The following is a 57,319-nucleotide window of genomic DNA, read 5'->3' as shown; positions in this document are numbered from 1 at the left end:
AAATCCATTACCGATAGCTGACGCTTGTAGTCGATGCGGCTCTTCATTGTCGTCACACTGATCTTCTCGTTCGAGAACAGTGAGGTGATGTCTTTCAACAAGCCATTACGTTCTAGCGCTTCAACACGCAGCGTTAGGATGTATGAGCCGACAAAGCCATTACCCCAAACGGTATCAATGATACGTTCTGGCGCATGCACGCTTAGCTCGCCTAGCTGTTCACAGTCAGCGCGGTGCACTGAGATACCACGACCTTGAGTGATGTAACCTTTAATCACATCACCTGGGATTGGCTGACAGCAACGCGCTAGGTGCGTCATTAGGTTATCAACGCCCTCAACCACTACCGCATCTTTCTTCGGACGACTCTGTTGTGCCGGCTTGTTTTCCGACTCAAGCAGTTTCTCTAGCGCTTTCTTGTCTTCTTCTTCCGCCGTTGGCTTATTCACTAGCGCATTGATGTGATTAACCACTTGGTTAATACGCAAGTCGCCACTACCAATACCTGCATAGAGTTCGTCTGGCGTATTCACGTTAAAGCGTTTTAGTGCGTATTGATCAGCATCTTTTAGGGTTGCGCCTACTTTCGCTAGCTCAACTTCCAGGATATCACGACCCGCTTCTAGGTTTTTCTCACGGCTTTGTGCGCGGAACCAAGCGTTGATTTTCGCTCGAGCTCGACCAGAATGAACAAAACCTGTGGTTGGATTTAACCAGTCACGAGATGGGTTCGGCTCTTTCTGCGTGATGATCTCAACTTGATCGCCCATCGATAGTTTATGAGTGAACGGTACGATACGCCCCGCTACTTTGGCACCGATACAGCGGTGTCCGACCATCGAGTGGATGTGGTAGGCGAAATCCAACGGGGTTGCGCCCATTGGTAAGTCGACCACGTCACCACGTGGAGTAAATGCGTATACACGGTCATCGAAGACTTGGCTACGTACCTCATCCAGCATCTCGCCAGAGTCCGACATCTCTTCTTGCCAGTCGATAAGTTTACGCAACCAAGTGATTTTCTCATCGTAGCCACTACGGCCGCTTGAAGCTCCTTCTTTGTACTTCCAGTGCGCCGCCACACCAAGCTCAGAGTCTTCGTGCATTTGCTTAGTACGGATCTGAATCTCAATGGTCTTGCCTTCAGGGCCAAGTACTACGGTATGAATCGACTGGTAACCATTTGGCTTAGGGTTCGCCACATAATCATCAAATTCGCTCGGGAGGTGCTTGTATTTAGTGTGTACCACCCCAAGGCCGGCGTAACAGTCTTGCAGCTGGTCAGCGATAATACGTACTGCTCGTACGTCAAAAAGCTCATCGAAGGCTAAGCCTTTCTTCTGCATTTTGCGCCAGATACTGTAGATGTGTTTTGGTCGACCGCTGACTTCTGCATTGATGCTTGAACGGTTCATTTCCGCCGTTAAGTCGTCAACGAAGTCTTTTATGTATTGTTCACGTACGATGCGACGTTCAGACAGCTGTTTAGCTATCTGCTTGTAGGTGTCTGGCTGTTGGTAGCGGAATGCGTAATCTTCGATTTCCCACTTAAGCTGACCAATACCTAAACGGTTAGCGAGCGGAGCGTAGATGTTAGAACACTCTTTTGCTGCCGCGCGACGCACAGCATCAGGTGCTTTTTTCACCTCAATAAGGTTACAGATTCGTTCAGCGAGTTTGATGACTACGCAGCGGAAGTCGTCGACCATAGCCAGTAGCATGCGGCGAACGTTATCAACTTGACCCGAGGCAGCACTGCCTTCAAGAGTCACGTTTAACTGGCCTAAGGCCGCCATTTCTTCAACGCCATCGATCAACTTTACGGTTTCTTTACCGTAGCTTTCTTCAAACGCTTCGCGCTCAAAAACGCCGCTTGAGACGACGGGGAAAAGTTGCGCTGCAATTAAAGTGGCACGGTCCATGGACAAGGTGACCAAGATTTCGATCATCTCACGGCCACGCCAAAGCAAGAGCGATGCTTGCTCGTGATCTTTTAATAGCTCTTCACAGTGACGATAAACTTTAATCAGTTTATTCGAGGTTTTTGCGTCTTGATTCAATGACGCAATCCAACTTTCTAGCTCAAACTGTTCGCTTGGGTTTAAATGTGCGCTTCGTACCGCAACCATCATGCCTTCCTAGTTATTATGTTTTATACCCAATTCAATATGACTAACTGGTTCCAAGTTAGTTCGACCATATTGATATCAGCGCAGGCTTCCCTGCGCCTTTGTGATTCATTTGAAGCCTTGTTTAAGGGCCTCTAAGCCTTGATAAAGAGAGCCATCGATTCTAGATGACTGGTGTGTGGGAACATGTCCAACATACCCAGTTTGGCTAATTGATAGCCTTGTTTTTCTAAGCTCTCAGAATCTCTAGCTAGAGTAGCAGGATTACACGAAACATAAACCACACGCTTCGCTCCTAACGCTGAAATTTGATCAACGATCCCACTCGCTCCCGCACGTGCCGGGTCAAGCAATACTTTATCGAATTTCTCTTTTGCCCAAGGCTGTGAAGATAAGTCTTCTTCAAGGTTAGCTTGGTAAAATTCTGTATTGCTTAACTGGTTTAACGCTGCATTAGATGCGGCTTGCTGAACCATTTCATCAACGCCTTCTACACCAACCACAAACGCCGATTGTTGCGCGATAGGCAGACTAAAGTTACCGAGACCACAAAACAGGTCTAGCACTCGCTCATCCGCTTGAGGCTCTAGCCACTCAATCGCTTGAGCCACCATCTGCTGATTCACTTTCTGGTTTACTTGGATAAAGTGGTTTGGCTCAAACGGTAACGTCACGCCAGTTTCGCTGTAAGAAGGTGTATCGCCGACTAAGCGAACCAACTTATCGGTTTCAGGCATCGAATACAGCGTAGCGCCTTCTTCTTTTGCTAACGCAATCAGCGCTTGCTCATCTTTTTCAACCAGAGGCTTAAGGTGACGTAGCACCATAACAGGGCCAGTATCGCCCAAAACCAATTCAACGTGTCCTAAAGACGTAAGGCTGTTGAAAGTGTTCAGTAAATTTTTCAGTTTTGGCAGCAACACATTAAGGCGAGGATCAAGCACGGCACAGTCGGTGATGTTTTCAATCTGCTTACTCTGCTTCTTACGGAAACCGAATTGAAGCTGTTGTGTCTTCTTATCAACAAATAGGCTGATACGTGCGCGACGTCGATAACCGGTTTCATCACCGACAATAGGTTGTGCAACTTCAGTGTTCGCCGTTTGGTATTGGCTCATCAGGTGCGTCAGAGATTGCGATTTATGCTCAACCTGAGAAGAGTAACCTAGGTGTTGAAGGTGACAGCCACCACACTGATTAAAGTGCTTACAAAACGGCTTTAAACGCTGCTCGCTCGGCTTCAATAACTTGATGAGTTTAGCTCGCGAAAACTTACTTTTGCTCTCAGTAAGTTGAATAACCACCTGCTCACCGGGCAATGCGCCATCAATGAAAACCGGTTTATTCTTTTGATAAGCGATGCCAGCGCCATTGTGATCCATTCGTTCAACCAAAACCGATTGATGCTTGGTCTCGAGTTGAGTTTTCTTTTTTGGTTGGAAAAAACGTGCCATTGCTTGTGCCTAATGTATCTTTTAATAAGTAATTGGTATCCAGGACTCACTATTATGTCTTGGAATCATTGTCGAACGTCACGGCTTTGATTAAGCTTACCGTTCACTTAACCGCCATTGTGTGCGTTATTTTCCCATATCCAGACCTCGATGTAATTAAAGAACATGACCAGATATGGCTTAAGAGCCCGTGTAATTACCTTAACTCTAGCTCCAACCCTGATTATTGGGTTGCTATTGAGTGCATTTTTCTCATTTAACCGCTATCAAGACCTTGAAGGTCAAGTGGTTAACACTGGTACTAGCATCATTGAGCCACTTGCGATTACGAGTGAATCAGGCATGAAGCTCGAAAGTCGAGAGTCTGTTCGTCAGCTTATTAGCTATGCGCATCGAAAGAATTCTAAGCTAGTGCGCAGTATCGCGGTGTTTGATGAGCGTCATGAGTTGTTTGTAACCTCAAACTTCCACCCCGATTTTGAAAGCCTGACCTACCCCAAAGATAAACCGATCCCGCATTTAAGCTCATCGAACCTTCTCGATAATACGCTGATTCTGCGGACACCTATCATCGCCGAAGGCCAGTACATCAATTCAGCCAACGGTCAGTCTCAAGCTAATCAAGCGATCGGCTACATTGCGATTGAATTAGATCTTTCATCACTTCGATTGCAGCAATATCAAGAAGTGTTCTCTGCATTCTTAGTGTTGATTCTCGGGCTTGGTTTATCGGGCGTGTTTGCGTTCCGCTTAATGCACGATGTCACTCAACCGATCACACACATGAAAAACATGGTCGACCGAATTCGTCGAGGTCACCTAGATGTGCGTATCGAAGGTAAGATGCATGGTGAGCTAGACTCGCTGAAAAACGGTATCAATGCGATGGCGGTATCGCTATCAGAGTATCACGTCGAGATGCAGCACAGTATCGACCAGGCCACATCAGATTTGCGTGAAACTCTTGAACAGCTAGAGATTCAAAACGTTGAGTTAGACATCGCGAAGAAACGCGCTCAAGAAGCGGCTCGTGTTAAGTCTGAGTTCTTAGCGAATATGTCTCACGAATTGAGAACGCCGCTGAACGGTGTGATTGGCTTTACTCGTCAAATGCTCAAGACTCACCTATCGAACAGTCAAACCGATTACCTACAAACCATTGAACGCTCGGCAAACAACCTGCTTAGCATCATCAACGATATCTTGGACTTCTCGAAACTTGAAGCCGGTAAATTAGCCCTAGAGAACATCCCATTTGAATTCCAAGCCAGCCTTGAAGAGGTAGTAAACCTTCAAGCAACCAACGCTCATGAGAAAGGCCTAGAACTGACACTGAAGATCGACCCTAAAGTACCGCCAGGTGTGGTGGGCGATCCACTGCGTATTCAGCAGATCCTAACCAACCTTGTTGGTAACTCAATCAAGTTTACCGAACGCGGCAACATTGATATCAGCGTTGAGCTTCGCTCACAAAGTGAAGACAACATCGAGCTGCAATTCATGGTTCGCGATACGGGTATTGGTATTTCTGAGCGTCAACAAGCTCAGCTTTTCCAAGCTTTCAGCCAAGCCGATGCAAGTATCTCTCGTCGTTACGGCGGTACAGGCTTAGGTCTGGTTATCACCCAAAAACTGGTCAGCCAAATGGGCGGAGAGATCAGCCTAACCAGTCGTCTTCACCAAGGCTCTACCTTCTGGTTCACCTTGAGACTATCAACGACTGATATGCCGATGACAGAGCTGATTGAGACGCAGTGTCTGCAAGACAAACAACTGCTGCTTATCGAGCCAAACATGCAAGCGGCATCGATTACTCAGCAAATCCTAACCCAAGAAGGCTTAGTGGTAACGTATCGTTCGGTGATGCCAGATGAGACGACCTCGTATGACTACGTTCTGCTTAACCTAGCCGCCAACCAAGAGTATCAATTTGATACTGTGAGTGGTTGGGCGATCGGTGCGAAGAAGATTGCTCAAAACGTGATTATTGGTACACCAAGTACCGAGCTAGCGTTGGGTGAGCAACTAATGAAAGAGGTCGATGTTCAGTGCATCACCAAGCCTCTTTCTCGTAAGAAGTTGCTGCAAACTCTGGTATCGAATCAGGCACCTACCTTGATTGCACCAGCGATTGAAACGCATTCTGAAGAGAAGTTACCGCTTACTGTGATGGCAGTAGACGACAACCCAGCCAACCTTAAGTTGATTACCGCGCTGCTTAAAGAGCGTGTAGAAACCGTCATCAGTTGTACCAGTGGTCAGCAGGCGATAGACAAAGCGACAGAGACGCCATTTGATATCATCTTCATGGATATTCAAATGCCACAGATGGACGGTGTAACCGCTTGTCAGAACATCAAAAAACTGGCGAACAATGCGAACACTCCAGTGATTGCCGTGACCGCACATGCAATGATTGGCGAGCGTGATCGACTGCTTGAAGCGGGCATGGATGACTACCTAACCAAACCTATTGAAGAGCATGTTTTACAGCAGGTTTTGATTCATTGGAGCTCGACCTCTGAGGTTGAGCACATCGAAAAAATAGATCCAGACCACCCAGCGGTCTCTGCTGAAGTCGACAACGGTCCGGTGTCAGAAACTGAAGCCAGCGTGCACACAAACATCATCATTGATTGGCAAGCTGCGATGAAACAAGCCGCCAATAAAGAAGACCTCGCACGCGATATGCTGCAAATGCTCGTCGACTTTATTCCAGAGGTGTATGAGGCAGCAGACAAAGCGATAGAAGACAGTGACTATCCAGTTGAAGAGCTGATACACATCATTCACAAGATGCATGGCAGCAGCTCGTACAGCGGCGTACCAAGGCTAAAATCGGTATGTGCGACAATAGAGAAAGAGCTGCGTTCAGGTACTTCTGTTGAAGACATTGAACCTGAGCTTTTCGAGCTTCAGGATGAATTAGATAAGGTTCAAGCAACCGCGATTCACTACTTGAAACAGGCGAAGGCCTAGCGGGTACTTGTTACTCACTAGTATTCTTTAGAGGGTTTACCCGCCAATAAAAAAGCAGAGCTCATGAGCTCTGCTTTTTTCTGTCTAGAGCCAAGAGCACTAGATATAAAGTCGCGATAATCTGTTTACGATTCGAGTAACACCGTTGCCACAGCGTAGTGACGCTCATCCGAGATAGTCAGATGAATCGATGTTGTGCCATTCGCCTCTGCGATTTCACGCGCTTTCTTGTGTAAGCTCAATACTGGCTTACCATGCTCATCGTTTGAAATCTCAAAGTCGTGGAAGGTAACACCCAGCGCAATCCCCGTACCTAACGCCTTAGATGCAGCTTCTTTAGCAGCAAAACGTTTTGCAAGGTAACGGCCTTTTTGCTTCAACTGTTGGAATACTTCAAACTCAGAATCCGTCAAAATACGCTGAGCAAAAGCGTCGCCACTTCGCGACAGCGCCTTCTCGACACGTTCGATTTCTGCGATATCTGTACCTAATCCAACAACTGCCATGTTTCCTCTACTACTTAACTTCTGTCTAATGATTAACTGTACATCGCTTAGTGCCGACGACTTGCCGAACTAAGCGTTGTTACGTGCTGTTTCCATGATTGCTTTCATGTCTGCAACGGCTTTGTTTAAGCCATCAAACACTGCACGTCCCATGATCGAGTGACCGATGTTCAGCTCGTAGATCTCTGGAAGTGCCGCAATAGGTGCTACGTTGTGGTAAGTCAGACCATGACCCGCATTGACTGTGATACCTAAGTCATCTGCATAGCTTGCGCCTGCTGCGATCTTCTTAAGCTCGTCTTGTTGATCTTCTTCTGTCTTAGCATCAGCATAGTGACCAGTGTGCAGTTCAATGAACGGTGCGCCACACGCTTTTGCAGCATCGATTTGCTCACGGTCAGCATCGATAAACAGAGATACCTTGATACCTGCTGCAGACAGTTTTTGTGTCGCCGCTTTGATCTTCTCTAGTTGACCAACTACGTCCAAGCCACCTTCAGTGGTTAGCTCTTCACGTTTTTCAGGAACCAGACAAACAAACTCAGGATTAGTATCGAGTGCAATTTGAACCATCTCGTCCGTTACGGCCATCTCCAAGTTCATGCGAGTTTGAAGTGTTTCAGCCAGAATACGCACATCGCGATCAACGATGTGACGACGGTCTTCACGCAGGTGAATAGTAATGCCATCTGCACCAGCACGTTCAGCGATTTCAGCTGCGTGTACTGGATCTGGGTATTTAGTACCACGTGCATTACGTAGTGTTGCAATATGGTCGATATTAACGCCTAAAAGGATTGAGCTCATTTTCCAATACTCCGTGCTCTGGAGAGGGCTATTGTTGGCATAAATAGCTCTCTACTTTTTAATGGTTTGCCGCCAAGATACGGCTTTAAGGCTATGCGTGTAAAGCGTTTTGCCGCTTTTAACTGCTCTTTAGTGATAAACCTACGTTCGCTGATTGCAATAAGTTCATCGCCCATAAAAGTCAGGTTATCTCGACGTACTGAAGCGATGAAACCTTTCTGCTCTCGATAGCGATAAGTCATGCTCGGATCAATCGCTTCGCCAGTGCCCGCGCAGTGTAAAAAGTCGACGCCGTAACCCATAGCAGATAATAGAGCCAGCTCAAAGCGACGCAGTGCTGGCTCAGGATTATCATTATGCGCCAGCTCTGTTAAAGCATGAAGATAGTCGTGAAAAAGTGCAGGCATCGGTACTTCCGCCATCAATACCCGACCGATAAGCTCGTTCACGTACATGCCTGAATACAGATTAATACCGGCGAGAGGGAGCCCCAAGCTGATGGGTTCAGCTTGGCGTAAGGTTTTCATCGAACCATTACCAGACCACTTAAGCAATAGCGGCGTAAAAGGTTGTAATGCACCTTTCAAATTGGAACGCTTGCTGCGAGCGCCTTTAGACATCAACGTCACCCGACCGAACTCTTCGCTGAAGACGTCCAAGATCAGGCTCGACTCACTGTATGGTCGACGGTGCAACACAAAGCATCGCTGTAACCCTTCGCTCAATCACTTACCCTTATTACAGATACAAAAAGAGAGAGTTCGCACTCTCTCTTGGATTTATCTTCAGTTCAACTTTCTTAATCTCAGAAAGTGACGTTCAATATATTATAGATCGTCGATGTAGCCTAACGAGCGAAGTGCACGCTCATCATCAGCCCAGCCAGATTTAACCTTGACCCAAGTCTCTAGGTAAACCTTACGGCCGAATAGCTCTTCCATATCGATACGCGCTTCACGACCAATCGTTTTGATCTTCTCGCCCGCTTTACCAATCACCATTTTCTTCTGGCCTGTACGCTCAACAAGAATCAGTGCATTGATGTGGAAGCCATCGTTATCTGGGTTGTAATCGAAACGTTCGATTTCAACCGTTACCGAGTAAGGTAGCTCGTCACCCGTAAAGCGCATCAGCTTTTCACGGATAATTTCAGAGGCCATAAAACGTTGCGAGCGATCAGTCACGTATTCTTCAGGGAAGTGGTGTGTCGCTTTAGGTAAATGTTCACGTACGTGCTTACGCAGTACATCAATATTTTTACCTTGCTTCGCTGAGATTGGCACTACATCAATGAAGTCCATCTTCTTAGAGACTTCCATCATGTGCTGCATCACGTTAGTACGGTCTTGAACGTTATCTACTTTGTTGATGCAAAGTACAACTGGGAAGTCAGTCTTCTTCAGTTTGTTCAGAACCATCTCATCGTCGTCAGTCCAGTGAGTACCATCGACAAGGAAGAATACTAGGTTTACATCACTCAATGAGCTGTTCGCCGCACGGTTCATCAAGCGGTTGATGGCACGCTTTTCTTCAATATGAAGTCCAGGAGTATCAACAAAGATCGCTTGGTAATCACCCTCAGTTTCAACGCCCATAATACGGTGACGTGTCGTCTGTGGTTTACGTGATGTAATAGAAATCTTCTGACCCAGAATATGGTTCAGAAGCGTCGACTTACCTACATTTGGGCGACCGACAATAGCGATGAAGCCACAGTGTTGGTTTTCCGGTAGGCCTGTTTTTTTGCTATCAGATGAAAAGAATGCATCGATATCGAAATCTTGGTTGTTATCAGACATTGCTTAGTTGCTCTAATGCTGTTTCAGCAGCCGCTTGTTCTGCCTTGCGGCGGCTAGTGCCTTTACCGATAACAGGTTTATCCACACCTGCCACTTCACACTCAACCGTAAACTCTTGGTTGTGTGCTTCACCTTTAATATTAGTCACTGTGTAGACAGGTAGAGGATTTCTTCGACCTTGCAAAAACTCTTGTAGGCGAGTTTTCGGATCTTTTTGAGATACTCCAGGCTGAATAGCATCTAGGCGAGATTGGTACCAGCTTAAAATAATGCCGCGAACCGTCTCGGTATCACTATCTAAATAGACAGCGCCGATGACCGCTTCAACCGCATCCGCTAGAATAGAATCACGACGGAAACCGCCACTCTTCAACTCACCTGGACCTAATTTTAAGTAATCTCCTAGTTCGAATTCACGACCTAGTTCTGCCAATGTATGACCACGTACTAATGTTGCGCGCATGCGGCTCATATCACCTTCGTTTACCTTAGGAAAACGGTGGTAAAGATCATCAGCGATAACAAAACTTAAAATTGAATCGCCCAGAAACTCAAGACGTTCGTTATGTTTACCTGCGGCGCTGCGGTGAGTCAGCGCCAAGTGGATAAGATCGGCATCATTAAACTGATAGCCAATCTTTCTCTCTAGTTTATCAATTGGAGAATTCATGCTCTCTCGATGTGTTATGTGATCGATTAATGAATCCCACCGATGCGATTAAAACGCACACCAGTAGGAATCCATGTTGGAAGTACACTGTCTGAACCGCGTTCGAATTCGAAGCTGATCCAAATAGCAACGGCCTTACCAACAAGGTTTGCTTCAGGGACAAAGCCCCAGTAACGGCTATCGGCACTGTTGTCACGGTTATCACCCATCACAAAGTACTGGCCTTCTGGAACGACCCATTCGTTAACACCATTGCGAGGCTGATATGCTTGCACACGATCGCGGCGCAATGGGTTAACTAAAATCTGGTGTTCTACGTCTCCAAGCTGTTCGTTCAGCTGAATCAGAGGCACACCATCTTGAATAAATTGGCTCTCTTCAACATTACTTAGTTTCACTGGTTCACAGCTACTTGTACCCTTCGCCTGAATGCAGATCTCTTTACGACTGCTGTAGCGAATGGTGTCACCTGGCATACCAACAACACGCTTGATGTAGTCGATGTTAGGCTGAGGTGGGTACTTAAATACGATTGAATCACCACGCTCTGGCTTGCCCGTTTCTACCAGTTGAGTGCGCCATACTGGGTCTTTTAGACCGTACGCGTACTTCTCTACCAAGATGAAGTCACCAACCAAAAGCGTTGGCATCATCGAGCCAGAAGGGATTTGAAACGGTTCATAAATAAATGAACGCAGAACCAAAACAAATGCAATTACCGGGAAAATGGACACACTGTTCTCAACCCACCAAGGTTGAGCCGTAACTTTTGCGCTAGTTTCAGCGTCTAGGCCATTCGATTGTGCTTCAACGTCAGCAAGCTTTTGCTGGCGCTTCTTCGCCCACACAAACTTTTCCAACGCCCATACAATGCCGGTTACTAGAGTTACGATCACTAAGATAAGCGAAAATGTGTTAGCCATTGATATCCCTTAAATTTCATTTCTTTAAAAATAACGAAAGTGAAAGAGCATAACTCTTTCACTCTGCTTAATATTTCTAATTTGTATCAATCATGCTGACTAAATGCTGGGAAGATTACGCAGGAAAAATCGTTTAGTTCGAGGCGCAAAGTGCAGTGACTAGTGGGCCTAATTGCAATCTTTGCAACAAAGAAATAAACGATTTTAACCAGTAATATTCAGCAGATAGTTAGTGCGATTGATACCTAGTCTTTTCCAACATGAAGGATTGCAAGGAAAGCTTCTTGAGGCAGTTCAACGTTACCGATCTGCTTCATACGCTTCTTACCTTCTTTTTGTTTCTTAAGAAGTTTCTTCTTACGACTGATATCACCACCGTAACATTTTGCGATTACGTTCTTACGCAGTTGTTTCACTGTAGAACGAGCAATGATGTGGTTACCAATCGCTGCTTGAATCGCGATATCGAACATCTGACGAGGGATGAATTCTTTCATCTTCTCTACCAGTAGACGACCACGAGACTGAGCAATATCTTTGTGCGTAATGATAGCTAGTGCATCAACTGTTTCGCCATTCAGCAGTACGTCTACACGTACCATGTTTGATGGCTCGTAACGTTGGAAGTTGTAATCCAATGATGCATAGCCGCGAGACGTTGACTTCAGACGGTCGAAGAAGTCTAGAACTACTTCTGCCATAGGAAGATCGTACGTCACAGCAACTTGGTTACCGTGGTAGACCATGTCTACTTGTACGCCACGCTTCTCAACACACAGTGTGATTACGTTACCTAGGTAATCCGAAGGTACCAGAATATTACAGCGTGCAATTGGCTCACGAATTTCTTCGAGGTCATTAACCGCTGGCAGTTTAGCCGGGCTATCAACGTAAAGAACCGTTTTATCTGTTTTTACAACTTCATACACTACTGTTGGAGCAGTTGTGATTAGGTCTAGGTCGTATTCACGCTCTAGACGCTCTTGGATGATCTCCATGTGAAGCATTCCTAAGAAGCCACAACGGAAACCAAAACCAAGTGCTGCTGAACTTTCTGGTTCAAAGAACAGTGATGCATCGTTCAGGCTTAATTTGCCTAACGCGTCACGGAAGTTTTCGTAGTCATCAGATGATACAGGGAATAGACCAGCGTATACCTGAGGCTTCACTTTTTGGAAACCAGGTAGACGTTCAGTGCTGCCGCCTTTTGCAAGCGTCAACGTATCACCAACCGGTGCACCTAGGATGTCTTTAATACCACAAACAACCCAACCTACTTCGCCAGTATTTAGCTCTGTAGTATCGATTTGCTTAGGCGTGAAGATACCTAGACGGTCAACACCCCATACTTGGTCTGTCGACATTACTTTGATCTTATCGTTCTTCTTCAGCTTACCGTTTTTGATACGAACCAAAGAAACTACGCCAAGGTAGTTATCGAACCAAGAGTCAATGATCAACGCTTGTAGAGGCGCTTCAGGATCACCTTCCGGTGGCGGGATTGCCGTCACGATGTTTTCTAGAACATCATCAACACCCAAACCTGTTTTCGCAGAACAGCGAGTCGCTTCCATCGCATCGATGCCAACGATCTCTTCGATTTCTTCAGCAACACGTTCTGGTTCAGCAGCTGGTAGGTCAATCTTGTTCAAGATTGGCACTACTTCCAGTTCCATTTCGATTGCTGTGTAACAGTTTGCTAGAGTTTGTGCTTCAACACCTTGGCCAGCATCCACTACAAGTAGTGCGCCTTCACAAGCCGCTAGAGAACGAGATACTTCGTAAGAGAAGTCTACGTGTCCAGGAGTGTCGATAAAGTTAAGTTGGTAAGTTTCACCATCTTTAGCTTTGTAATCTAAAGTCACACTCTGCGCTTTAATTGTAATACCACGCTCGCGTTCTATATCCATAGAATCGAGGACTTGAGCTGCCATCTCACGTTCACTTAATCCTCCACAAACTTGGATTAAGCGGTCAGAAAGGGTCGACTTACCGTGGTCGATGTGGGCGATAATCGAAAAATTACGAATGTGCTTCATAGGCTTGGTGTGACTAAACTCTTTGAATAGGGATAATAAGAAAGCCGCGACGCGTCCAATCTACAGTCAGCATTGGTGGCGGCATTTCAATCAAGTTGGCAGATTCTACCCAATTTAAGGGCAAGAAGCATCATAAATTAGACGAGAGACTCACCTAGGATTCGAATCAAGACGACTTCTTGCTTGGATTTGTCTTCCATGGGTTTGGCTAACCGCTTCGCTAAGGCAATCCCACCAGCAGTAAACAGTGCTGCACTTAAGATAACAATGCCCTCGCCCCCCTGGAGTAAGGGTTGTAACAAGAGTTGCCCAAAACCAGCACCAATCATCAACATGAAAAGTGGGATGAGATAAACAATCGCCGCCGACTGAAGTAGGCTTTTTTCTGGAAAGCCAATTTCTACGATTTGTCCAGCTTTGACTAAGCTTTTGGTTTTAAGCTGCCAAAACAAAGATTTATTGCCAACAGCCTTGGTCACAATACCCGTACCGCAGTTTTTTTGAGAAGAACAGCTGCTACAACTGGTTTGTTGTTCGCAGCTCAATTGAACAAAGTATTGCTTACCTTTTTGTTCAACCGAGCTAACGGTCGCCAGCGCGGTCATCATTGCGCTTGTACCGATTTATTAAATGTAACTGACTGAGCAATACGTTTTGCAGTTGCCGGCGGAATGTCACCAACCACAGAGATCTCTTTATCGCCAATCACTAAGCTGTGCAAGGTTCTACGCCCTTGACGCACCAGCTGCCCTTTCAATGAATGCTCATCTTTTTCCGCGATATAAACCGAAAAGTTAAACAGTCCATCACTGAAAAGCTGACTTTCAACCATTTTATCGGTCGCAGCCATTTGATAGCGGCTAAGCTCTTTTGATTTAAACCCTTCAGGAATCCACGACGCTTGCCAGTTAGTTTCACTCACTAAGCCTTCCGGTAATGATAAAACTTTCGGCAATTGAGCTTGGCTCAAGCCACCCATAGCCTCAGCAATCTTATCGTTCACCACGTAAGAGATAGTGCGGTACTGTTCAAGCACTTCGCCATCACGATCCAAAAGGTCGGCACGCAAAGGAAGATTCGTTTTTTCGTCTACCCAAACCACGTAAGAGTAGCGAAGGCCATCTTTCGGCACGACACGCAGCACTTGAGTGGTGCTACCTGCTTCACGAGAGCGACCAACTTTCACAAAGTCGTAGTACTGATTCAGAGATTCGATATCTCGATTAATCATCGGAATAACAGGCGCAACCATGCTGCCTGACTGAATCGTAAATGGCTCTGTACCCGGCTCGATGTAGCTAACTTCGTTGCCACGTCGAATGACTTCACGAACAGGGCCGCTTAGATAAACAAGGTGTGCAAGTTGTTGGTCGTCGTTAACCGCATGGCGATAAACAAGAGGCTCAATACTGCTCTTCTTTATCAAAATGTAGGAGAGTTCGTAATTTAGATGCTGACTGGCCTCGTTCATTTGATGCAACAAGGCCTTTGCAGTGGTTTCCTCTGCAAAGGCTGTTGGAGACATCAAGCTGAACAGTGTCAGTGCACTGACCAGGATTTTCTTCATTCAATGTCCGATTCTAGATGTGCATCTTGCATTGGCGATGCATCACTGTTTAATCTTAGCTGCAGCTCATAATCTTCTAACAATGCATGAACGCGTTTGCGCTGCTCTTGCAAGTTAGCTTCAGATGCTGGTTTCTCAACAGAGTCACGCGTTAAACTTACTGGTTCCGCAGAACCGGCAAATGGAATCGTCTGGAGTACAGGCAACTGCTCTGGTGCTGCAGGGTCGCTACCACCATATTGTTGAACACCTAATACAACGGCTAATGAAACACACGCTGCCACGGCAACTTGTCCAAACTGTTGTAACCACGCCGGAAGCTGACGCTTCGCTTGCTGAGGTTTAGGTTGCTCTTCAATTGGATCAACAGTAGGTTCAACATTCACTTGGTGCAGGTTCGACATTGAACCATGTGCAGGCTCGTTCTCAAGCGCTGCCGCTACACTATTAGCAATGTTCCACTCTGGAGTTTCTGGCGAATCCCCACGCATAACATCACCAATTAAATGGTAACTCTGCCAAGTATCCATGCTTTCTTGATCAGATTCTAGATCTACAATGAGAGCTTTATCGATCGTTTCACCATCCATGAGTGCCGAAAGCTTTTCTTTATCAGCCATTATTTTCACCATAATTATTACAAGTTCTAGCGTTGCAAAAGAGGTTTGATTTTCTTTTCCACCGCTTCACGAGCTCGGAAAATACGCGAACGTACGGTTCCTACAGGGCAATCCATTACTTCTGCAATCTCTTCGTAGCTCAAACCTTCGAGCTCTCGCAACGTCATTGCAGTTTTTAAGTCTTCTGGTAGCGCTTCAATCGCTCCAAAAACAACTTGTTTCAATTCTTTAGACAGCGTTAAGTTCTCAGGGTTCGATATTTCTTTTAACGCGCTGCCTGTTTCGTAATATTCTGCATCTTCTGCATCTACATCGGTTGCTGGCGGCCTACGGCTTTGGGCAACGATATGATTTTTAGCGGTGTTCACGGCAATTCGGTATAACCATGTATAGAAGGCACTCTCGCCACGAAAGTTAGGTATCGCGCGGTAAGCTTTAATAAAAGCTTCTTGTGCTACATCAGGTACATCACCGGAATTATTCACGTATCGAGAGATAAGATTACAAACTTTGTTTTGATACTTAACCACTAGTAAGTTAAATGCCTGCTTATCTCCACTCTGAACTCGCTCAATCAACACTTGATCGGTTAGCTGCTCGTTCATTCGAGCGGGTACTCCTATTGTTATAACCCTCACCTTCACAGATATGGGTACTAATTATGCGAAATGTAGTATTGACACCACCGTCTACAAGAGCACTATTGTGACTAAGCCAAATACCGAAAGTTCCAACTTTCTTAAAATTATTTGCCATTATTGTTTCACAATGTGATGTAATAAAAATAGCTATCCCTATCAATTTGGGGAAACTTGAGCAAAAGCAATGGTATTGAGCAATTAAATATTTCTAGATAGCTGTCTATATATTGATTTTGCATAGCGTTTAAGGATGACTCTGGAGAGATTATAACAGTCTTAGCCAAACTCCTAAAACAAGACAAAGTCAATTGAGAGTGGACAACTCGACTATAGCCCGGGATTTAATAAGTTTTATGAACGCAAACCGTGAACATCAGTGTGATGTATTAGTGGTAGGAAGTGGTGCGGCAGGCTTGTCATTAGCCTTACGCGTAGCAGAACATGCAAAAGTAATTGTATTAAGCAAAGGACCACGCAGCGAAGGATCGACGTATTACGCACAAGGTGGTATCGCCGCGGTGTTCGATGAGTCGGACAGTATTGAGTCTCATGTAGAAGATACTCAAATAGCTGGGGCTGGGTTATGCGAAGAAGATACAGTTCAATTCATTGCTGAAAATGCAAAAGAGTGTGTGCAATGGCTAATTGATGGTGGTGTTCCATTTGATAAAGATGAGAACAGCACAGAAGGCCAACCAAAATATCACCTCACTCGTGAGGGTGGCCACAGTCACCGCAGAATTCTGCACGCTGCCGATGCAACTGGCATGGCGATGCAAACCTCACTACAAGATAACGTCAACAACCACCCAAATATCGAGATCTTCGAGCGCCACAATGCGCTGGATTTGATCACGGAAGATAAGATTGGTGGTTCAAAAGACAAGGTGATCGGTGCCTACATTTGGAACCGTAACCAAGAACATGTTGAAACCGTGCGCGCTAAGTTTGTTGTATTAGCAACAGGCGGCGCTTCAAAGGTTTACCAATACACCTCTAACCCAGATGTTTCTTCAGGTGATGGTATTGCTATCGCTTGGCGTGCGGGTTGTCGTGTGGCAAACCTTGAGTTCAACCAGTTCCACCCAACTTGTTTATTCCACCCAGAAGCGCGTAACTTCCTACTAACGGAAGCACTGCGTGGTGAAGGTGCTTACTTGCGTCGTCCAGATGGTTCTCGCTTTATGAAGGACTTCGATGAGCGCGGTGAACTGGCGCCACGTGATGTGGTTGCTCGTGCAATTGACTTCGAAATGAAGCGCTTGGGTGCCGACTGTATGTATGTTGATATCAGCCACAAGCCTGAAGAATTCATCACAGCGCACTTCCCGATGATCCATACTCGCTTGATGGACTTGGGCATCGATATGACCAAAGAGCCGATCCCTATCGTACCAGCCGCTCACTACACGTGTGGTGGTGTCATGGTTAATAAGCAGGGTCAAACCGACCTAACGAACTTGTATGCGATTGGCGAAGTGAGCTACACCGGCTTACACGGTGCAAACCGAATGGCTTCTAACTCACTGCTTGAGTGTGTGGTTTACGCATGGGCAGCAGCAAAAGATATCGTTGAAAACATCGACCAATCTCAATTGTGCGCTGAACTGCCTGCATGGGATGAAAGCCAAGTCACCAACAGTGATGAAGAAGTTATCATTCAACACAACTGGCACGAACTGCGCCTGTTCATGTGGGATTACATGGGCATTGTTCGAACGGATAAACGACTAGAGCGTGCATTACGCCGTATTCAGATGCTGCAACAAGAAACTCATGAGTACTACAGCTACTTCAAGGTTTCGAATAACTTATTAGAACTGCGTAATTTGCTACAAGTGGCAGAGCTAATGGTTCGTTGTGCAATGCAGCGCAAAGAGAGCCGCGGCCTACACTACACGTTGGATTACCCTGAACTTGCTGAAGACAGTGGCCCAACGATTCTGACGCCAGAGAAACGCCAATCATAATAATTGGTTAAACGTGCTTAGCGAATTAGCCGTCAGCGGAAAATGATTAAACGAAAGGGAGCCGAGAGCTCCCTTTTCTTTTGTCTAACGCTTTCTTTTATCTAGCGTGTTCGTTGTAAGTTCGCCAGAAAATGACGATATTCGCGCTCGCAACAGCTGTCTCGCCAAAGCAGTACCGAGTACCCACATTCAAACTGTAATTTAACGAAGAACTGCGCCCAGATCTTATCAACGGACTTGAGTCGGTAAGTTCGGTCATTGAGTCGAATATCACCATCCTCTTTATAATCAAAACGGCCATGGGCACTATTCAAAATCAGATGATTAGTTTGAAGCAGATGAATCAGCAGTGCCAAGCAATAAAGGCTGACAACAAGTGGAATAGAAGACAGGACGATGAAAAACAAAAGGCACCCGAAAACAGTGCCCTTTGCGAATAATGCGGAATATGAAGGGTTAAGCTGGAGCTTAACGAACCTTGCTGAGGTTGTGTGCGACAATTTTATCAACCATTGATGCATGGCCTAGGTTTTCACTGCGTCCGTGTCCCATCACCCAAGTAAACAAATCTGGGTCATCACACTCTAATAGAGAAACAAACTCGCGCTGTTCCTGCTCTTGCAATGAATCAAAACACTCTTCGAAAAATGGCATGATGACTACATCAAGTTCTAACATGCCGCGACGGCAACCCCATTTAATTCGTGCTTTCTGCTCTGCAGTGTACATTGGCTATCCTCACCTATAATTTTTCTTTCTCGGAGTGTAACAAGTCATACGCCCTGCAACTACTATGTGAGTCACAGTCCCTATCTAAGCTCACAAAAAAACCTAGGCTGACAAAGAAACAGAACCGGATTAACATAGAGCCAAATAAAATTCTTAGGAAAGATAAAATGGATTGGAAAAACATATTTCAGCCACTCGCTCATACGCAAAATGAATCGCTTCCAGAACTGATGATGACACACGTATCAGACTGGAGTGCAATTACCATGATAGGCGATGACAAAAAGTCGTACCTACAGGGTCAAGTAACGTGCGATGTCGTCACTCTTCCTAATGATGAATCCACATTAGGCGCGCACTGTGATGCAAAAGGAAAGGTATGGAGCATCTTTCGTTTGTTCCACCACAACGGTGGCTACGCACTCATGCAACCTAAATCAGCGATTGAAGTCGAGCTCGTTGAAATCAAGAAGTACGCGGTGTTCTCTAAGGTCGATATCGAGCAAACGTCTGACGTTGTTATCGGTGTGATGGGTTCGTCAGCTAATCAATACATTGATTCTATTTCAGAAAGCCAAAGTAATGTGCGTGCTATCTCTGGTGGTACAGCGGTTCAAGTTGCAGATAACCGCTGGGCTCTACTTGTGACAGAAGAAGCCGCTGAAGCCTTGGTATCAAACAGCGCTGCGGAGAAAGTATCAGAAACACTTTGGCAATATCATGAAATTCTTGATGCTCAGCCTAACCTATCGAAAGCAGAGCAAAACGAGCACATCCCTCAAGCGCTTAACCTGCAAGCGATTGGCGGTATCAGCTTTTCAAAAGGCTGTTACACAGGTCAAGAAACGGTTGCTCGTGCTAAGTACCGTGGCATGAACAAGCGTGAGATGCGCATTGTGTCGGGCACAACTGCGGACGTGCTGTCGTTAGAAAACCCTATTGAACTGGAACGTAGTGTGGGTGAGAACTGGCGTGGCGCAGGCCGACTATTAAACGTCTATCAATTTGCTGATAACCGAGCGATTGGTTTGATGGTACTGCCAAACAACCTTGATGACGATGTTCAGCTGCGACTGACCGCGCAGCCTGATCAAACATGGAATATCCTGCCACTGCCGTACAGCCTTGACGACGAGTAACCACGTGGAAACGCAGATTACACAATGGCTGGATCAACAGCAGGTGAATTATCGCCTGCTGATGCAAAGCAAGCCAACCACCAGCATTGAAGAAACTGCACAAGAGCGAGGCATCGACGCCTCTCAAATGGTGAAGTGCATCCTGCTCAAGGATATGGGCAACCAGTATGCGTTAGCCTGTACTGCTGGCGATCGCTCTGTCGACCCCAAGAAAGTACGCTCGGTACTGAATTGCCGTCGAATGACCTGCGTGTCGCTCGCTGATGTTGAAGCGATCACCGGTTTTAAAGTGGGTTGTGTTGGTCCGCTCGCTCTCAAGAGACACATGCCGATCATTTTTGATCCTTCCATTCAAAACAACTCGACCGTAACCATTAGCTCCGGCGACCGAATGGCTGGCGTTGCGCTGGATCTCAATGATCTTATGGCGCTATGTGCACCGACCGTCGCGGACATCAGTCGATGATCGTTTAGATCATGCTTCGCAAACTTCATTTTAATATTTCATTGAGTACATTTTTAGTGTGAACCTCGTCATAAGAAGAACACACCATTAATAAATAGTTACTCAAAATAAAAGCATAAGTAGTCACAAAGTTAAATTTGCGTTATTGTAAATTTACTGACTAGCTATTAAGCAAATCAGTGCAAGTGAATCCACTGAGTAACATCAGTATCCACTTTTGTGTAATGCATCTGTGACTATTCGCCCGTTTTAGACGGGCTTTTTTTTGTCCGAAATTTACAATTTGATTACACAAACAAAAAAATCCCGCCTATTCTTATACTTGTAACATTATCACTGCTTAATACTGAACAGAAAAGTTCACGGCAGTTCACTACTCAGTATTATTTTGGGGAGGAGCTCACGTAAAAATAGATATTTACTGAAGAAAGTGCTTAGAACAGCACAAATATCTAATTAACGTCAACGCTACTGCATATAACTCCATGCTTATCACAATTATTATCTCGGAGTTTTTCTATAATATGCAGGCTAGGTAAATATAAGGATAATTAAGAATGAGACTGTTTAAGCGCTATACACCGAGTATGATTGCTAAACATGTAAGTCGACTTTTCAAAGGACGAATCTACATTTACGGCGTAGGTAAATTTGAGTTTGATAACGGTAAACTCGTACTACCAGACCGAGCAGAGAAGCGTCACTTCCAAACCGTGAAAGAAATAAATAGTGAAATCATGAAACTGCGCTGCGCGTACGCATGATCTGATAGTCTAAAGAATTAAAAACAAAAAGGGTTGGCATAATGCCAACCCTTTTTCGTGTTCGTGATGTCGTCAATTGCTATCAACGTTAGCTACTGACCATCAACAGCAATCCATCTCACGCGACTATCGGTGTGCTACGGGGCGCTTAGCTAAATCCGGAAGATTGCCCGACAAACCCAGCGCTCGCTTCATTATCTCATCTTTCGCACCCGGTAATTGACCAGCAAGCTTCATACCGATACCACGAATTAGCTTCTTAGCCGGATTATCGCCTTCAAACAGATCTTTAAAGCCCTGCATTGAAGCAATCATTTTCGCCGCCTCAGCTTTTCTCCAGCGCTCGTAGCCGCGAAGATTACGCTTGGTGCCAATATCCTCACCCGCAGACCATAGCTTTAACAGCTCTTGCGCTAAGCTTGCTGCGTCTAATAAGCCAAGGTTCACACCCTGCCCTGCTAATGGGTGAATGGTATGAGCAGCATCACCAACCAAAGCCACACGCTCTACCGCAAAGTCACGCGCATAACGCATACGCAGTGGGAAGGCAAAACGGTCACCAACCACTTCGCACAGTCCAAGCTTTGAATCGAACTCTGCCGTTAGCTGCTTATTAAAATCAGCATCCGACATAGATACCAGCTTCTCGGCACGATTTGGTTCCGTAGACCAAACAATCGAGCTCATGTTGCTTGGTTGCATTGGTAGGAATGCCAATGGGCCTTGAGGCGTGAAGATTTGACGAGCAACGCTGTGGTGCGGCTCTGTGGTTTTGATGTTCGCGACAATCGCACTGTGTCCGTAATCCCAATGTGTTAATGGGATATCTTGCTGCTTACGAACCCAAGAGTTTGCGCCGTCTGCTCCAACAACTAACTTAGCTGTCAGTGCTTGACCATTGTCCAATGTTAACCAAGCTTCACTTTCACCAATCGCCATCGTTTTACACGTTGCGGGCATATACAGGCTGACGTTGTCTTGTTTCTTAACCTGATCAAGCAGCGCTAATTGAATCACACGGTTTTCAACGATATGACCAAGATTAGGCTGAGCCAAGCGTGTCGAGTCAAACTCAATACGAGCGAAACTGTCTTGTTCCCACACTTCCATCGCTTGATACGGTGCAGCGCGTCTTTGTTCGATACCTTGCCATGCACCTAGGTTACGAAGAATCACTTCACTAGAACGACTCAACGCGGATACACGCACATCAGGCAGCTCACTCAGCCCTTCGCTGGGAGCTCTGCCTTCAATGACAGCGATTCTTAGGTCACTGTCTTTTAGGGCAGCAGCAAGCGCTAGGCCAACCATGCCACCACCAACAATCGCGATATCAACACTTTGCATCATTATTTATTACCTTATCTTTCTACTAGGCCAAGCGTATGACGCAAAAGTGGACCTTTAAGTGGTGGAAGGTTATCTATTACGGCTAACCCAAGATTACGCCCAATGCGAGCGGTCATATAATCGTTTGAGAACAGGTGAACTAGGCTTGAAGTCAACGTGATCGTTGCGTCTCGGTCTTGTTCTCTACGCTTTCTAAAGTTAACAAGACCACGGTAACGACCTACATCATCTAACTGGGTACACAACTCTTCTGCCAAGGAAGCCACATCTCGGATGCCTAGGTTAAAGCCTTGCCCCGCAATTGGGTGAAGCGTTTGAGCAGCATTACCAACAATGGCAAATCGATGAGAGATATTTTGCTGTCGGTGACGAAGAATCAGAGGGTAACTCGCGCGCTTGCCGACCTTCTCTAATCGGCCAAGTCGCCAGCCAAAGTCATTCTGCAATTGCTCAAGAAATTCATTGTCGTTTAGCGTCATCACTTTTTGTGCTTGCTCTGGTGTTAAACACCAAACCAGCGATAAACGGTTGTCACTCATCGGTAATAGAGCAACTGGCCCATGATGGGTAAAACGCTCAAATGCGCGACCTTGGTGAGGTTCACTCGCCACAATATTGGCAATCACAGCGACTTGCTCAAAGTCGTGCTCACTCAATGAGATATTGAGCTGTTGGCAACAGGTTGAGATTGCACCGTCAGCAGCAACCAGTAACTTAGTGGTTACTGTTTGCCCACTTGTCAGTTCAATCGTCGTCAACGCTTCTTCACGTTCAACTTTACTAACAGACTCAGGACAAAGCATGGTAATTGCCGCTTCTGATTCAAGTTTCTGCTGATAGATTCGACCCACATCTGCTAACTCGACCACGTAGCCAAGCGCATCTACAGCAAGCTCTTCACTGTAGATGTCTGTCATTCCGGCATGCCCGCGATCCGAAACATGGATATCTTTAATCGGGGTCGCGACCGGAGCGATAGATTGCCATAAGCGCAAAGAATCCAGGATCTGCACCGTGCCATAGGACAAAGCAATCGAACGAGAATCAAACCCAGGGTGAGCTTGATGATCAACCTGATAAGGCTCCACTACCGCAATCGACAGTGAACCTTGGCTTAGGTGATTCAAAGCAAGGGCTAAGGTTGCCCCTGCCATTGCGCCACCAGCAATTACAACATCATACTGAGCCATCATAACCTCAAACCGGCCAACGAATTAATGAATGGTAGGCGCCGCATCTTCAGATGGGCGAGCACCAAATTCAGCATGAATCGTTAGTGCACACGCTTTTACGTGCTCAATAACGTGCTCTAGAAGCTGCGCTTGCTCTTCCAGATCATCTTCTTCGTCAATGCCTAGCTTAGCCATCTCTTCTAGATCAGCTAATGCTTCTTTTGTACTGTCAGACGCTTTGTTCAATTGAGCGCCAACCAAGCCTAGACCAGAAATGAAATGGTTAATCCAATCAGACACACCATCAGCCAAGTCAAATAGGCTTGCGCTTGCGTCTTCGTCCGGCAGCAGCATAGACAGTTCCATGCCTGAGCCTGTGATTTCACTGGTTGTGACTTTCAGTGTTGCTTCCGCAAGCGTTAGCGCGCGATCTGGCCAGCCCATGCCTTCATTGGTGTAATCGAAGATCAGTGGTTGCCAGCTTTTATCTGCAAGGCTTAAGCCTCCGCTTAACATACCCGTTAATAAACCGTGCATCTCAGCAGGGGTTACGGCTAGACTTGCCGATTGAAGTTCAGTCGCAACCGTTAGGTAGTCAGGTAAAGTAGTTTCGCTCATCAGATAGCTCGCTCAGTTATTCTTTATATCGATAGTATAATCGTACCACTTCACCCCAATTCTGGTAAGCATCGATCCCCAGCAATTGAAGGATGACTGACTACCAATTGTTCAATTTGCTGAATTACTGTGTGCTCAAGCTCTCATTTACAAACAGTCACTCTGAAAAGCTTGAATCTTAATAGCGGTTTACCTATAGTTTCTCCCTCAGAGGAGATTGCTTCCTCATCGGTACTTGCACTTTTTCTTTCTCAAAAAATGGCGAAGGGCAACAGCCTTAAAATAGCGCGTTAAAGAGTTCATCCATCATGAGTAATCAAGCGGTAGACGTTGAAATATTAGGAAAACTGACTCGAGTGAATTGTCCACCAGGGCAAGAAGAGTCATTGATTGCAGCGGCGGCCGATCTTGATAATCGATTGAAAGAGATGGCTGAACGTACTAAGGTAACCAATGAAGTGAAGCTGCTGACTATCGCAGCTCTGAATATTTGCTACGAATTACAAACCAAGAAGTTTGAAGCAAATGATGAACAAAACGCACTGACCGAGCGAATGGAACAGCTCACGACATCACTTTCAGATGTCCTCAGTAAAGTTAAGCACGGACAGCAATAGCGTACACAAAATTTACCCTGGAGTGTTTGTCAGAGGATTCACGTCCCCGAGCCGATAAGCAATCCCTAAGGGTTAGTACTTGAGTGCTATTGAGCATGCTCGGCCCGACCGAGAAGCCTACGGTAATCATTGCTGATCCGCCTTGAACTCGCTGGTTCAAGGGCCATCTATTCTCAACGGCACTTTGGGGTATCCCTTCTTATGAAGACGCTCACACGCAGCGAATTTCGCAAACAGATCCGTATCAAACGCAATGCCTTATCTGGCGACCAACAAACTCAATCCGGTATCGACTTAGTTAAGCAGTGCATGCAGCTTGATGAAATTCAGTCTGCTCAGCATATTGCCCTCTATATCTCTATCGATGGCGAACTCGATACTCAGCCTTTAATCGAATGGTTATGGGCGCAAGGTAAGCAAACTTATTTACCAGTATTGCACCCCTTCTCTGCCGGGCACCTGCTGTTTTTACACTACTCGCCAACCACACCGACGGTCTTGAATAAGTACGGTATTGTCGAACCTCAGCTCAATCAAATGCTGGTTAAACCTTGTCAGCAACTCGACCTTATTCTTACGCCCCTTGTCGGCTTTGACTCCCATGGCCATCGTTTAGGTATGGGCGGCGGATATTACGATCGCACCTTGGCAAAGTGGTTCGAGACGGGCGAAGGTGCAGCTCCTATTGGTTTGGCTCATGATTGCCAACATGTTGATACGCTACCGATTGAAGAATGGGACATTCCGTTACCTAAAATCGTGACTCCGAGTAAAACTTGGCAATGGGAAAACAACCATTAAAGCGCTATAATCGCGCCGCAAACGTTAACCTCGATATATAAACGTTAACTTCAATACGCGAACGATTAATTCAAAGCGCAAGACCTTATTCAGGAGAATGGCATGACTCAAGATGAAATGAAAAAAGCAGCTGGCTGGGCAGCACTTCAATATGTTGAAGAAGGCAGCATTGTAGGTGTAGGTACTGGCTCTACAGTAAATCACTTCATCGACGCACTTGGCACAATGAAAGACAAAATCAAAGGTGCGGTTTCAAGCTCTGTAGCCTCTACTGAAAAACTAGAAGCACTAGAAATCAAAGTATTTGAGTGCAACGACGTATTCAAACTAGACATCTATGTTGATGGCGCAGACGAGATTAACGCTTCACGCGATATGATCAAAGGCGGCGGCGCTGCTTTGACTCGTGAAAAAATCGTAGCGGCTATCTCTGATAAGTTTGTGTGTATTGTTGACGGCACTAAAGCAGTTGATGTGTTGGGTAAATTCCCACTGCCTGTTGAAGTAATCCCAATGGCACGTTCATACGTGGCACGTGAGTTGGTTAAGCTTGGTGGTGACCCAGTTTACCGCGAAGGCTGCACAACCGATAACGGCAACGTGATCCTAGATGTGTACGGCATGGCGATCGAAAACCCGAAACAACTAGAAGATATCATCAATGGTATAGCTGGTGTGGTGACGGTTGGTCTGTTCGCTCACCGTGGTGCTGATGTGGTTATCACCGGCACGCCTGAAGGTGCAAAAATCGAAGAATAAATAATAGAAGATTGAATTTTTCTGTTACTTCATTACATACGGTGCCCTAGGGCGCCGTTTTTTTTGCTTTATTGCTGTAAAATTATGTCTTATTCCGTAATTTTCTTACCCAAAACATTTTTTTTTTGTTACTTTATTGTTCAGAAGACGCACAGGGAAAACGTTTGTCTCCTAACAAAGTGGTGAATTTGTTCCCCTTTCAGCCATTTTGTAGCACGTGCGCCGCATTTGCCCAACCTTTCCATTTTAAGGACGAGAACAATGGCCAAAGTTTCACTGGAAAAAGAAAAAATTAAAATTCTACTTCTAGAAGGTCTTCACCCTTCTTCTGTAGAAGTACTGCAAGCCGCTGGTTACACAAACATTGAGTACCACAAAGGCTCGCTACCGGAAGATGAACTTCTTGAAGCAGTAAAAGATGCTCATTTCATTGGTATTCGTTCTCGCACTAATATCTCCCAAGAAGTTATTGATGCAGCTGAAAAGCTGGTTGCCGTCGGTTGTTTCTGTATTGGTACTAACCAAGTCAACCTTCAAGCAGCAGCAAAACGCGGTATCCCTGTGTTCAACGCACCGTTCTCAAACACTCGAAGCGTTGCTGAGCTCGTTCTTGGTCAGGTTCTATTGCTACTACGTGGCATTCCAGAAAAGAACGCGCTTGCACACCGTGGCATCTGGAAAAAGAGTGCCGACAACTCTTACGAAGCCCGTGGTAAGCGTTTAGGTATTATTGGCTACGGTCACATCGGTACTCAACTGGGTATTATTGCTGAAAACCTTGGCATGCGTGTTTACTTCTACGACATTGAAAACAAACTGTCTCTGGGTAACGCAACGCAAGTTCATACCATGACGGAATTACTGAACAAGTGTGACGTAATCTCTTTGCATGTACCTGAAACCAACGAAACAAAAGACATGATGGGTAAAGAAGAGTTCGAGCGCATGAAGCCTGGTTCTATCTTTATCAACGCAGCTCGTGGCACGGTAGTCGATATTCCTGCTCTGTGTGGCGCTCTGGAGTCTGGACACCTTGCAGGTGCGGCTATTGATGTTTTCCCAACAGAACCAAAAACCAATGCAGACCCGTTTGAGTCTCCATTAATGCAGTTCGATAACGTGATCCTAACGCCTCACGTGGGTGGTTCAACTCAAGAAGCACAAGAGAACATTGGTGTTGAAGTTGCTGGTAAGCTAGCGAAATACTCTGATAACGGCTCTACGCTATCAAGTGTTAACTTCCCTGAAGTATCATTACCACTGCATACAGGTGCTTCTCGCCTGCTGCACATTCACGAAAACCGTCCGGGTATCCTAACTCAAATTAACACCATCTTCGCAGAGGAAGGGATTAACATCGCAGGTCAGTACTTACAAACTGCAGCAGATATGGGTTATGTGGTTATCGACGTGGAAGCGAATCGTTCAGAAGAAGCACTGCTTAAACTGAAAGAGATCGAAGGCACAATTCGTGCTCGTCTACTTCACTAATCATCGAATTAGATCATAAGTAAAAATAGAAAAGGCTCTCGTAATGAGAGCCTTTTTAGTATTTGGCCTACTGTAGGTAAATAGATCATGATGATCTAATCCCTCCCTGAGGTATGTTCACTACTCTTCTAGTTGGTAGATCACATTCACTCGATCACGAATGGTGATCGTCGAATCTTCATAAGAATTCGACTCGGTTCTCGCATCCATCGCCATTGAACGCATCAATACAGGCTGAGAAGATTGTGCGTTGTAATCTACGCGCCATACATCACCTAACTCGCGCTCAAAACCACTCGCCAATGATTTAGCTTTTGATGTCGCATCTTTAATGGCCTCCAAGCGCGCTTGCTCCTGATACTTAGCTTGGTCACGAACCTGAAGTTGGATATTATCGATCTGGTTAATACCCTGCCCAATGGCAATATCCATGTAGTCATTTAAGTTGGCTAGCTCATTCACTTGAACAGTCACATTACGTGATGCACGGTAACCAACCAGTTCAGGTTTACCATTTTTCGGGTAATGATATTGAGGAGATAAATACAGGTTAGAGCTGTGTACATTCGCCTCATCAACACCCGCTTGATGTAGCTTATTTAGAAAGCCAGTCACCACTTTATCAACTGTGTTTTTAGCCTGCTCAGCAGTCATCGTCGATTCCACGACTCTAACAGAAAATGTCGCCATATCTGGTGTCGCGATCACTTCACCATAGCCTGTCGTTGAAATATGCGGAAAAGATGGCGAGTCAGCCAATGATGGAAAACTCACAGCACTCAATGCTGCAGTAAGAGTAAGAGACGTTGCTAACATCTTTGGTACAAACTTCATTAGGTAGACCTATGCTGAACAAATGTTCTTTTATCATAGAGCAATTTGTCATATAACCAATCCCGCTACAGGACTTCTAACACAACTTTGACGCTGCAAAAACCAACAGCTTACTGAGGTAAGTGGTTGTGGGCATAATTTAATATCGCTTGAGAGATCTCTTTTAATACCCCACTCTCTAATTGCCAATGGTGCCAATAGATTCGGTAAGACAACAAAAAGCCAGGCGTAATATCAATCAAAGCACCAGACTCTAGCTCCTCGATAATCTGCAATCGAGGAATCAAACAGTAGGCAACGCCCGATAATGCCAAGCGCACAAATGCTTCTGAACTGCCGACTGTATGATTGATCACACTGTCTCTCGGGACGTTAAAATGATCATGCAGAAACTTCTTATGCAGATCATCGTATTGATCATAGGAAACCGCAGGCGCTTTGCTTAAAGTGGCGTAGTTTACGCCCTCTGCAAAGTAACGCTGATGAAAGTCAGGGCTAGCCACGCACACATAATCCATCCTACCGAGATAGTCAGCACTGCAGCCAGGAATCGCTTGAGACTCCAAACTGATTGCACCGGCCACCTCGCCACTTTTAATCTTTTCAATGGTTCTCGACTCACCATGAATCGCGAGGTTCAACTCGACTTGGCGAGACTTAATCACATCCGACAAAGCTGGTAGCAACCATGTCGCCAAACTATCAGCGTTGGTGGCTATGGATATCGATAGTGGTTGATTACCCTCTTCATTCATCAACTCAGGCACAAGCTCGTGCTCTAACAAACGAACACGGCGATATAAGCCCAGTAGTTTTTTACCCGCAGGCGTTGGCCTAGGCGGGCTTTCTCTCACCAAGGCTGGCTGAGCCAACCACTTTTCCAGCTGTTTGATGCGTTGAGATACCGCCGACTGGGAGATATATAACTGCTCAGCAGCCCTTTCGAAGCTACGTTGTTTTACTACAGCATCCAGTGCTTCAATCCATTTATAATCCAATCCGCGCATCAATTTGCTTCCTTTTTAAGCTAACTCATCACCACATTAGCAACTCTAATAATGGATTAAAATCATTAATTATACTTATTTAAAGGGTCAGAGTATCTTCGCCATATAGCACGTAAATATCGTTAAATAAGTGGAGGTTAAAATGAGTTTTTGGGTTTTATTACAAGGTTTTGGTCTAGGGGCAAGTATGATTATCCCTATTGGCGCTCAGAATGCGTACGTCCTAAATCAAGGGATAAAGCGCAACCACCATTTAACCACCGCGACAATCTGTAGCCTGCTCGATACTCTGTTTATCTCATTGGGTATCTTTGGTGGCGGTGCGATTCTGTCGCAAAATGAATTGCTACTCACCTCAGTGACGTTAGGCGGCATCGCTTTTCTAACCGTGTATGGTTTGTTATCACTGCGCAGTGCCTTTAAAGCACCCTCAAGCGAGGAGTCGAAAGGAGAGATACTGGCTCGCGGTAAGCGCACCGTTATTTTGGGTGCATTGGCGGTTACAGTATTAAACCCTCACCTCTATTTGGATACCGTGGTGATTCTTGGATCGATTGGCGGGCAGTTTGAAGGTAACGACAGAATTGCGTTTGCTATCGGGACCATCTTAGCTTCGTTCGTCTGGTTTTATTCTTTGTCATTGGGCGCAGCAAAGCTAGGTCCAACACTATCTAAACCGAATGTTAAGAAAGGCATTGATATCGCAGTAGCAACTATGATGTTTGCTATCGCAGCGGTACTCACCAATGGACTTATTGAGCAGTATTGGTAGAAATAATCTGAAAATATAGCTCCAAGAAAAAAGGCGGATAACCTAAGTTATCCGCCTTTTTATTCAACTTGTCGAAGCTTTATTAGCCCTCAACCTTGTTCATGTGAACATCCATTTGTGGGAATGGAATTTCGATACCTTCTTTATCCAAGCCTTCTTTGATTGCTTGCATCAGGTCGAAGTAAACATTCCAGTACTCTGCAGTACTAACCCATGGGCGAACCACAAAGTTTACTGAAGAGTCCGCTAGTGTGTGAACACCAACTTGAACACCAGGCTCTTTCAGTACACGCTCATCAGATTCACAGATCTTAGTCAGTAGCGCTTTTGCCTTCTGAAGATCAGCGTTGTAAGAAACACCAATCATTAGATCAATACGGCGCGTCGCATGACGAGAATAGTTTGTGATTGGGCTGCCGATAACGCTACCGTTAGGTACTACAACCATTTTGTTGTCTGGCGTTGTTAGAACCGTTTGGAAGATTTGAATAGAATCAACTGAACCTGCCACACCACCAATTTCCACATAGTCACCAGACTTAAATGGACGGAATGCAACGATAAGTACACCAGCAGCAAAGTTAGATAGTGAGCCTTGTAGTGCAAGACCAACGGCTAAACCAGCCGCACCAATAACAGCAACTACAGATGCCGTTTGAACACCTAAACGACCAAGTGCAGCAATTAAAACAATCACAAACAACAAGTAACGAACTAAACCATGGACGAACTCCACAACTGCTCGGTCCATTTTCTTCTTCTGAAGAACCTTAGACACGCTATTCGCTACTGCTTTAACAATAAGGTTACCAATAAATAGAATTATCAGTGCTGAAATGATATTTACGCCATATTGGATAAATAAATCTGAATTATTTGTTAACCACTGCTCTGCTTGAGACAAACCATCCACAAGTGGAGTCTCAATCGCTGTCGAACTATCAGCCATAATGTGCATCCTCTATATAATATGCTATGGGCTAAACTGTCTTAAGCCTCATTTACTCTGCAATATAATAAACAGTGTAATTACCGTTAAGTCATTGTGTTAAAAGTAAATTAAAGCCAAGTCCTTTTTATAAACTGAACCAAGTTCAGTTTTTCGGCACGATATCCTATCTTTGACAGATTGCAAAGTCATATTTATGTAAGCTTTTGAATTATTAAAACTTACCGATAAACACAAATACCGATAACTAAAAGACTACGAAATTTATTCACCGCACGCTAGGTTTTTCACATATTTAGTACAAGTTTTTATCAGATATAAAAAAACCCGCTCAATGAGCGGGTTTTTAAAACTTAAAGAGTACTTAATTCAAAGAATTATAGTACGTCTACAGCGTTAAGGTCAGCAAATGCTTTCTCTAGACGAGCAACCATTGAAGCTTGACCAGCACGTAGCCATACGCGTGGATCGTAGTACTTCTTGTTTGGAGCAGCTTCGCCAGTTGGGTTGCCGATTTGACCTTGTAGGAAATCGAAGTTGTCAGCAGAGTACTGACGGATACCGTCCCAAGTTGCCCACTGTGTATCAGTATCGATGTTCATTTTGATAACACCGTAGCCGATAGACTCTTGGATTTCTGCTTCAGAAGAACCAGAACCACCGTGGAATACGAAGTTTAGAGCGTTAGGTGCGATACCGAACTTCTCTGCACAGTATGCTTGAGAGTCACGTAGGATAGTTGGAGTAAGTACAACGTTACCAGCTTGGTAAACACCGTGTACGTTACCGAAAGATGCAGCGATAGTGAAACGTGGGCTAACAGCCATTAGTTTCTCGTAAGCGTATGCTACGTCCTCTGGAGAAGTGTAAAGCTCAGATGCGTCCATATCAGAGTTATCAACGCCGTCTTCTTCACCACCAGTACAACCAAGTTCGATCTCGATTGTCATGTTCATTTTAGCCATGCGCTCTAGGTACTTAGCACATGTTTCGATGTTCTCTTCTAGAGACTCTTCAGAAAGGTCTAGCATGTGAGAAGAGAATAGAGGCTTACCAGTTTGTGCGAAGAACTCTTCACCAGCGTCTAGTAGACCGTCGATCCATGGAAGAAGTTTCTTAGCAGCGTGGTCAGTGTGCAGGATAACTGGAACACCGTAAGCTTCAGCTACAGCGTGTACGTATTTTGCACCAGCTACAGCGCCAAGAACTTGTGCGCCTTGACCTTCAAGTTTAACGCCTTTACCTGCGAAGAATGCAGCGCCGCCGTTAGAGAACTGAACAACTACTGGAGCTTTAACTTTAGCAGCTGCTTCTAGTACTGCGTTTACAGAGTCAGTACCAACAACGTTTACAGCAGGAAGAGCAAATTTGTTTTCTTTTGCTACTTCAAATACTTTCTGTACGTCATCGCCAGAAATCACACCAGGTTTTACAAAATCGAAGATCTTAGACATGGAAATAGTCCTATTTATTCTATCGTTTTAAGATTAAAAAACTTAAGTTTAAAAACTTGCAATCGTTTGCTCACAACTTATGCCATTCTAGCAAAAAAGTGTGATATGCAGCAAACGTTAAAAGGCGAGATTCACATCTCGCCTTTCTAAATCAATTATGCTTTAGCACGCTCTTCAAGCATTGCTACTGCAGGAAGTACTTTACCTTCAACGAATTCAAGGAAAGCGCCACCGCCAGTAGAGATGTAAGAAACGTCAGCTTTGATACCGAACTTATCGATAGCTGCTAGCGTGTCACCACCACCTGCTACAGAGAAACCTGCAGACTCAGCGATTGCTTTAGAGATACCAGCTGTACCCGCTTCGAAGTTCTTGAATTCGAATACGCCTACAGGGCCGTTCCAAAGGATTGTTTTCGCGTTGCCGATGATTTCAGCTAGTGCCGCAGTTGAATCTGGACCAAGGTCGAAGATCATGTCGTCGTCTTGAACTTCAGAAACGTGCTTGATTTCAGCTTCTGCGTTTTCGTCGAATGCTTTAGCACATGCAACGTCAGTTGCTACTGGGATAGCACACTCTTTCATTAGCTTTTGAGCCGTTTCAACTAGGTCAGCTTCGTATAGAGACTTACCTACGTTGTGGCCTTCAGCAGCGATGAATGTGTTCGCGATACCACCACCAACAACAAGCTGGTCAGCAATTTTAGAAAGAGATTCTAGAACGGTTAGTTTAGTAGAAACTTTAGAACCACCAACGATAGCCACTAGTGGGCGAGCTGGGTTGTCCATTGCTTTACCAAGCGCTTCAAGCTCAGCAGCTAGAAGAGGGCCAGCACATGCTACAGGAGCGTAAGTACCAACGCCGTGTGTAGAAGCTTGAGCACGGTGAGCTGTACCGAATGCATCCATTACAAAGATGTCACATAGTGCAGCGTATTGCTTAGAAAGTGCTTCTTCGTTCTTCTTCTCGCCTTTGTTGAAACGAACGTTTTCAAGAACAACAAGTTCACCAGCGTTTAGCTCTAGGCCGTTTACGTAATCTTTAGCTAGTTTAACTTCGCAGTCTAGTGCGTCGTTTAGGTAGTTAACTACAGGAGCTAGAGAGAACTCTTCGTTGTATTCGCCTTCAGTAGGACGACCAAGGTGAGAAGTAACCATTACCTTTGCGCCAGCTTCTAGGCAAAGTTTGATAGTTGGTAGAGATGCAAGGATACGTGCATCTGAAGTTACTTTACCGTCTTTTACTGGTACGTTTAGGTCAGCACGGATAAATACGCGTTTACCTGCAAGTTCCAGGTCAGTCATCTTGATCACAGACATGATTTGTCCTCTCAAATTTAAATAAATATAAAGTTTTGGAAACTCAGCAACCCTGCTAAGCCTATAAATTATTCAACTGGTAATTCTTTCACTACTAATAATATGTGGACTCTTAGTATTTATTTCAAGCTAAAAAATAAATAATCCGCACATTTGCTTCTAGGTCTTACTTCTTGCCTTCAGAAGCTTGCATTGCAAGAACCGTATCCAGCATTCGGTTCGCAAAGCCCCATTCATTATCACACCACACTAGCATTTTAACTAAGTGGCCGTTGCTCACTCGCGTTTGTGAACCATCAACGATTGCGCTATGGGGATCGTGATTAAAGTCGATGGAAACGAGCGGCGCTTCAGTATAGTCAACTATATTGTGTAATGTACACTGGGATGCATTAACAATGGTTTGATTTACGTCATTAACTTTCACATTTGCATTAATTGTGACACTTAAATCCATCGCTGTTACGTTTACCGTCGGCACACGCACAGATATAGCTTCAAATTTGTTGGAAAATTTCGGGAAGATTCTTTCAATACCTTTATGCAACTTGGTATCGACAGGAATGATCGATTGGCTTGCTGCTCGAGTACGACGCAAATCGCTGTGGTACGCATCGATAACTTGTTGATCATTCATTGAAGAGTGAATAGTCGTAATCGTACCGGACTCGATACCAAAGGCGTCATCAAGAACCTTAATGATAGGGACAATACAGTTGGTGGTGCACGAACCATTGGAAACGATTTGGTGGTCCGCTTCGATGGTATCGTGGTTCACACCATAGATAATGGTGTTATCGAGGTCATTGGCACCGGGGTGAGAAAACAGTACCTTTTTCGCCCCTGCAGCAATGTGCGCGAGGCCGTCATCTCGGCAACCATAAACACCGGTACAATCGAGAACGATATCCACCTCAAGGTCACGCCAAGGCAACAGCTCAATATCAGCAAGATGTAAGATACGAATGGTATCAAACTCACCCTTGTCTTCAGCACCAATGCCATGATGGACATAAATGTGCTCTTGATCGTTAGAGATTTTCTTACCGAAGCGGCCGTGACTGGTGTCGTACTGCAATAGGTGAGCCATAGCGTCAGGCTGAGCAAGCTCATTGACCGCTACTACTTTGATTTGTTGGCTTTTGCCACTTTCATAGACAGCGCGCAATACATTACGCCCTATTCGTCCAAATCCATTTATCGCGACTTTTAGCATAGTTCCGTACATCTAACCAAAATTTCGTGCAACAGATGATAACTGAATCCTACCCAAAAGGCATTACTTGAATAACTCAGCTTGTTCATGACAGATTGATCTGTTGCTTATAGAGATGAGTCTAGGAGAAACAAATCCCAGAGACAAAAAACCGAGCTCAGCGCTCGGTTTTTTTATTCATTTCATTGTTAGCACTAAGCTAGCAATCAATGATTAAGCAAGAAGCTCTTTCGCGGTGTTTACTACGTTTTCAGTAGTGAAACCGAACATCTTGAATAGCTCGCCTGCTGGTGCAGATTCGCCGAACGTTGTCATACCGATGATCTTGCCACCGAAACCAACGTACTTGTACCAGAAGTCAGCGATGCCAGCTTCTACTGCGATACGAGCAGTAACGTCAGATGGAAGTACAGACTCACGGTATTCAGCATCTTGCTTGTCGAACGCGTCAGTTGCAGGCATAGATACTACGCGTACTGCTTTACCTTCAGCGGTTAACTGTGCAGCAGCTTCAACAGCAAGCTCAACTTCAGAACCTGTTGCAATGATGATTAGCTCAGGCTTGCCTTCACAATCTTTCAGGATGTAACCACCCTTAGCGATGTTAGCTACTTGCTCAGCATTACGATCTTGTTGTGCAAGGTTTTGACGAGAGAAGATTAAAGATGAAGGACCATCTTTACGCTCAATAGCCAGTTTCCAAGCAACAGCAGACTCAACTTGGTCACATGGGCGCCATGTGCTCATGTTTGGCGTTAGACGTAGAGAAGCGATCTGTTCAACCGGTTGGTGAGTAGGACCATCTTCGCCTAAGCCGATAGAGTCGTGCGTGTAAACTTGGATGTTCTGAACTTTCATCAGAGCAGCCATACGCATTGCGTTACGCGCGTATTCCATGAACATTAGGAACGTTGCACCGTATGGTACGAAACCACCGTGCAGAGCGATGCCGTTCATGATAGCCGTCATACCGAATTCACGTACACCGTAGTGGATGTAGTTACCAGAGAAGTCAGTTGCTTCAAGAGACTTAGAACCAGACCACATAGTTAGGTTAGAAGGCGCAAGGTCAGCAGAGCCACCCATGAATTCTGGTAGCATTTGACCAAACGCTTCTAATGCGTTTTGAGATGCTTTACGTGAAGCGATGTTTGCTGGGTTAGCTTGAAGATCAGCAATGATTGCGTTTGCTTTCTCTTCCCACTCAGCTGGAAGTTCGCCGTTAGTGCGACGTTTGAATTCTGCTGCTAGCTCAGGGTAAGCCGCTGCGTATGCGTCAAACTTAGCATTCCACGCTGCTTCTTTCGCTGCGCCTGCTTCTTTTGCATTCCACTCAGCTGCAATATCCGCTGGGATTTCGAAAGGACCGTGTTCCCAACCCAGTGCCGCTTTAGTTGCTGTGATTTCATCAGCGCCTAGTGGGGCACCGTGACAGTCGTGCGTACCTGCCTTGTTTGGAGAACCAAAACCGATGATAGTTTTAGTACAGATAAGTGTTGGACGAGGGTCCGCTTTAGCCGCTTCAATTGCTGCATTGATAGCGTCAGAGTCGTGACCATCTACCGCTGGGATTACATGCCAGCCGTAAGCTTCAAAACGCTTAGGTGTATCGTCAGAGAACCAACCTTCCACTTCACCATCGATAGAGATACCGTTGTCATCCCAGAAAGCAACTAGCTTACCAAGACCTAGCGTACCAGCTAGTGAACATGCTTCGTGAGAGATACCTTCCATCAGACAGCCATCACCCATGAATGCATAAGTGTAGTGGTCTACGATGTCGTGGCCTTCTTTGTTGAACTGTGCAGCCAGTGCTTTCTCTGCCATTGCCATACCAACAGCGTTAGTGATGCCTTGACCTAGAGGACCCGTCGTTGTCTCGATACCAGGAGCGTAACCGTACTCTGGGTGACCTGGAGTCTTAGAGTGCAGTTGACGGAAGTTTTTCAGGTCTTCAATTGAAAGCTCGTAACCTGCAAGGTGAAGCAGAGAATAAATCAACATTGAACCATGGCCGTTAGACAGAATAAAACGGTCGCGGTCAGCCCATTCTGGGTTTGCTGGGTTGTGGTTCAAGTGGCCACGCCAAAGAACCTCAGCGATGTCAGCCATGCCCATAGGTGCGCCTGGGTGGCCTGAATTTGCTTGTTGAACACCGTCCATGCTAAGTGCGCGGATTGCATTGGCTAGATCTTTACGAGAAGGCATGTCTGCTCCTGGATACATAAGCGATTTAAAAAAGAGATAATTGCTAAAGTTTTCATTTTTATTAGCGCGGGTATTCTCTCAAACGACTATTGCGACTGCAAACGTTTTACTGGCATTTTAACGGTCATTTTTCGCAATTTTCGAACATTTACATCACTTAGCAGTGGCTTATCTCGATCGATACGCAAACGATTAGTTATGACATATCATAAAAAAGAGCTTGTAATTCGACCGCTGGAATTTAGAATAGCCGTCTAGATGTAGAAACACCTACAAAATATACTGTATTTAATGGCGGCGCTTCCTAGCTTGCGACGCCATAAACTATTTACACCAAAAACTTAAAAGTGGAGCTCTCATGGCTAAGCACCTATTCACTTCTGAATCTGTTTCAGAAGGTCATCCAGATAAAATTGCAGACCAAATCTCTGATGCTGTTCTTGATGCCATCTTGGAACAAGATCCAAAAGCACGTGTTGCTTGTGAGACTTACGTTAAAACCGGCATGGTTATGGTTGGCGGTGAAGTGACAACGTCTGCATGGGTTGATATCGAAGAAATCACTCGTGAAACAGTACGTGAAATTGGTTACGTTCATTCTGATATGGGCTTTGACGCTGACTCTTGTGCTGTTCTAAACACAATTGGTAAGCAGTCTCCAGACATCAACCAAGGTGTTGATAAAGAAGACCCTAAAGAGCAAGGCGCAGGCGACCAAGGTATCATGTTTGGTTACGCGACTAACGAAACACCAATCCTAATGCCGGCTCCAATTACTTACTCTCACCTTCTTGTTAAGAAGCAAGCTGAAGTACGTAAGAGCGGTAAACTTGACTTCCTTCGCCCTGATGCGAAATCTCAAGTTACTTTCCAATACGACCAAGGTAAAATCGTTGGTATCGACGCTGTTGTTCTTTCGACTCAACACTGCGATTCAGTAACAACACCGGATCTACGTGAAGCAGTAATGGAAGAGATCATCAAACCAGTACTTCCTGCTGAGTGGATCAACAAAGACACTAACTTCTTCATCAACCCAACAGGCCGTTTCGTAATCGGTGGCCCAATGGGTGACTGTGGTCTAACAGGTCGTAAGATCATCGTTGATACCTACGGCGGCGCAGCTCGTCACGGTGGCGGTGCATTCTCTGGTAAAGATCCATCAAAAGTTGACCGTTCTGCAGCTTACGCGGCTCGTTACGTTGCGAAAAACATCGTTGCTGCTGGCATGGCTGACCGTTGTGAGATTCAACTGTCTTACGCTATCGGTGTTGCTGATCCAACATCTATCATGGTTGAAACGTTTGGTACTGAAAAAGTAGCTCACGAAATTATCATTGAAGCAGTTCGTCAAAACTTCGACCTACGTCCATACGGTCTTCAAGAGATGTTGAACCTTCTTCAGCCTATCTACAAGCAGACTGCTGCATACGGCCACTTCGGTCGTGAAGAGTTCCCTTGGGAAGCGACTGACAAAGCAGCAATCCTTGCGGACTTCGCTGGCCTAAAATAATTTAGCCACTGCGATTTGTTTCTTTAAAGCCCTTACTGCTTAGTAAGGGCTTTATTTTTATGTACTTACCGAACTTTCACTCACAATACCCTTCTCCAACGCCCTTCTTTACCGTTAACCACTTAGTATAAAAAGCCGCTGATAATTTGTGTTTTCTAGCACTACTGACAATAGTTAAGGTAACTCCTAGGCGATCAAGCTCACATTTAACTTAAATTAATTCAGTCTGATAACGCTCGTTAGATGCACGCTAGAACAATAACTGGGATGACAAAGAGCAATTTAGCTCAACACCATAACTCTCACACAAGCCACATCGATGAGCCTTATGGAATTATAACTAGGACGTTATTTAACTAGGGGGATCTATGCCTCGTACCGCGCACCCATCCGAACTGAACGATAAAAAACACAAGGTCAGCGATAAGGATTACGCTCGCACCATTCCTTGTAACCAAATCAGTATTTCCGCACCCTTTCATTGGTTGTCGCTTGCTCTGCATGACTTAGTAAGAATGCCATTAATCAGCGCATTCTACGGTTTGTGCTTTATGGGAGCGGCAATCGCCATTGTTCAGCTTGTCCAATGGCAAGGAACACACTTGGTCGTAATGCCAAGCCTGATCGTGTACATGCTAATAGGGCCGTTTCTTGCTCTGGGCTTGTATGACGCAGCTTGGGAAAGAGAAAAAGGCCACAACGCAAGCCTACTGCACTCGATGAAAGCCATCACTCGCAACTCCACCCACCAATGGGCCTTTGCGATCGTATTGATGGTTGCGATGATATTCTGGATGCGTATCGCTGCGTTATTGCACGCGCTCTACCCTTCAGTGCAAGGCGCACCACTGGCTGAGTTCGCTCCCTTCTTAATTACGGGTTCTGTGATTGGTTTTGTTATCGCAAGCCTCATATTTAGCATCTCAGCATTTTCAATTCCGTTAATGATGGAGAGACGCGTTGATGTGATGAGTGCGATTTTCACTAGCTTTAATGCCGTGAAATCGAACATCCCTGCAATGGTGGTTTGGGCGAGTATTATTTGTGCCGGTATTTTGGTGGGTTTTGCCACCTACGGCATCGGAATGATCGTCACCATGCCGCTACTTGGCTATGCTACATGGCACGCTTATCACGAGATCATTAAGAAAAAACATCACGTGTAAAGCATCGCTAGATCAACAAGCAATGTTATGATTAGGCCTTGGTTTAAACGCTGAGGCCTTTTATTTGGAGTTAACAACGTTTGTCTTACACCCCGCAACAACAGCGAGCAAATAAGAAATTGGCCGAATGCCTAGCTATCGCAAATCAACATTTCTCTCGTGAATTTCCACACCCAACTATCACCTTCAAGTTAAGAGGCAAAGCGGCGGGAAAGGCCTACCTTCAGCTCAACGAAATTAAGCTCAACCACGTACTATTTTCTGAAAATGAAGATGCCTTCATCAACGAGGTTGTGCCACATGAACTCGCACACCTGATCACGCATCAGGTTTTCGGACGTGTTAGGCCTCACGGAAACGAGTGGAAATACGTGATGGAAAAAGTATTCAACGTGCCAGCCAGAACAACTCACAGCTTTGAAATCGCGTCAGTTCAAGGGAAAACCTTTGAATATCGATGTGAGTGCACCACTTACCCATTATCAATCAGACGACACAACAAAGTACTTCGGAATCAATCGACCTACCGCTGCCAATTGTGCCAGAAAACCTTAGCTTTCACGGGAACTCAACTAAGCTAGTGACAGGTTGATTTACTCGGTAGAACAAATCTAATAGAGAGATCTAACATTTGAGTGCTAGACTGATGTTTATCATACTTTTATCAGTCTTTTTCTATGCAAAAACTCACCTTCAAAGCATTTGGCCTACCTGTATCTTTTTACTTAACAATAGTATTTGGCCTACTGGTAACCCAAAGCGTTCTCGCCGCACCACCGAGCTCATTTTCCAAAGCAAAAAGAGAAGCGGTGAAGATTTACCTCGACCATCCGACTTCATTTTATTGCGGCTGTGACATTACTTGGAAGGACAAAAAGAAAGGCATTCCCGACCTTGATGGCTGTGGCTATCAAGTCCGAAAACAACAAAAGCGGGCGAGTCGAATTGAGTGGGAACACGTGGTTCCAGCTTGGCAATTTGGCCACCAGCGTCAGTGTTGGCAAGATGGTGGGCGCAAGAACTGCACTCGCAATGACAAAATATTCAAATCCATGGAAGCCGACCTTCACAACCTAACTCCGGCCATTGGCGAGGTTAACGGTGATCGCTCCAACTACAACTTCAGTCAGTGGAATGGCATGGATGGTGTGAGCTATGGTCAGTGTGAAATGCAGGTCAACTTCAAGCAGCGTAAAGTTATGCCGCCAGACAGAGCAAAAGGCTCTATCGCGCGTACTTACCTTTACATGAGCCAAGAGTATGGTTTCAAACTATCTAAGCAACAAACCAACCTAATGATGGCGTGGAACAAGCAATTTCCTGTCGACAAGTGGGAATGTACTCGTGATGAGCGAATCTATGCCATCCAAGGTAATCACAACCCATTTGTTTACCCTGCTTGTAAATAACGTCGCTCGTACAATCAACATTCCTAACTATCTCAAACAAGAGTTTCAGAATTGCCCCTGAAACTCTTGCTCTACCCTTGTTTTTTCAACTAAAAGCATCCATGTTAGGCAGAGACAAAATACCCAAATGAACATATTTATAGGTTTACCAGCATGAGAATCCCTCGTATTCATCACCCAGAACGCATTCATCAGTTAGGTTCACTCGCTTTAGGCGAAGATGCCGCGGGTCATGTTGGTCGTGTCCTTCGCATGAAAGAAGGCCAAGAAGTCCTTCTATTTGATGGCAGTGGCGCTGAATTCCCTGCGACGATAGCCGAAGTATCAAAGAAAAATGTCACCGTTAATGTTTCTGAACGCATCGAACGCAGCAGCGAATCTCCGTTAGACTTACATTTAGGCCAAGTGATTTCACGTGGCGACAAAATGGAGTTCACGATTCAGAAATCGGTTGAGCTTGGTGTGAACACCATTACCCCTTTAATTTCAGAGCGCTGTGGCGTTAAGCTTGATACAAAACGCTTCGAGAAAAAACTCGCACAGTGGCAAAAGATTGCTATCGCGGCGTGTGAACAGTGTGGCCGCAATACGGTTCCAGTCATTCGCCCTATCATGCAACTTGAAGAGTGGTGTAGCGAACCGAGTGAAGCATTAAAGCTGAACTTACATCCTCGTGCAAAATACTCAATTAATACCCTTCCAGAACCTATCAGTAAGGTACGCCTATTGATCGGCCCTGAAGGTGGCTTGTCGGCTGAAGAAATCGGCATGACAGAACAATACAAATTTGAAGAGACGCTACTCGGCCCACGTGTACTTCGTACCGAGACAGCAGCTCTAACCGCAATTACTGCCTTACAAGTCCGTTTTGGCGATCTAGGCTAGGAGAAAAAAATGATCAAACTTGGCATCGTAATGGATCCAATTTCATCCATTAACATCAAAAAAGACTCTAGCTTTGCCATGATGCTTGAAGCTCAGCGTCGTGGTTACGAAATCCATTACATGGAAATGGATGATCTACATTTAGATCAAGGCGTAGCCATTGCTGACACTAAGGTTGTTGAACTAAAAGAAGATCCAAACGGTTGGTACAAATTCAAATCAGAACAGACTATCGCGCTATCCGATTTAGATGCGGTACTGATGCGTAAAGATCCTCCGTTTGATACTGAGTACATCTACGCAACTTACATTCTTGAGCGTGCTGAAGAGAACGGCGCACTGATCGCCAACAAACCACAAAGCCTACGTGACTGTAACGAGAAGTTGTTCACGGCATGGTTCCCTGAACTGACACCGACCACCATCGTGACTCGTAAAGCTGAAAAAATTAAAGCGTTCCGAGAAGAACACGGTGACGTGATTCTAAAACCACTTGATGGCATGGGCGGCGCGTCTATCTTCCGTGTGAAAGAAGGCGATCCAAACGTATCAGTTATTATTGAAACCTTGACCAACCACGGTCAGAACTACGCAATGGCACAAACTTTTGTTCCAGACATCAGCAATGGTGATAAGCGTATTCTTGTGGTTGACGGTGAGCCAATGCCTTACTGTCTAGCGCGTATTCCTGCAAAAGGGGAAACTCGAGGTAACCTTGCTGCTGGCGGTACAGGTGAAGCTCGTCCTCTAAGTGAAACAGACTGGGCTATCGCAAGAGCAGTTGCTCCTGCACTGAAAGAGAAAGGCTTAATCTTTGTTGGGCTTGATGTTATCGGTGACAAGCTGACTGAAATTAACGTGACTAGCCCTACTTGTATCCGTGAAATTGAAGCCGCTTTTGATATTTCAGTTACAGGTAAATTAATGGATGCAATTGAGCGTCGCGTTAACGCTAAATAGCCTAAACTAAAGAAAGCCTTAGCTATTCGAAAACACAGAAATATCTAGGCAAAGAACAATGAGCGGCTTTACGCCGCTCTTTTTCCTTTACTGGGAACACACTGGCAGGAGGCTCTATGAATTTAACGAACCACTTTCTGGTTGCTATGCCCGGAATGAAAGACCCATACTTTCAAAATTCGGTGATTTACCTTTGTGAGCACAATGACGAAGGCGCGATGGGTTTGATGATCAACGCCCCTATCGATGTCACTGTCGGCAGCATGCTTAAACAAGTTAAGGTTGATTCTGAGCAGCCGAAATCCAACCAAGCAAGTCTTGATAAGCCAGTATTGAACGGTGGGCCGGTCGCAGAAGACCGTGGATTTATTTTGCACAAACCTAAAGGCAGCTATCAATCCAGCATCAACATGACAGATCAAATCTCGGTGACGACTTCAAAAGATATCTTGATGGTGTTGGGCACAGAAGATGAGCCGATGAATTATTTAGTCGCACTTGGGTATGCAGGATGGGAACCGGGACAACTGGAAACCGAACTGACCGAGAACTCATGGTTAACCGTTGAAGCCGATCCGAAGGTCATCTTCGATACACCGATTTCTGACCGCTGGAAAGTCGCCGTGCAGATGTTAGGAATAAATGCGGCTCAGCTTTCAGCAGACGCTGGCCACGCCTAGTTCAAATCAGCTAAATAAAATAAACAGACACTCTCAAACACAGATAAATTTGGAAACCCCATGTCACGAACAATTATGGCATTTGACTACGGTACAAAAAGTATCGGTAGTGCGATAGGACAAGAAATCACGGGCACCGCAAGCCCTCTAAAAGCTTTTAAAGCCAAAGATGGCATCCCAAATTGGGACGATATCGAAAAGCAAATTAAGGAGTGGCAGCCGAATCTTATCGTGGTTGGTCTTCCTACCGATCTTCATGGTAAAGATCTAGCCGCGATTACACCAAGGGCGAAGAAGTTTGCCAATCGCCTAAAAGGGCGCTTTGGTGTCGATGTTGAACTGCATGATGAAAGACTTTCTACGACAGAAGCAAGGGCAGACCTTTTTGAAATGGGCGGCTACAAAGCACTAAGTAAAGGTAATGTCGATAACCAGTCTGCAGTCGTCATTTTAGAGAGCTGGTTTGAAGCACAATATTCATAACGAAAATTAAGAGCTCAAAGATTAAACTCCTTTGTGATCCTATAATGATATTACGGCGTAATGTCGAAGCAATTCATTATTAGGTAAGTGGGAGTTCACATGAAAATTTTTCTAGCAATCTTCGTAGCTCTAGCAATATCAGCATGCAGTTCGACAAGCTCCAATAATGCAGGTTATATGAATCATACTTCGACTGACGCAGACGTAATCAGCGAGCCTAAGAACAAGAAGCGTTGATAATACAGACGCAGTCGAACGATGAATATGATGAACGCCTGATTTTAACCTAGAATCAAATCAGGCGTTTTTTATCACCCCATATCTATCTTCACACCAGCCAACGCCCCAGTTCCGTAGTCGTCATCACCACGTCTAGTTTTGAGCATTAAGCGCAAGTCATTAGCAGAATCGGCACTGTGGAACGCATCCTCTTCGCTGATCTTGCCTGCTATCACTAAATCATACAAAGCTTGGTCAAAGGTCTGCATACCTATCTCTTTCGATTTAGCCATGGTTGCTTTCAGTTCGTGTAGTTCACCACGACGAATCAAGTCAGAAACACGAGGGCTATTCAGCAGAATCTCGAATACACCATGACGCCCGCTGCCATTCTTGTCGCGAATGAGTTGCTGAGCGACGACACCACGCAGGTTCATCGATAGGTCAAACAAGAACTGTTCTTTCTGCTCTTTCGGCACCAAATGAAGAATACGCTCTAGCGCTTGGTTAGCGTTATTGGCGTGCAAGGTTGCCATACACAAGTGACCCGTTTCAGCAAAGGTCATCGCGTATTCCATGGTCTCACGGCTACGGATTTCGCCAATCAAGATCATGTCTGGTGCTTGGCGTAGCGAGTTCTTAAGCGCGACTTCGTAACTCTCGGTGTCGAGCCCGACCTCACGCTGCGTCACGATGCACTTTTTATGTTCGTGCACAAATTCAATAGGGTCTTCAACCGTCAAGATATGTCCCGAGCGATTGGTGTTGCGATAGCCTGTCATTGCAGCCATTGAGGTCGATTTACCAGAGCCTGTCGCACCAACCACCAGCACAAGTCCGCGCTTAGCTATTGATAGGTCCTGTAGTACATCAGGAAGCTTTAGTTGCTCAAAGGTTGGGATGTTAGTCTCGATACGTCGAATGACCGCTCCAGGTAGCTCTCGCTGAAAGAATGCACTGACACGAAAACGACCAAAGTCACGCACGATGGCAAAATTAGCCTCACGCGTTTGCTGATACTCATCACGTCGGTCTTGTTCCATCATCGCATCAAGTAATTGAGCAACCTGTGCCGCATTCAGCTTCTCTCCTTGAGGGCGTAATTCACCATCCACACGAAACAGGATTGGCGCATCGACAGTGATATAGAGATCCGATGCCTTTTGAGAAAGCATTCCCTCAAGGATTTGATTCAATTCCATTATGTACACCTTAATTAAAACATTGAGGTTTCAATTTCGATCTTTTTCTCGACCTCTTCCGAATCAACCAAGCCCTGCGCCATCAGCTGCTTCGCATTTTGTTCCATGGTCTGCATGCCGTGCGCTGCGCCCGTTTGAATGATCGAGTACATCTGCGCAACCTTATCTTCACGAATCAAGTTTCTGATCGCAGGTGTTGCCATCATGATTTCATGACACGCCACACGACCACCACCAACACGCTTTAGCAGCTTCTGGGCTATCACCGAGCGCAGTGATTCAGACAACATCGAACGAACCATATCTTTATCGCTACCTGGGAACACATCGATAATACGGTCGATCGTTTTAGCCGCAGAACTGGTGTGCAGAGTACCAAAGACCAAGTGACCCGTTTCTGCTGCGGTTAACGCTAAGCTAATCGTCTCTTGGTCACGAAGTTCACCAACCAGAATCACGTCTGGGTCTTCACGTAAGGCACTGCGCAGTGCCGCTTTAAAACTGTGAGTATCACGGTGAACTTCACGCTGGTTGACTAGGCATTTATTATTGGTGTGAACGAATTCAATCGGGTCTTCAATCGTCAGAATATGCTTATTGTGGTTGCGATTTACGTAATCAACCATCGCCGCAAGAGTCGTTGATTTACCAGAGCCAGTTGGACCAGTGACGAGCACTAACCCTTTTTCGTAGTTAGCAATCCTTTCGAAGATCTCAGGTGCACCTAACTGATCTAAAGTCGGGATTTCGACAGGGATAGTTCGAAAGACAGCTGAGCAGCCACGGGCTTGGTTAAACGCATTAACACGAAAGCGACCAACATTGGGTAATTCAAAAGAGAAGTCGACTTCCAGTTTTTCTTCAAACTCGCCGCGTTGTGAATCGCTCATGATCTCAAAAACCAAACGATGCACATCAGCATGACTCAAAGCTGGGATTCCAAGCTTCCTTACTTCACCATCTATACGTACCATTGGAGATACACCCGCAGAAAGATGTAGATCTGACGCGTTATGCTTTACACTAAAATCTAGTAACTCAGTGATATCCATTTATTTTCCCTTAAGTAAAGTCAGCTATGAGTAGTATTCAACAAAATATCGAACAAATCACCTCACAGATTCGTAGTGCTGAGCAAAAGTGCGGACGAGCTCCAGAGTCCGTGCAACTTTTAGCCGTCAGCAAAACTAAACCTATTGATGCGATTCTAGAAGCCGCACTCGGAGGCCAAGTTGCCTTTGGTGAAAACTATGTTCAAGAAGGTGTAGATAAAGTAAAACACTTTTCAGAACAACATTCTAACCTAAATTTAGAGTGGCATTTTATTGGTCCAATTCAATCCAATAAAACCCGCCCAATCGCGGAAAGCTTTCAATGGGTGCATTCCGTCGATCGCGATAAGATCGCACAAAGGCTTAATGATCAACGACCAAGCGAACTTCCACCTTTGCAAGTGTTGATTCAGGTAAACACCAGTGGTGAAGAGTCCAAATCTGGAACCTCAGAAGAGACAGTTTTTGCACTCGCGGAGTTGATTTCATCGCTCCCCAACCTCACCTTAAGAGGATTGATGTCGATTCCTGCAAACGTATCTGACTATCAATCTCAGCTTAATGCATTTTCTCAACTGGCAGAGCTTAAAGACAAGCTAGCCGCGAAGTATTCAGACATTGATACCCTTTCGATGGGGATGAGTGGTGATATGGATGCAGCAGTTGAGGCTGGCAGCACAATGGTTCGTATTGGAACAGCTATTTTCGGCGCTCGTGATTACGCGAAATAGCCGTAGTAAGTAACGACAAGTACAAGTATTGATACCGCTTCGCCTTATCCGCGCAGCGACACGCTCAGGATTTTATATATGGTACATAAGAACATCGCCTTTATTGGGGCGGGAAACATGGTTCGCTCAATTGTAGCTGGCTTAGTTGCTAGTGGTTACCCAGCGCAAAAGATTACTGCGACAGCACCTTCAGAAACCAGAAGGCTGCCGTTAGAACAAGAATACGGCATCAATACCACCAGCGATAATATTGCAGCAGCTGAAAAAGCAGACGTTGTTGTGTTATCCGTGAAGCCACAAATGATGGCTGATGTATGTAAACCCTTACAAGATATCGACTTCAGCAACAAACTGGTTATCTCAATTGCCGCGGGTATTAATGCGAATCGACTTAATGAGATGTTAAACTGCCAACTGAACCTTGTTCGTGTGATGCCAAACACGCCATCACTGCTTGGTAAAGGGATGAGTGGTCTTTATGCCGATGCAACTGTCAGCCAAGATGATAAAGACTTTGCTTCTCAGCTGATGCAAGCTGTTGGTGAAGTAAGTTGGGTTGAACAAGAGTCTGGAATCAACAACATCATTGCGGCGGCGGGTAGCGCTCCGGCTTACTTCTTCCTGTTTATGGAAGCGATGCAAGCTGAAGCAATCAAGCAAGGTTTTGACCAAGAAACCGCTCGTAAGCTAGTGCAGCAGTCTGCATTAGGCGCGGCAGAGATGGTGGTAGCAAACCAAGATACTGAATTATCAACACTGCGTGAACAAGTGACATCCAAAGGCGGCACGACCGCAGAAGCACTACGCACGTTTAACGAACATCAACTATCAGACATCGTAGCAAAAGCCATGCAAGCGGCGGTTGCTCGAGCTGAAGAGATGGAAAAACTGTTTTAGTACCAATCAAGGTAAACAAGCATTTTGCCGCTCTGGTTATATCTAAGCGACAAGTAAATCCGAAAAAGGAAACAATATGAACTCGATGAGCTTTCTGATCTCGACCGTTTTTGATCTTTACATCATGGTTGTGATCTTGCGTATCTGGCTACAAGCATCACGTGCAGATTTCTACAACCCATTCTCACAATTCATCGTAAAAGCGACACAACCGGTTGTTGCCCCACTACGCCGAGTTATTCCATCAATCGGCAGCCTTGATCTAGCGACCGTTGTTTTCGCTTATGTGCTGTGTGTACTTAAGTTCGTTGCTCTAAACCTGATTATCTCTGGCGGCGCTGCCGTTTTCGATATTAGCTTCCTTATCTTTGGTGCACTGTCTCTGCTCAAAGCGGCTGGTGGTTTGATCTTCTGGGTTCTACTTATCCGTGCAATCCTAAGCTGGGTAAGCCAAGGCCGTAGCCCAATCGAGTACGTATTCCATCAACTGACTGAACCAATGCTAGTGCCTATCCGCCGTATCCTTCCGGACATGGGTGGTTTCGACCTAAGCGTACTGGTTCTGTTCATTGTTCTGCAATTTGCGAACTTCCTAATGGGCGACATGATTGGCCCTATTTGGTATCAGCTATAATTCAAGTACGAACATCAGGTACTTTGACGATGCCAAAAGCGGTTTGGGCCGAGGAAAACGATATTCTTCTTAGGCTCTATATCCAACCCAAAGCAAGCCGAGACAAGATTGTTGGCTTGCATGGTGAGGAACTCAAAATTGCCATAACTGCTCCACCAGTAGATGGCAAAGCCAACGCCCACTTAGCGAAATACCTTGCGAAACAGTTTAAGGTCGCAAAAGGGCAAATTAAGATAGAAAAGGGAGATCTCGGTAGGCACAAGCAAGTTCGAATATGCTCGCCAAGCCAAATCCCAACTGAAGTCAAAGCCATCCTATGATGGCTTTTTGCTATTTATTGGAGTCATTATGCGTTTATGGATAACAGCACTACTCACCGCTCTTGTTGCCTTACCAAGCTCAGCAGGGCAATTTAAGAACATTAAGGATGTCGAGGTTCATTACTCGGCTTTTAATTCCACGTTCTTAACTTCGCAAGTCGCTAAGCAATACAAACTTAAGCGAAATGGATACTCAGCAATCCTCAACATCAGCGTGTTAGACAAGGCTTCTCTAGGCAAGCCTGCGACAACGGCTAAAATTACGGGAACAGCGAAGAACCTCGTTGGAAACACCCGTACTTTGAAGTTTCGAGAAATCAAAGAAGGCGATGCGATTTATTACCTTGCTGAGTTCCCCGTAACTCACGAAGAAAACATCACCTTCGACATCGATGTGAACGCAGGCCTAAAAGGCACTGGTCCACTGCGTTTCACACAGAAATTCTATATAGAAGAGTAAGCTCAAACCTTACTTTTCATTTATTAACTTATTTAGAGCTACATTCCCATGAGTAAGATTGTTTTAGCAACAGGCAACCAAGGTAAAGTTCGCGAGATGGCAGATATTCTGTCTGAGTTTGGTTTTGACGTTGTCGCGCAAAGTGAATTTAACGTTTCAGAAGTCGCTGAAACAGGAACGACTTTCATTGAAAATGCCATCATCAAAGCTCGCCACGCAGCGAAAGAAACAGGGCTGCCAGCCATTGCTGACGACTCAGGTTTAGAGGTTGATTACTTAAATGGTGCGCCAGGTATCTATTCAGCGCGTTACTCAGGTGAAGGGGCAACCGATAAGCAGAACATCAAAAAACTATTAGATGCGATGCAAGGTGTCGAAACTGAAAAGCGTACTGCGCGTTTCCACTGTGTGTTGGTGCTAATGCGTCACGAGAATGATCCAACACCTCTAGTGTGTCACGGTAAATGGGAAGGTCGTATTCTTACTGAAGAACACGGTGAGAATGGCTTTGGCTACGATCCTGTGTTCTTTGTACCAGAAGATAACTGCGCCTCAGCAGAGCTTGAATCTTCGCGTAAGAAGCAACTATCACACCGTGGTAAAGCGCTTGCGTCACTATTCAAGACTCTCAAGGAGCAAGCTCTGTAATGCACAATGCAGCGCTAATACCACCCGCACTTAGCCTCTATGTACACATCCCATGGTGTGTACAAAAGTGTCCGTATTGTGATTTTAACTCTCACGCTCTGAAAGCCGAGATCCCTGAAAAAGAGTACATCGATGCACTGCTTGAGGATCTCGATACTGATATCGAAAAATATCAGCTCAATGGTATGCCTCGCCCACTGCATTCGATCTTTATTGGTGGCGGTACCCCAAGCCTGTTTTCTCCTGAAGGAATTGGCCGATTGTTACAAGGCATTGAACAGCGCATCCCGTTCAAACCTGAAATAGAAATCACCATGGAAGCCAACCCGGGAACTATCGAAGCTGAGCGTTTTGCAGGTTACCAAAAGGCAGGCATTACTCGAATCTCGGTGGGTGTGCAAAGTTTTGAGCAAGAGAAACTGGAAAGACTTGGGCGTATTCATGGTCAAGATGAAGCGGTAAATGCCGCTCATTTAGCGCATAAGATTGGATTGAATAGTTTCAACTTAGACTTAATGCACGGCTTACCCGATCAGAGTATTGAACAAGCGTTGGCTGATTTGGATAAAGCGATAGAACTCGACCCTCCGCACTTATCTTGGTATCAGCTAACAATAGAACCTAACACCATGTTCTATTACAAAACACCAACGCTGCCTGATGATGATGACCTTTGGGATATCTTCGACCTAGGCCATAAGAAGCTCGCAGACGCAGGGTATGTGCAGTACGAAATTTCAGGCTACAGCAAGCCGGGATCTCAGTGCCAACATAACCTCAACTACTGGCGCTTTGGTGACTATCTAGGTATTGGCTGTGGCTCTCATGGCAAGCTGAGCTTTACAGATGGACGCATTGTTCGTACCACTAAGGTTAAGCACCCTAGAGGCTATTTGGCTGCGTACCAAAACATGGTAAAACCTTATCTATCAGATGAATTTGAAGTGCCGAATGAAGACCGCCCTTTTGAATTTTTCATGAACCGCTTTAGGTTAATGGAAGCATGTCCAAAGCAGGATTTCATTGATACGACAGGGCTTGGTTTTGACTCGATTCAAAAAACGATTGAATGGGCAAAAGAGCTAGGCTACTTGAAGGAAACCGACACTCACTGGCAGATCACTGAAAAAGGAAAGCTGTTTCTCAATGATCTGTTAGAAGCCTTTATGGCAGAAGAAGACGAGTAGTTCGAGATTCGAGATTCGAGAAGCATTGCGTAAGGGTTGGCTTTAGGGTCAACCCTTTTTGTTTTATAGCCCTCTCTCGGAGCGAAGCGTTCTATAGGACAACGTCCGTGCTCGAATCTTTCTCTTAGAAAATAGAACGACCAATTCGCTCTGAAAGCAACTCTAGAGCCTTAGTACCTGCGAGCGAGTTGCCAGAAGGATCAAGCTCTGGAGACCACACCGCAATCGTCATTTCGCCAGGAACGATAGCAATAATACCGCCACCAACGCCCGATTTTCCTGGCATACCAACACGGTAGGCAAACTCACCAGCCCCATCGTACAAGCCACACGTCGCAAGCAAAGCATTCAACTGCTTGGTTTGAACTGGCGTGATGATCTCTTTCTTGGTTTGAACCGACACGCCTTTGTTTGCTAAATAGCTAAAGGTTTTTGCCAAATCCACACACGTCATTTTAAGCGCACAAGCGTGGAAGTAGTTATTCAGAACTGGGATAACATCATTCTCAAAATTACCAAATGAACGCATCAAATAAGCAATGGCAGCATTACGATCGCTGTGCATCATTTCTGAAGCCGCTACCACCTTGTCATACACAATATGAGTATCACCCGATAACTGACGCACAAACTCTAACAAGCGGTGCCTAGGCGCAGACAAGCGGCTTTGTAGTAGGTCTGCAACGACAATTGCCCCCGCATTGATGAACGGGTTGCGGGGAATACCATACTCCATCTCAAGCTGAATCATCGAGTTAAAGGCTTGACCAGAAGGCTCTTTGCCTACTCTTTGCCAAATCTCTTCAGGCTTATATAGCACCATAGCTAGCGTCAGGCTCAAGGCTTTAGAAATAGATTGCACAGAAAATGCTTCTTCAGCATCGCCTGCTTTAATCACCTCACCTTCATTGGTGTATACCGCGATCGCCAGTTTCTGGTTCGATACGCGAGCCAGTGCAGGGATATAATCAGCGACCTTTCCCTGTCCAATTAAAGGACGAACTTCGTCTAAGATCTCGGCCAAAATAGCTTGAGTTGGTTTCATGTGCGCTTACTTCTATATTGTTATTTTTGTAGGGGTGTAACATATACCAATCGTAGTAAATAACTGCTCACTCTAGCTTGTTAAAATGCTCGATAACTGCGTTAGAATTTTTGATTGTAGAGTAACTACTTATCGAAAAATGCTGCCTTGTTCTCAAGCCTTTTTCCTACGCTATTTCTGATCACTTACTTACTGTGATTGGTATTACTTTCTGTCGTTAAGCCTTTACTGAAATAAAAGCCTAAGGACAAAAAAGCCAACATTACAATAATGTTGGCTTTAATCAATCCCATAAAGTGTAGGGGTTAAACCCTAAGTCGGATTACCCTTCACTTAATTTGATTCGAAGTTACTTAGTACGCTTGAACTTAATGTCCCAAACACCATGACCTAAACGGTGGCCACGCGCTTCAAACTTAGTTAGCGGGCGCTCATCCGGACGAGGGATGTAATCACCATCTTCAGCGATGTTTTCGAAGCCTGGAGCTACGTTCATCACTTCAATCATATGTTCTGCGTAGTTTTCCCAGTCTGTTGCCATGTGGAAAACACCAGTATCAAGTTGAAGCTTGCCGCGAACCATCTCTGCAAACTCAGCCTTAACGATACGACGTTTATGGTGACGAGCTTTGTGCCATGGGTCAGGGAAGAACAGTTGCAGAGTATGCAGGCTGCTATCTGGGATCATGTGTTCAAATACTTCTACAGCATCGTGACACATTACACGCAGGTTAGTTACGCCAGCATCGCGAGCTGTACCTAAACACGCACCAACACCCGGGCTATGAACTTCAATACCTAAGAAGTTTTTCTCAGGTGCGTTCTTTGCCATTTCAACCAGTGATGCACCCATACCGAAGCCAATCTCTAGTACAACCGGGTTATCGTTGCCAAATACTTCTTTCCAGTTAAGAAGCTCTGGGTTGTAGTCGATACCCATTGTTGGCCAACATTCATTCATCGCGTTCTCTTGGCCTTTTGTTAAGCGGCCTTCGCGGCGAACAAAGCTACGGATCTTACGAACCAGTTTGCCGTCTTCAGTATATTCGTTAGTGGTCACTTCACTCATTGATTTTTGCCTGCACATTGATTAATCAAAGCGGGGATTATCCAAAGAATTGCCTCCGGTGCAAGTCTTTCCGTGGATAAATTCCCACACAATTTGTCTGTTTTACATCCAACGTTAAGTGTGGTGCAATTTCGCTTCTAATAATAGCAAAGCATAGAGCATGTCGTGACTCCTTTCGCAACCGCCATATTAAAGTGGTATGACGCCTACGGGCGTAAAGAATTGCCTTGGCAACAAAACAAAACCGCCTACACCGTTTGGCTATCTGAAATCATGCTTCAGCAGACTCAGGTTGCTACGGTGATTCCATACTACCAACGCTTCTTAGAACGCTTTCCAACGGTTATCGACCTAGCGAACGCCGAACAAGATGAGGTACTCCACTTATGGACAGGGCTTGGTTATTACGCACGAGCTCGCAATCTACATAAAGCAGCCAAGATCGTTGCTGAGCAATATGGTGGTGAATTTCCGCTGTCTATCGAAGAGATGAACGCGCTACCGGGGATTGGTCGCTCAACAGCAGCAGCCGTCTTATCATCGGTTCATAAACTTCCTCATGCGATTCTTGATGGCAATGTAAAACGAACGCTTGCGAGAAGTTTTGCCGTTGAAGGTTGGCCGGGGCAAAAGAAAGTCGAAAACCAGCTTTGGGAACACGCCGAAGCACATACTCCGAACAAAGATGTCGATAAGTACAACCAAGCAATGATGGACATGGGTGCCATGGTTTGTACCCGTAGCAAGCCTAAGTGCACCTTGTGCCCGATTGAAAGCATGTGTGAGGCCAAGAAGCTCGATAGACAGCTCGACTTCCCTGGCAAAAAGCCTAAGAAAGAAAAGCCAGTAAAAGACACATGGTTTGTGATTCTGTATCACGACAACCAAGTGTGGCTCGAACAGCGCCCTCAATCTGGTATCTGGGGCGGATTGTTTTGTTTCCCTCAAAATGAAAACGCAGAGATCGAACATCAACTAGATCTTCGTTCGATCAAAGACACTCAAACCAATTCGATCAAGACCATGATTGCGTTTAGACACACTTTCAGCCACTACCACTTAGATATCACGCCAGTATTAGTGAAATTAGATAAACAACCAGATTTGATAATGGAAGGGGCTAAAGGTCTCTGGTATAACTTATCAAAACCGGAAGAAATTGGCCTAGCCGCTCCTGTAAAGCAGCTTATTGAGAGCCTACCCTTTGAACTGAACGACGACGTTTGAATCAACGAACGCGATAAGAGGAACCACTATGAGCCGCACTGTATTTTGTGCTCGCCTTCAAAAAGATGCTGAAGGCCTAGATTTTCAACTTTACCCAGGTGACTTAGGTAAGCGTATCTTTGACAACGTGTCTAAAGAAGCTTGGGGACAATGGCAAAGCAAGCAAACTATGCTTATCAATGAAAAGAAGCTAAACATGATGGATCCTGAGCATCGTAAACTTCTTGAAACTGAGATGGTTAACTTCCTTTTTGAAGGTAAAGATGTCGTAATTGATGGCTATACTCCACCAAGCGAATAAGACATTTATTTAAGCAATTTTTAATGACATCATGGTTAACGCTGCGATGTCATTTTTGTATGAGGAACTATGAAAAAGCTAAGTTACTTCCTAACAGCCATGTTATTAACTGGCTGCAGCCGTGAATTTGTCGAAAGCATTTATGATGTCAATTACGAGCCAACCAACCGGTTTGTGAAGAATTTAGCTGAGCTACCCGGACAATTTGAAAAAGATACCGGGGCGCTAGATTCATTAATAGATAGCTTTTCAGGCAACATTCAAAAACGTTGGGGTAGCAGTGAAATCAAGATAGCAGGTAAGAGTAACTATGTGAAATACATAGATAATTACTTAAGTCGTTCAGAAGTGAATTTTAGCCAAGGCCTGATAACGGTGGAAACGGTTTCCTCTACCGAACCGAAAAAACACCTCAAAAATGCGATCATGACGACCCTTTTGACGCCAGATGATCCGGCGCATGTCGATCTATTCTCTTCTAAAAGCATCAAGCTAGAAGGCAAACCTTTCCTCTATAATCAGGTCGTAGACCAAGAAAAAAAGCCCATTCAATGGACTTGGCGAGCGAACCAGTTTGCGGATTACCTGATCGCGAATAACCTAAAAACCAAAGAAGTCGACTTTAAAAAAGCCTACTACGTTGAAATCCCAATGGTGGCCGACCACGCTAGCCAGCGTAGTTATCAATATGCCGACATCGTTCGACGAGCGTCTCAGCGTTATGACATCCCTGAAGATTTAATCTACGCTATCATCAAGACAGAGAGTAGCTTCAACCCGTACGCCGTAAGCTGGGCTAATGCTTATGGTCTTATGCAGGTGGTACCTAAAACCGCTGGTCGAGATGTATTTGAACACGTCAAAAAGAAACCTGGTGAACCAAGCCCTGAGTACTTATTCAATCCAGAAAACAACATTGATGCTGGCACCGCATACTTTTACATCCTTAAAAATCGTTATTTGAAAGACGTAAAAAACCCATTAACGCTTGAATACAGTATGATTTCAGCCTATAACGGCGGTACTGGTGGCGTACTCAATACCTTCAGTAAGGACAGAAAGCGAGCAATGCAAGACTTAAACTCGCTGCAACCGAGCCAAGCCTACTGGGCGCTTACCAAGAAGCATCCAAATAAAGAGTCGCGCCGATACCTCGAAAAAGTAACGCAATTCAAAAAAGAATTTAACCAAGGTAAAACATAACCCTCACTTTTGAATAAAAAAACAACGAACGAACGGTTTTTTTAATTATTTTCAAAAAAGGAGTTGACGGTTATGCAGAAAATCCGTTTAATAGCGCTCCGTTGCCCGGATAGCTCAGTCGGTAGAGCAGAGGATTGAAAATCCTCGTGTCGGTGGTTCGATTCCGCCTCCGGGCACCACAATTTGATTTGTTGGTGTCAACACTCTTTAACAGGGAGTAACAACACGGACAAAAGCATAAAGAATTTAGTGTGCCGAC

General features: G+C 45.2%; 58 protein-coding genes, 1 tRNA gene and 1 other RNA gene (1 of these 60 cut by a window edge). 31 read left to right on the top strand and 29 right to left on the bottom strand.

Annotation, left to right across the window (positions count from 1 at the left end):
- Positions 1–2,129 carry the 5' portion of a GTP diphosphokinase gene (relA, locus tag AB4558_RS00345; RefSeq protein ID WP_372157652.1) on the bottom strand. The gene continues 94 nt to the left of window position 1, outside the view, so the window shows 2,129 of its 2,223 coding nt (coding positions 1–2,129); it begins with the start codon at positions 2,127–2,129; the stop codon falls past the left edge of the window.
- Between the two features lie 134 nt (positions 2,130–2,263).
- Positions 2,264–3,583: a 23S rRNA (uracil(1939)-C(5))-methyltransferase RlmD gene (gene rlmD / locus AB4558_RS00340; protein ID WP_017068695.1), complete on the bottom strand. Its 1,320-nt coding sequence runs from the start codon at positions 3,581–3,583 to the stop codon at positions 2,264–2,266.
- 165 nt (positions 3,584–3,748) lie between these two features.
- Here rlmD and barA point away from each other — a divergent pair, with 165 nt between their 5' ends.
- Complete coding sequence (gene barA, locus AB4558_RS00335) at positions 3,749–6,562, top strand: two-component sensor histidine kinase BarA (RefSeq protein WP_372074332.1); 2,814 nt, start codon at positions 3,749–3,751, stop codon at positions 6,560–6,562.
- A 125-nt stretch (positions 6,563–6,687) separates the two neighbouring features.
- Here the strand turns inward: barA and acpS are convergent, their stop codons facing one another.
- The 11 genes from acpS to rpoE all read right to left on the bottom strand — a co-directional run bounded on the left by acpS (position 6,688) and on the right by rpoE (position 16,098).
- The gene (acpS, locus tag AB4558_RS00330) at positions 6,688–7,068 is read right to left on the bottom strand and encodes a holo-ACP synthase (protein ID WP_017059039.1); all 381 of its coding nucleotides are present in this window, start codon (positions 7,066–7,068) and stop codon (positions 6,688–6,690) included.
- A gap of 69 nt (positions 7,069–7,137) precedes the next feature.
- A complete protein-coding gene (gene pdxJ / locus AB4558_RS00325) occupies positions 7,138–7,875 on the bottom strand; it encodes a pyridoxine 5'-phosphate synthase (RefSeq protein ID WP_017059040.1) in 738 nt (245 codons plus the stop codon).
- A complete protein-coding gene (gene recO / locus AB4558_RS00320; RefSeq protein WP_019826299.1) occupies positions 7,872–8,600 on the bottom strand; it encodes a DNA repair protein RecO in 729 nt (242 codons plus the stop codon). The genes pdxJ and recO overlap by 4 nt, the downstream gene beginning before the upstream one ends.
- Before the next feature lie 102 nt (positions 8,601–8,702).
- Positions 8,703–9,674 (bottom strand): GTPase Era, encoded by a 972-nt coding sequence (gene era, locus AB4558_RS00315; RefSeq protein WP_017059042.1) that lies wholly within the window; start codon positions 9,672–9,674, stop codon positions 8,703–8,705.
- Entirely contained in the window at positions 9,667–10,344 is a 678-nt protein-coding gene (gene rnc / locus AB4558_RS00310; protein WP_017066012.1) for a ribonuclease III, read from the bottom strand. Before rnc ends, era begins: the two co-directional genes overlap by 8 nt.
- A 26-nt stretch (positions 10,345–10,370) precedes the next feature.
- Positions 10,371–11,267, bottom strand: coding sequence for a signal peptidase I (gene lepB / locus AB4558_RS00305; protein ID WP_017068697.1), 897 nt, complete (start codon positions 11,265–11,267; stop codon positions 10,371–10,373).
- A 245-nt stretch (positions 11,268–11,512) separates the two neighbouring features.
- On the bottom strand, positions 11,513–13,306 hold the full coding sequence (gene lepA, locus AB4558_RS00300) for a translation elongation factor 4 (RefSeq protein ID WP_017059045.1): 1,794 nt from the start codon (positions 13,304–13,306) through the stop codon (positions 11,513–11,515).
- A gap of 137 nt (positions 13,307–13,443) precedes the next feature.
- On the bottom strand, positions 13,444–13,914 hold the full coding sequence (locus AB4558_RS00295; RefSeq protein WP_017059046.1) for a SoxR reducing system RseC family protein: 471 nt from the start codon (positions 13,912–13,914) through the stop codon (positions 13,444–13,446).
- Positions 13,911–14,873, bottom strand: a complete 963-nt coding sequence (gene rseB, locus AB4558_RS00290; RefSeq protein ID WP_017059047.1) for a sigma-E factor regulatory protein RseB — start codon at positions 14,871–14,873, stop codon at positions 13,911–13,913. Before rseB ends, AB4558_RS00295 begins: the two co-directional genes overlap by 4 nt.
- Positions 14,870–15,493, bottom strand: coding sequence for an RseA family anti-sigma factor (locus tag AB4558_RS00285; RefSeq protein ID WP_372074334.1), 624 nt, complete (start codon positions 15,491–15,493; stop codon positions 14,870–14,872). Before AB4558_RS00285 ends, rseB begins: the two co-directional genes overlap by 4 nt.
- Positions 15,494–15,519: 26 nt before the next feature.
- Entirely contained in the window at positions 15,520–16,098 is a 579-nt protein-coding gene (rpoE, locus tag AB4558_RS00280) for an RNA polymerase sigma factor RpoE (protein WP_008223963.1), read from the bottom strand.
- A gap of 389 nt (positions 16,099–16,487) precedes the next feature.
- Here rpoE and nadB point away from each other — a divergent pair, with 389 nt between their 5' ends.
- Positions 16,488–18,104: an L-aspartate oxidase gene (gene nadB / locus AB4558_RS00275; protein ID WP_017059049.1), complete on the top strand. Its 1,617-nt coding sequence runs from the start codon at positions 16,488–16,490 to the stop codon at positions 18,102–18,104.
- A gap of 101 nt (positions 18,105–18,205) precedes the next feature.
- Here nadB and AB4558_RS00270 read toward each other — a convergent pair whose 3' ends face one another.
- Entirely contained in the window at positions 18,206–18,625 is a 420-nt protein-coding gene (locus tag AB4558_RS00270) for a protein YgfX (protein ID WP_372074337.1), read from the bottom strand.
- Entirely contained in the window at positions 18,573–18,833 is a 261-nt protein-coding gene (locus AB4558_RS00265; protein WP_004735374.1) for a succinate dehydrogenase assembly factor 2, read from the bottom strand. Before AB4558_RS00265 ends, AB4558_RS00270 begins: the two co-directional genes overlap by 53 nt.
- A 167-nt stretch (positions 18,834–19,000) precedes the next feature.
- On the opposite strand from AB4558_RS00265, the gene ygfZ reads away from it, so the two are divergent.
- The 3 genes from ygfZ to AB4558_RS00250 all read left to right on the top strand — a co-directional run bounded on the left by ygfZ (position 19,001) and on the right by AB4558_RS00250 (position 21,202).
- Positions 19,001–19,972, top strand: coding sequence for a tRNA-modifying protein YgfZ (gene ygfZ / locus AB4558_RS00260; RefSeq protein WP_372074340.1), 972 nt, complete (start codon positions 19,001–19,003; stop codon positions 19,970–19,972).
- A 4-nt stretch (positions 19,973–19,976) separates the two neighbouring features.
- Positions 19,977–20,438 (top strand): aminoacyl-tRNA deacylase, encoded by a 462-nt coding sequence (locus AB4558_RS00255; RefSeq protein ID WP_029235114.1) that lies wholly within the window; start codon positions 19,977–19,979, stop codon positions 20,436–20,438.
- Between the two features lie 557 nt (positions 20,439–20,995).
- On the top strand, positions 20,996–21,202 hold the full coding sequence (locus AB4558_RS00250) for a DUF1107 domain-containing protein (RefSeq protein WP_009847660.1): 207 nt from the start codon (positions 20,996–20,998) through the stop codon (positions 21,200–21,202).
- Between the two features lie 126 nt (positions 21,203–21,328).
- Here AB4558_RS00250 and AB4558_RS00245 read toward each other — a convergent pair whose 3' ends face one another.
- Genes AB4558_RS00245 through AB4558_RS00235 form a run of 3 tightly spaced genes read right to left on the bottom strand, consistent with a single transcriptional unit; the run spans position 21,329 to position 24,342 of the window.
- Positions 21,329–22,552 (bottom strand): FAD-dependent 2-octaprenylphenol hydroxylase, encoded by a 1,224-nt coding sequence (locus AB4558_RS00245; RefSeq protein ID WP_372074343.1) that lies wholly within the window; start codon positions 22,550–22,552, stop codon positions 21,329–21,331.
- A gap of 11 nt (positions 22,553–22,563) precedes the next feature.
- Positions 22,564–23,742: a 2-octaprenyl-6-methoxyphenyl hydroxylase gene (gene ubiH, locus AB4558_RS00240; RefSeq protein ID WP_017059054.1), complete on the bottom strand. Its 1,179-nt coding sequence runs from the start codon at positions 23,740–23,742 to the stop codon at positions 22,564–22,566.
- Positions 23,743–23,766: 24 nt separating this feature from the next.
- Positions 23,767–24,342, bottom strand: a complete 576-nt coding sequence (locus AB4558_RS00235) for a YecA family protein (RefSeq protein WP_017070457.1) — start codon at positions 24,340–24,342, stop codon at positions 23,767–23,769.
- A 308-nt stretch (positions 24,343–24,650) separates the two neighbouring features.
- On the opposite strand from AB4558_RS00235, the gene zapA reads away from it, so the two are divergent.
- From zapA to serA, 5 genes are all read left to right on the top strand, one after another.
- Entirely contained in the window at positions 24,651–24,959 is a 309-nt protein-coding gene (zapA, locus tag AB4558_RS00230; RefSeq protein WP_004735366.1) for a cell division protein ZapA, read from the top strand.
- 11 nt (positions 24,960–24,970) lie between these two features.
- A non-coding RNA gene (gene ssrS, locus AB4558_RS00225) (6S RNA) lies at positions 24,971–25,154 on the top strand.
- Positions 25,155–25,160: 6 nt separating this feature from the next.
- Positions 25,161–25,760, top strand: coding sequence for a 5-formyltetrahydrofolate cyclo-ligase (locus AB4558_RS00220; protein WP_017059056.1), 600 nt, complete (start codon positions 25,161–25,163; stop codon positions 25,758–25,760).
- A 102-nt stretch (positions 25,761–25,862) separates the two neighbouring features.
- Positions 25,863–26,519: a ribose-5-phosphate isomerase RpiA gene (gene rpiA / locus AB4558_RS00215; protein ID WP_048605825.1), complete on the top strand. Its 657-nt coding sequence runs from the start codon at positions 25,863–25,865 to the stop codon at positions 26,517–26,519.
- 261 nt (positions 26,520–26,780) lie between these two features.
- Positions 26,781–28,010: a phosphoglycerate dehydrogenase gene (gene serA / locus AB4558_RS00210; protein ID WP_372074346.1), complete on the top strand. Its 1,230-nt coding sequence runs from the start codon at positions 26,781–26,783 to the stop codon at positions 28,008–28,010.
- Positions 28,011–28,130: 120 nt separating this feature from the next.
- Here the strand turns inward: serA and AB4558_RS00205 are convergent, their stop codons facing one another.
- Entirely contained in the window at positions 28,131–28,844 is a 714-nt protein-coding gene (locus AB4558_RS00205) for an oxidative stress defense protein (RefSeq protein ID WP_004735362.1), read from the bottom strand.
- A 110-nt stretch (positions 28,845–28,954) separates the two neighbouring features.
- Complete coding sequence (locus AB4558_RS00200; protein ID WP_372074348.1) at positions 28,955–29,851, bottom strand: LysR family transcriptional regulator ArgP; 897 nt, start codon at positions 29,849–29,851, stop codon at positions 28,955–28,957.
- A gap of 142 nt (positions 29,852–29,993) precedes the next feature.
- Between AB4558_RS00200 and AB4558_RS00195 the strand changes: the two genes are divergently transcribed.
- Positions 29,994–30,623, top strand: coding sequence for a LysE/ArgO family amino acid transporter (locus tag AB4558_RS00195; protein WP_372074350.1), 630 nt, complete (start codon positions 29,994–29,996; stop codon positions 30,621–30,623).
- An 82-nt stretch (positions 30,624–30,705) separates the two neighbouring features.
- Here AB4558_RS00195 and mscS read toward each other — a convergent pair whose 3' ends face one another.
- From mscS to tkt, 5 genes are all read right to left on the bottom strand, one after another.
- Complete coding sequence (gene mscS / locus AB4558_RS00190; protein WP_372074352.1) at positions 30,706–31,572, bottom strand: small-conductance mechanosensitive channel MscS; 867 nt, start codon at positions 31,570–31,572, stop codon at positions 30,706–30,708.
- A gap of 377 nt (positions 31,573–31,949) precedes the next feature.
- Positions 31,950–33,026 (bottom strand): class II fructose-bisphosphate aldolase, encoded by a 1,077-nt coding sequence (gene fbaA, locus AB4558_RS00185; protein ID WP_010435694.1) that lies wholly within the window; start codon positions 33,024–33,026, stop codon positions 31,950–31,952.
- 155 nt (positions 33,027–33,181) lie between these two features.
- Positions 33,182–34,345, bottom strand: a complete 1,164-nt coding sequence (locus tag AB4558_RS00180) for a phosphoglycerate kinase (RefSeq protein WP_017059064.1) — start codon at positions 34,343–34,345, stop codon at positions 33,182–33,184.
- A 166-nt stretch (positions 34,346–34,511) separates the two neighbouring features.
- Positions 34,512–35,561: an erythrose-4-phosphate dehydrogenase gene (gene epd, locus AB4558_RS00175; protein WP_032545627.1), complete on the bottom strand. Its 1,050-nt coding sequence runs from the start codon at positions 35,559–35,561 to the stop codon at positions 34,512–34,514.
- A 213-nt stretch (positions 35,562–35,774) separates the two neighbouring features.
- The gene (tkt, locus tag AB4558_RS00170) at positions 35,775–37,769 is read right to left on the bottom strand and encodes a transketolase (RefSeq protein ID WP_048605833.1); all 1,995 of its coding nucleotides are present in this window, start codon (positions 37,767–37,769) and stop codon (positions 35,775–35,777) included.
- 358 nt (positions 37,770–38,127) lie between these two features.
- On the opposite strand from tkt, the gene metK reads away from it, so the two are divergent.
- The 9 genes from metK to AB4558_RS00125 all read left to right on the top strand — a co-directional run bounded on the left by metK (position 38,128) and on the right by AB4558_RS00125 (position 45,102).
- Positions 38,128–39,282 (top strand): methionine adenosyltransferase, encoded by a 1,155-nt coding sequence (gene metK, locus AB4558_RS00165; RefSeq protein WP_017062234.1) that lies wholly within the window; start codon positions 38,128–38,130, stop codon positions 39,280–39,282.
- A gap of 368 nt (positions 39,283–39,650) precedes the next feature.
- Complete coding sequence (locus AB4558_RS00160; protein WP_017062235.1) at positions 39,651–40,448, top strand: DUF2189 domain-containing protein; 798 nt, start codon at positions 39,651–39,653, stop codon at positions 40,446–40,448.
- 80 nt (positions 40,449–40,528) lie between these two features.
- Complete coding sequence (locus AB4558_RS00155; RefSeq protein ID WP_137001316.1) at positions 40,529–41,029, top strand: SprT family zinc-dependent metalloprotease; 501 nt, start codon at positions 40,529–40,531, stop codon at positions 41,027–41,029.
- Between the two features lie 96 nt (positions 41,030–41,125).
- Complete coding sequence (locus AB4558_RS00150; protein WP_017063198.1) at positions 41,126–41,857, top strand: endonuclease; 732 nt, start codon at positions 41,126–41,128, stop codon at positions 41,855–41,857.
- A gap of 153 nt (positions 41,858–42,010) precedes the next feature.
- Positions 42,011–42,742 (top strand): 16S rRNA (uracil(1498)-N(3))-methyltransferase, encoded by a 732-nt coding sequence (rsmE, locus tag AB4558_RS00145; protein ID WP_017062238.1) that lies wholly within the window; start codon positions 42,011–42,013, stop codon positions 42,740–42,742.
- Positions 42,743–42,751: 9 nt separating this feature from the next.
- Positions 42,752–43,702: a glutathione synthase gene (gshB, locus tag AB4558_RS00140; protein ID WP_372157647.1), complete on the top strand. Its 951-nt coding sequence runs from the start codon at positions 42,752–42,754 to the stop codon at positions 43,700–43,702.
- A gap of 116 nt (positions 43,703–43,818) precedes the next feature.
- On the top strand, positions 43,819–44,382 hold the full coding sequence (locus AB4558_RS00135) for a YqgE/AlgH family protein (RefSeq protein WP_102394125.1): 564 nt from the start codon (positions 43,819–43,821) through the stop codon (positions 44,380–44,382).
- Positions 44,383–44,442: 60 nt separating this feature from the next.
- Positions 44,443–44,865, top strand: a complete 423-nt coding sequence (ruvX, locus tag AB4558_RS00130) for a Holliday junction resolvase RuvX (RefSeq protein ID WP_004735480.1) — start codon at positions 44,443–44,445, stop codon at positions 44,863–44,865.
- A gap of 99 nt (positions 44,866–44,964) precedes the next feature.
- Positions 44,965–45,102, top strand: coding sequence for a hypothetical protein (locus tag AB4558_RS00125; RefSeq protein ID WP_170791814.1), 138 nt, complete (start codon positions 44,965–44,967; stop codon positions 45,100–45,102).
- Positions 45,103–45,176: 74 nt separating this feature from the next.
- On the opposite strand, the gene AB4558_RS00120 is transcribed toward AB4558_RS00125, so the two are convergent.
- Both AB4558_RS00120 and AB4558_RS00115 read right to left on the bottom strand, forming a co-directional pair.
- A complete protein-coding gene (locus AB4558_RS00120; RefSeq protein WP_017062241.1) occupies positions 45,177–46,286 on the bottom strand; it encodes a PilT/PilU family type 4a pilus ATPase in 1,110 nt (369 codons plus the stop codon).
- A 14-nt stretch (positions 46,287–46,300) separates the two neighbouring features.
- The gene (locus AB4558_RS00115) at positions 46,301–47,338 is read right to left on the bottom strand and encodes a type IV pilus twitching motility protein PilT (RefSeq protein WP_017062242.1); all 1,038 of its coding nucleotides are present in this window, start codon (positions 47,336–47,338) and stop codon (positions 46,301–46,303) included.
- Positions 47,339–47,364: 26 nt separating this feature from the next.
- On the opposite strand from AB4558_RS00115, the gene AB4558_RS00110 reads away from it, so the two are divergent.
- The 7 genes from AB4558_RS00110 to hemW all read left to right on the top strand — a co-directional run bounded on the left by AB4558_RS00110 (position 47,365) and on the right by hemW (position 52,215).
- Complete coding sequence (locus tag AB4558_RS00110) at positions 47,365–48,069, top strand: YggS family pyridoxal phosphate-dependent enzyme (RefSeq protein WP_017062243.1); 705 nt, start codon at positions 47,365–47,367, stop codon at positions 48,067–48,069.
- Between the two features lie 78 nt (positions 48,070–48,147).
- On the top strand, positions 48,148–48,966 hold the full coding sequence (proC, locus tag AB4558_RS00105) for a pyrroline-5-carboxylate reductase (RefSeq protein ID WP_017063196.1): 819 nt from the start codon (positions 48,148–48,150) through the stop codon (positions 48,964–48,966).
- 76 nt (positions 48,967–49,042) lie between these two features.
- The gene (locus AB4558_RS00100) at positions 49,043–49,600 is read left to right on the top strand and encodes a YggT family protein (protein ID WP_017067798.1); all 558 of its coding nucleotides are present in this window, start codon (positions 49,043–49,045) and stop codon (positions 49,598–49,600) included.
- A 29-nt stretch (positions 49,601–49,629) separates the two neighbouring features.
- A complete protein-coding gene (gene yggU / locus AB4558_RS00095) occupies positions 49,630–49,920 on the top strand; it encodes a DUF167 family protein YggU (RefSeq protein ID WP_017062245.1) in 291 nt (96 codons plus the stop codon).
- Between the two features lie 28 nt (positions 49,921–49,948).
- Positions 49,949–50,380, top strand: coding sequence for a DUF4426 domain-containing protein (locus AB4558_RS00090; RefSeq protein WP_017062246.1), 432 nt, complete (start codon positions 49,949–49,951; stop codon positions 50,378–50,380).
- Between the two features lie 48 nt (positions 50,381–50,428).
- Complete coding sequence (locus tag AB4558_RS00085; protein WP_017062247.1) at positions 50,429–51,028, top strand: XTP/dITP diphosphatase; 600 nt, start codon at positions 50,429–50,431, stop codon at positions 51,026–51,028.
- Positions 51,028–52,215 (top strand): radical SAM family heme chaperone HemW, encoded by a 1,188-nt coding sequence (gene hemW / locus AB4558_RS00080; protein ID WP_372074360.1) that lies wholly within the window; start codon positions 51,028–51,030, stop codon positions 52,213–52,215. The genes AB4558_RS00085 and hemW overlap by 1 nt, the downstream gene beginning before the upstream one ends.
- A 124-nt stretch (positions 52,216–52,339) precedes the next feature.
- On the opposite strand, the gene glsB is transcribed toward hemW, so the two are convergent.
- Together glsB and trmB are read right to left on the bottom strand one after the other, a co-directional pair.
- Positions 52,340–53,260: a glutaminase B gene (gene glsB / locus AB4558_RS00075; protein WP_017062249.1), complete on the bottom strand. Its 921-nt coding sequence runs from the start codon at positions 53,258–53,260 to the stop codon at positions 52,340–52,342.
- Positions 53,261–53,609: 349 nt separating this feature from the next.
- Positions 53,610–54,329 (bottom strand): tRNA (guanosine(46)-N7)-methyltransferase TrmB, encoded by a 720-nt coding sequence (gene trmB, locus AB4558_RS00070; protein ID WP_017062250.1) that lies wholly within the window; start codon positions 54,327–54,329, stop codon positions 53,610–53,612.
- 165 nt (positions 54,330–54,494) lie between these two features.
- On the opposite strand from trmB, the gene mutY reads away from it, so the two are divergent.
- From mutY to AB4558_RS00050, 4 genes are all read left to right on the top strand, one after another.
- On the top strand, positions 54,495–55,556 hold the full coding sequence (gene mutY / locus AB4558_RS00065; RefSeq protein ID WP_065584120.1) for an A/G-specific adenine glycosylase: 1,062 nt from the start codon (positions 54,495–54,497) through the stop codon (positions 55,554–55,556).
- A 28-nt stretch (positions 55,557–55,584) separates the two neighbouring features.
- Entirely contained in the window at positions 55,585–55,857 is a 273-nt protein-coding gene (locus AB4558_RS00060) for an oxidative damage protection protein (protein ID WP_010435637.1), read from the top strand.
- Between the two features lie 69 nt (positions 55,858–55,926).
- Complete coding sequence (gene mltC, locus AB4558_RS00055) at positions 55,927–57,060, top strand: membrane-bound lytic murein transglycosylase MltC (RefSeq protein ID WP_017063191.1); 1,134 nt, start codon at positions 55,927–55,929, stop codon at positions 57,058–57,060.
- A gap of 103 nt (positions 57,061–57,163) precedes the next feature.
- A tRNA-Phe gene (locus tag AB4558_RS00050) sits at positions 57,164–57,239 on the top strand.
- The last annotated feature ends 80 nt before the right edge of the window (positions 57,240–57,319 follow it).

Source organism: Vibrio sp. 10N.222.51.C5, from assembly GCF_041474575.1.
Taxonomy (GTDB): domain Bacteria; phylum Pseudomonadota; class Gammaproteobacteria; order Enterobacterales; family Vibrionaceae; genus Vibrio; species Vibrio crassostreae_C.
Note: the sequence above shows the minus strand (reverse complement) of the source record. Positions and strands in the feature narration are given on the sequence as shown.

What these genes read in the sequence shown, in the direction of transcription:
- rlmD (WP_017068695.1), bottom strand. Translation starts at nt 3,583, where the DNA reads ATGGCACGTTTTTTCCAACCAAAAAAGAAAACTCAACTCGAGACCAAG.
- barA (WP_372074332.1), top strand. Translation starts at nt 3,749, where the DNA reads ATGACCAGATATGGCTTAAGAGCCCGTGTAATTACCTTAACTCTAGCT.
- acpS (WP_017059039.1), bottom strand. Translation starts at nt 7,068, where the DNA reads ATGGCAGTTGTTGGATTAGGTACAGATATCGCAGAAATCGAACGTGTC.
- pdxJ (WP_017059040.1), bottom strand. Translation starts at nt 7,875, where the DNA reads ATGAGCTCAATCCTTTTAGGCGTTAATATCGACCATATTGCAACACTA.
- era (WP_017059042.1), bottom strand. Translation starts at nt 9,674, where the DNA reads ATGTCTGATAACAACCAAGATTTCGATATCGATGCATTCTTTTCATCT.
- rnc (WP_017066012.1), bottom strand. Translation starts at nt 10,344, where the DNA reads ATGAATTCTCCAATTGATAAACTAGAGAGAAAGATTGGCTATCAGTTT.
- lepB (WP_017068697.1), bottom strand. Translation starts at nt 11,267, where the DNA reads ATGGCTAACACATTTTCGCTTATCTTAGTGATCGTAACTCTAGTAACC.
- lepA (WP_017059045.1), bottom strand. Translation starts at nt 13,306, where the DNA reads ATGAAGCACATTCGTAATTTTTCGATTATCGCCCACATCGACCACGGT.
- AB4558_RS00295 (WP_017059046.1), bottom strand. Translation starts at nt 13,914, where the DNA reads ATGATGACCGCGCTGGCGACCGTTAGCTCGGTTGAACAAAAAGGTAAG.
- rseB (WP_017059047.1), bottom strand. Translation starts at nt 14,873, where the DNA reads ATGAAGAAAATCCTGGTCAGTGCACTGACACTGTTCAGCTTGATGTCT.
- AB4558_RS00285 (WP_372074334.1), bottom strand. Translation starts at nt 15,493, where the DNA reads ATGGCTGATAAAGAAAAGCTTTCGGCACTCATGGATGGTGAAACGATC.
- rpoE (WP_008223963.1), bottom strand. Translation starts at nt 16,098, where the DNA reads ATGAACGAGCAGCTAACCGATCAAGTGTTGATTGAGCGAGTTCAGAGT.
- nadB (WP_017059049.1), top strand. Translation starts at nt 16,488, where the DNA reads ATGAACGCAAACCGTGAACATCAGTGTGATGTATTAGTGGTAGGAAGT.
- AB4558_RS00270 (WP_372074337.1), bottom strand. Translation starts at nt 18,625, where the DNA reads ATGCATCAATGGTTGATAAAATTGTCGCACACAACCTCAGCAAGGTTC.
- AB4558_RS00265 (WP_004735374.1), bottom strand. Translation starts at nt 18,833, where the DNA reads ATGTACACTGCAGAGCAGAAAGCACGAATTAAATGGGGTTGCCGTCGC.
- ygfZ (WP_372074340.1), top strand. Translation starts at nt 19,001, where the DNA reads ATGGATTGGAAAAACATATTTCAGCCACTCGCTCATACGCAAAATGAA.
- AB4558_RS00250 (WP_009847660.1), top strand. Translation starts at nt 20,996, where the DNA reads ATGAGACTGTTTAAGCGCTATACACCGAGTATGATTGCTAAACATGTA.
- AB4558_RS00245 (WP_372074343.1), bottom strand. Translation starts at nt 22,552, where the DNA reads ATGATGCAAAGTGTTGATATCGCGATTGTTGGTGGTGGCATGGTTGGC.
- ubiH (WP_017059054.1), bottom strand. Translation starts at nt 23,742, where the DNA reads ATGGCTCAGTATGATGTTGTAATTGCTGGTGGCGCAATGGCAGGGGCA.
- AB4558_RS00235 (WP_017070457.1), bottom strand. Translation starts at nt 24,342, where the DNA reads ATGAGCGAAACTACTTTACCTGACTACCTAACGGTTGCGACTGAACTT.
- zapA (WP_004735366.1), top strand. Translation starts at nt 24,651, where the DNA reads ATGAGTAATCAAGCGGTAGACGTTGAAATATTAGGAAAACTGACTCGA.
- AB4558_RS00220 (WP_017059056.1), top strand. Translation starts at nt 25,161, where the DNA reads ATGAAGACGCTCACACGCAGCGAATTTCGCAAACAGATCCGTATCAAA.
- rpiA (WP_048605825.1), top strand. Translation starts at nt 25,863, where the DNA reads ATGACTCAAGATGAAATGAAAAAAGCAGCTGGCTGGGCAGCACTTCAA.
- serA (WP_372074346.1), top strand. Translation starts at nt 26,781, where the DNA reads ATGGCCAAAGTTTCACTGGAAAAAGAAAAAATTAAAATTCTACTTCTA.
- AB4558_RS00205 (WP_004735362.1), bottom strand. Translation starts at nt 28,844, where the DNA reads ATGAAGTTTGTACCAAAGATGTTAGCAACGTCTCTTACTCTTACTGCA.
- AB4558_RS00200 (WP_372074348.1), bottom strand. Translation starts at nt 29,851, where the DNA reads ATGCGCGGATTGGATTATAAATGGATTGAAGCACTGGATGCTGTAGTA.
- AB4558_RS00195 (WP_372074350.1), top strand. Translation starts at nt 29,994, where the DNA reads ATGAGTTTTTGGGTTTTATTACAAGGTTTTGGTCTAGGGGCAAGTATG.
- mscS (WP_372074352.1), bottom strand. Translation starts at nt 31,572, where the DNA reads ATGGCTGATAGTTCGACAGCGATTGAGACTCCACTTGTGGATGGTTTG.
- fbaA (WP_010435694.1), bottom strand. Translation starts at nt 33,026, where the DNA reads ATGTCTAAGATCTTCGATTTTGTAAAACCTGGTGTGATTTCTGGCGAT.
- AB4558_RS00180 (WP_017059064.1), bottom strand. Translation starts at nt 34,345, where the DNA reads ATGTCTGTGATCAAGATGACTGACCTGGAACTTGCAGGTAAACGCGTA.
- epd (WP_032545627.1), bottom strand. Translation starts at nt 35,561, where the DNA reads ATGCTAAAAGTCGCGATAAATGGATTTGGACGAATAGGGCGTAATGTA.
- tkt (WP_048605833.1), bottom strand. Translation starts at nt 37,769, where the DNA reads ATGCCTTCTCGTAAAGATCTAGCCAATGCAATCCGCGCACTTAGCATG.
- metK (WP_017062234.1), top strand. Translation starts at nt 38,128, where the DNA reads ATGGCTAAGCACCTATTCACTTCTGAATCTGTTTCAGAAGGTCATCCA.
- AB4558_RS00160 (WP_017062235.1), top strand. Translation starts at nt 39,651, where the DNA reads ATGCCTCGTACCGCGCACCCATCCGAACTGAACGATAAAAAACACAAG.
- AB4558_RS00150 (WP_017063198.1), top strand. Translation starts at nt 41,126, where the DNA reads ATGCAAAAACTCACCTTCAAAGCATTTGGCCTACCTGTATCTTTTTAC.
- rsmE (WP_017062238.1), top strand. Translation starts at nt 42,011, where the DNA reads ATGAGAATCCCTCGTATTCATCACCCAGAACGCATTCATCAGTTAGGT.
- gshB (WP_372157647.1), top strand. Translation starts at nt 42,752, where the DNA reads ATGATCAAACTTGGCATCGTAATGGATCCAATTTCATCCATTAACATC.
- AB4558_RS00135 (WP_102394125.1), top strand. Translation starts at nt 43,819, where the DNA reads ATGAATTTAACGAACCACTTTCTGGTTGCTATGCCCGGAATGAAAGAC.
- ruvX (WP_004735480.1), top strand. Translation starts at nt 44,443, where the DNA reads ATGTCACGAACAATTATGGCATTTGACTACGGTACAAAAAGTATCGGT.
- AB4558_RS00125 (WP_170791814.1), top strand. Translation starts at nt 44,965, where the DNA reads ATGAAAATTTTTCTAGCAATCTTCGTAGCTCTAGCAATATCAGCATGC.
- AB4558_RS00120 (WP_017062241.1), bottom strand. Translation starts at nt 46,286, where the DNA reads ATGGAATTGAATCAAATCCTTGAGGGAATGCTTTCTCAAAAGGCATCG.
- AB4558_RS00115 (WP_017062242.1), bottom strand. Translation starts at nt 47,338, where the DNA reads ATGGATATCACTGAGTTACTAGATTTTAGTGTAAAGCATAACGCGTCA.
- AB4558_RS00110 (WP_017062243.1), top strand. Translation starts at nt 47,365, where the DNA reads ATGAGTAGTATTCAACAAAATATCGAACAAATCACCTCACAGATTCGT.
- proC (WP_017063196.1), top strand. Translation starts at nt 48,148, where the DNA reads ATGGTACATAAGAACATCGCCTTTATTGGGGCGGGAAACATGGTTCGC.
- AB4558_RS00100 (WP_017067798.1), top strand. Translation starts at nt 49,043, where the DNA reads ATGAACTCGATGAGCTTTCTGATCTCGACCGTTTTTGATCTTTACATC.
- yggU (WP_017062245.1), top strand. Translation starts at nt 49,630, where the DNA reads ATGCCAAAAGCGGTTTGGGCCGAGGAAAACGATATTCTTCTTAGGCTC.
- AB4558_RS00090 (WP_017062246.1), top strand. Translation starts at nt 49,949, where the DNA reads ATGCGTTTATGGATAACAGCACTACTCACCGCTCTTGTTGCCTTACCA.
- AB4558_RS00085 (WP_017062247.1), top strand. Translation starts at nt 50,429, where the DNA reads ATGAGTAAGATTGTTTTAGCAACAGGCAACCAAGGTAAAGTTCGCGAG.
- hemW (WP_372074360.1), top strand. Translation starts at nt 51,028, where the DNA reads ATGCACAATGCAGCGCTAATACCACCCGCACTTAGCCTCTATGTACAC.
- glsB (WP_017062249.1), bottom strand. Translation starts at nt 53,260, where the DNA reads ATGAAACCAACTCAAGCTATTTTGGCCGAGATCTTAGACGAAGTTCGT.
- trmB (WP_017062250.1), bottom strand. Translation starts at nt 54,329, where the DNA reads ATGAGTGAAGTGACCACTAACGAATATACTGAAGACGGCAAACTGGTT.
- AB4558_RS00060 (WP_010435637.1), top strand. Translation starts at nt 55,585, where the DNA reads ATGAGCCGCACTGTATTTTGTGCTCGCCTTCAAAAAGATGCTGAAGGC.
- mltC (WP_017063191.1), top strand. Translation starts at nt 55,927, where the DNA reads ATGAAAAAGCTAAGTTACTTCCTAACAGCCATGTTATTAACTGGCTGC.